Origin of the sequence: Frondihabitans sp. PhB188 (genome assembly GCF_003752365.1) — a bacterium.
Taxonomy (GTDB): Bacteria; Actinomycetota; Actinomycetes; order Actinomycetales; family Microbacteriaceae; genus Frondihabitans.
On the sequence record NZ_RJUO01000006.1, the window covers coordinates 113,443 to 167,313 of the forward strand.

At 62.4% G+C, this 53,871-nt stretch carries 66 protein-coding genes and 1 pseudogene (2 of these 67 cut by a window edge); 24 read left to right on the forward strand and 43 right to left on the reverse strand.

From position 1 onward, the window contains the following. The 6 genes from EDF46_RS17145 to EDF46_RS17170 form a co-directional block, all read right to left on the reverse strand. Nucleotides 1-22: the beginning of a hypothetical protein gene (locus EDF46_RS17145; RefSeq protein ID WP_233580097.1), read on the reverse strand. Its footprint begins 377 nt before the window's first position; only the first 22 of its 399 coding nucleotides appear in the window; the start codon lies at nucleotides 20-22; its stop codon lies off the left edge, out of view. After that, entirely contained in the window at nucleotides 19-210 is a 192-nt protein-coding gene (locus EDF46_RS17150) for a hypothetical protein (RefSeq protein WP_123507753.1), read from the reverse strand. Before EDF46_RS17150 ends, EDF46_RS17145 begins: the two co-directional genes overlap by 4 nt. Continuing rightward, nucleotides 207-662 (reverse strand): Asp23/Gls24 family envelope stress response protein, encoded by a 456-nt coding sequence (locus tag EDF46_RS17155; protein WP_123507755.1) that lies wholly within the window; start codon nucleotides 660-662, stop codon nucleotides 207-209. The genes EDF46_RS17150 and EDF46_RS17155 overlap by 4 nt, the downstream gene beginning before the upstream one ends. Before the next feature lie 200 nt (nucleotides 663-862). After that, the gene (locus tag EDF46_RS17160) at nucleotides 863-1,195 is read right to left on the reverse strand and encodes a hypothetical protein (RefSeq protein WP_123507757.1); all 333 of its coding nucleotides are present in this window, start codon (nucleotides 1,193-1,195) and stop codon (nucleotides 863-865) included. After that, nucleotides 1,195-1,851, reverse strand: a complete 657-nt coding sequence (locus EDF46_RS17165; RefSeq protein ID WP_123507759.1) for an Asp23/Gls24 family envelope stress response protein — start codon at nucleotides 1,849-1,851, stop codon at nucleotides 1,195-1,197. The genes EDF46_RS17160 and EDF46_RS17165 overlap by 1 nt, the downstream gene beginning before the upstream one ends. Further along, a complete protein-coding gene (locus EDF46_RS17170) occupies nucleotides 1,848-2,414 on the reverse strand; it encodes an RNA polymerase sigma factor (RefSeq protein WP_123507760.1) in 567 nt (188 codons plus the stop codon). Before EDF46_RS17170 ends, EDF46_RS17165 begins: the two co-directional genes overlap by 4 nt. Nucleotides 2,415-2,623: 209 nt before the next feature. Between EDF46_RS17170 and EDF46_RS17175 the strand changes: the two genes are divergently transcribed. The 4 genes from EDF46_RS17175 to EDF46_RS17190 all read left to right on the forward strand — a co-directional run bounded on the left by EDF46_RS17175 (nucleotide 2,624) and on the right by EDF46_RS17190 (nucleotide 4,673). Further along, nucleotides 2,624-3,418: a TetR/AcrR family transcriptional regulator C-terminal domain-containing protein gene (locus EDF46_RS17175; RefSeq protein ID WP_233580098.1), complete on the forward strand. Its 795-nt coding sequence runs from the start codon at nucleotides 2,624-2,626 to the stop codon at nucleotides 3,416-3,418. Nucleotides 3,419-3,553: 135 nt separating this feature from the next. After that, nucleotides 3,554-3,763, forward strand: a complete 210-nt coding sequence (locus EDF46_RS17180; protein WP_123507764.1) for a hypothetical protein — start codon at nucleotides 3,554-3,556, stop codon at nucleotides 3,761-3,763. Further along, on the forward strand, nucleotides 3,763-4,452 hold the full coding sequence (locus EDF46_RS17185) for an HAD family hydrolase (protein WP_123507766.1): 690 nt from the start codon (nucleotides 3,763-3,765) through the stop codon (nucleotides 4,450-4,452). The genes EDF46_RS17180 and EDF46_RS17185 overlap by 1 nt, the downstream gene beginning before the upstream one ends. Continuing rightward, nucleotides 4,449-4,673, forward strand: coding sequence for a hypothetical protein (locus tag EDF46_RS17190; protein ID WP_123507768.1), 225 nt, complete (start codon nucleotides 4,449-4,451; stop codon nucleotides 4,671-4,673). The genes EDF46_RS17185 and EDF46_RS17190 overlap by 4 nt, the downstream gene beginning before the upstream one ends. Before the next feature lie 358 nt (nucleotides 4,674-5,031). Here EDF46_RS17190 and EDF46_RS17195 read toward each other — a convergent pair whose 3' ends face one another. The 3 genes from EDF46_RS17195 to EDF46_RS17205 are packed head-to-tail and all read right to left on the reverse strand — an operon-like array spanning nucleotide 5,032 to nucleotide 6,835. Continuing rightward, on the reverse strand, nucleotides 5,032-5,631 hold the full coding sequence (locus EDF46_RS17195) for a DUF3618 domain-containing protein (RefSeq protein ID WP_123507770.1): 600 nt from the start codon (nucleotides 5,629-5,631) through the stop codon (nucleotides 5,032-5,034). Beyond that, complete coding sequence (locus EDF46_RS17200; protein WP_123507772.1) at nucleotides 5,628-6,041, reverse strand: phage holin family protein; 414 nt, start codon at nucleotides 6,039-6,041, stop codon at nucleotides 5,628-5,630. The genes EDF46_RS17195 and EDF46_RS17200 overlap by 4 nt, the downstream gene beginning before the upstream one ends. Next, nucleotides 6,038-6,835, reverse strand: coding sequence for a hypothetical protein (locus EDF46_RS17205; RefSeq protein ID WP_123507774.1), 798 nt, complete (start codon nucleotides 6,833-6,835; stop codon nucleotides 6,038-6,040). The genes EDF46_RS17200 and EDF46_RS17205 overlap by 4 nt, the downstream gene beginning before the upstream one ends. Before the next feature lie 217 nt (nucleotides 6,836-7,052). Here EDF46_RS17205 and EDF46_RS17210 point away from each other — a divergent pair, with 217 nt between their 5' ends. Continuing rightward, entirely contained in the window at nucleotides 7,053-7,226 is a 174-nt protein-coding gene (locus EDF46_RS17210; protein WP_123507776.1) for an antitoxin, read from the forward strand. A gap of 72 nt (nucleotides 7,227-7,298) precedes the next feature. On the opposite strand, the gene EDF46_RS18445 is transcribed toward EDF46_RS17210, so the two are convergent. Together EDF46_RS18445 and EDF46_RS18115 are read right to left on the reverse strand one after the other, a co-directional pair. Continuing rightward, on the reverse strand, nucleotides 7,299-7,460 hold the full coding sequence (locus EDF46_RS18445) for a hypothetical protein (protein ID WP_158614304.1): 162 nt from the start codon (nucleotides 7,458-7,460) through the stop codon (nucleotides 7,299-7,301). Nucleotides 7,461-7,634: 174 nt separating this feature from the next. After that, entirely contained in the window at nucleotides 7,635-8,315 is a 681-nt protein-coding gene (locus EDF46_RS18115) for a hypothetical protein (RefSeq protein WP_148061271.1), read from the reverse strand. A gap of 292 nt (nucleotides 8,316-8,607) precedes the next feature. On the opposite strand from EDF46_RS18115, the gene EDF46_RS17220 reads away from it, so the two are divergent. After that, nucleotides 8,608-9,747 carry a M20 family metallopeptidase gene (locus EDF46_RS17220; protein WP_123507780.1) on the forward strand — a complete coding sequence of 380 codons (1,140 nt, stop codon included), beginning with the start codon at nucleotides 8,608-8,610 and terminating at the stop codon, nucleotides 9,745-9,747. Here EDF46_RS17220 and EDF46_RS17225 read toward each other — a convergent pair. Genes EDF46_RS17225 through EDF46_RS17255 form a run of 7 tightly spaced genes read right to left on the reverse strand, consistent with a single transcriptional unit; the run spans nucleotide 9,709 to nucleotide 15,582 of the window. Beyond that, a complete protein-coding gene (locus EDF46_RS17225; RefSeq protein WP_123507782.1) occupies nucleotides 9,709-10,548 on the reverse strand; it encodes a nitrilase family protein in 840 nt (279 codons plus the stop codon). The two genes, EDF46_RS17220 and EDF46_RS17225, sit on opposite strands and share 39 nt — an antisense overlap. Next, nucleotides 10,545-11,594: a LacI family DNA-binding transcriptional regulator gene (locus EDF46_RS17230; RefSeq protein ID WP_123507784.1), complete on the reverse strand. Its 1,050-nt coding sequence runs from the start codon at nucleotides 11,592-11,594 to the stop codon at nucleotides 10,545-10,547. The genes EDF46_RS17225 and EDF46_RS17230 overlap by 4 nt, the downstream gene beginning before the upstream one ends. Nucleotides 11,595-11,607: 13 nt before the next feature. Next, a complete protein-coding gene (locus EDF46_RS17235) occupies nucleotides 11,608-12,483 on the reverse strand; it encodes an ABC transporter permease (protein ID WP_123507786.1) in 876 nt (291 codons plus the stop codon). Further along, on the reverse strand, nucleotides 12,483-13,262 hold the full coding sequence (locus EDF46_RS17240) for an ABC transporter ATP-binding protein (RefSeq protein WP_123507925.1): 780 nt from the start codon (nucleotides 13,260-13,262) through the stop codon (nucleotides 12,483-12,485). The genes EDF46_RS17235 and EDF46_RS17240 overlap by 1 nt, the downstream gene beginning before the upstream one ends. After that, nucleotides 13,259-13,921: a M24 family metallopeptidase gene (locus EDF46_RS17245; protein ID WP_158614305.1), complete on the reverse strand. Its 663-nt coding sequence runs from the start codon at nucleotides 13,919-13,921 to the stop codon at nucleotides 13,259-13,261. Before EDF46_RS17245 ends, EDF46_RS17240 begins: the two co-directional genes overlap by 4 nt. A 9-nt stretch (nucleotides 13,922-13,930) precedes the next feature. Then, nucleotides 13,931-14,683: a glutamine amidotransferase gene (locus EDF46_RS17250; RefSeq protein ID WP_123507790.1), complete on the reverse strand. Its 753-nt coding sequence runs from the start codon at nucleotides 14,681-14,683 to the stop codon at nucleotides 13,931-13,933. Nucleotides 14,684-14,685: 2 nt separating this feature from the next. Then, on the reverse strand, nucleotides 14,686-15,582 hold the full coding sequence (locus tag EDF46_RS17255) for an ABC transporter substrate-binding protein (protein ID WP_123507792.1): 897 nt from the start codon (nucleotides 15,580-15,582) through the stop codon (nucleotides 14,686-14,688). A gap of 383 nt (nucleotides 15,583-15,965) precedes the next feature. On the opposite strand from EDF46_RS17255, the gene EDF46_RS17260 reads away from it, so the two are divergent. After that, the gene (locus EDF46_RS17260) at nucleotides 15,966-16,805 is read left to right on the forward strand and encodes a ribokinase (protein WP_123507794.1); all 840 of its coding nucleotides are present in this window, start codon (nucleotides 15,966-15,968) and stop codon (nucleotides 16,803-16,805) included. Here EDF46_RS17260 and EDF46_RS17265 read toward each other — a convergent pair. From EDF46_RS17265 to EDF46_RS17285, 7 genes are all read right to left on the reverse strand, one after another. Further along, entirely contained in the window at nucleotides 16,790-17,194 is a 405-nt protein-coding gene (locus EDF46_RS17265; RefSeq protein ID WP_123507796.1) for a DUF4913 domain-containing protein, read from the reverse strand. The genes EDF46_RS17260 and EDF46_RS17265 overlap by 16 nt on opposite strands. 651 nt (nucleotides 17,195-17,845) lie before the next feature. Further along, nucleotides 17,846-18,697, reverse strand: coding sequence for a PHP domain-containing protein (locus EDF46_RS17270; RefSeq protein WP_123507927.1), 852 nt, complete (start codon nucleotides 18,695-18,697; stop codon nucleotides 17,846-17,848). 106 nt (nucleotides 18,698-18,803) lie between these two features. Beyond that, the gene (locus tag EDF46_RS18120; protein ID WP_148061272.1) at nucleotides 18,804-19,046 is read right to left on the reverse strand and encodes a hypothetical protein; all 243 of its coding nucleotides are present in this window, start codon (nucleotides 19,044-19,046) and stop codon (nucleotides 18,804-18,806) included. A gap of 107 nt (nucleotides 19,047-19,153) precedes the next feature. Beyond that, entirely contained in the window at nucleotides 19,154-19,498 is a 345-nt protein-coding gene (locus EDF46_RS18125) for a hypothetical protein (protein WP_148061273.1), read from the reverse strand. A gap of 456 nt (nucleotides 19,499-19,954) precedes the next feature. Then, entirely contained in the window at nucleotides 19,955-20,254 is a 300-nt protein-coding gene (locus EDF46_RS17275; protein WP_370454136.1) for a helix-turn-helix domain-containing protein, read from the reverse strand. Next, nucleotides 20,184-20,774: a hypothetical protein gene (locus tag EDF46_RS17280; RefSeq protein ID WP_148061274.1), complete on the reverse strand. Its 591-nt coding sequence runs from the start codon at nucleotides 20,772-20,774 to the stop codon at nucleotides 20,184-20,186. Before EDF46_RS17280 ends, EDF46_RS17275 begins: the two co-directional genes overlap by 71 nt. A gap of 398 nt (nucleotides 20,775-21,172) precedes the next feature. Continuing rightward, on the reverse strand, nucleotides 21,173-21,487 hold the full coding sequence (locus EDF46_RS17285; RefSeq protein WP_123507802.1) for a hypothetical protein: 315 nt from the start codon (nucleotides 21,485-21,487) through the stop codon (nucleotides 21,173-21,175). 366 nt (nucleotides 21,488-21,853) lie between these two features. Between EDF46_RS17285 and EDF46_RS17290 the strand changes: the two genes are divergently transcribed. Continuing rightward, a complete protein-coding gene (locus EDF46_RS17290) occupies nucleotides 21,854-23,944 on the forward strand; it encodes an RHS repeat-associated core domain-containing protein (protein ID WP_123507804.1) in 2,091 nt (696 codons plus the stop codon). Nucleotides 23,945-24,595: 651 nt separating this feature from the next. Here EDF46_RS17290 and EDF46_RS17295 read toward each other — a convergent pair. From EDF46_RS17295 to EDF46_RS17305, 3 genes are all read right to left on the reverse strand, one after another. Next, nucleotides 24,596-26,746: an ATP-binding protein gene (locus EDF46_RS17295; RefSeq protein ID WP_158614307.1), complete on the reverse strand. Its 2,151-nt coding sequence runs from the start codon at nucleotides 26,744-26,746 to the stop codon at nucleotides 24,596-24,598. 302 nt (nucleotides 26,747-27,048) lie between these two features. Beyond that, nucleotides 27,049-27,666, reverse strand: coding sequence for a DUF4276 family protein (locus EDF46_RS17300; RefSeq protein ID WP_123507808.1), 618 nt, complete (start codon nucleotides 27,664-27,666; stop codon nucleotides 27,049-27,051). Further along, the gene (locus EDF46_RS17305) at nucleotides 27,663-28,976 is read right to left on the reverse strand and encodes an AAA family ATPase (protein ID WP_123507810.1); all 1,314 of its coding nucleotides are present in this window, start codon (nucleotides 28,974-28,976) and stop codon (nucleotides 27,663-27,665) included. Before EDF46_RS17305 ends, EDF46_RS17300 begins: the two co-directional genes overlap by 4 nt. A gap of 209 nt (nucleotides 28,977-29,185) precedes the next feature. On the opposite strand from EDF46_RS17305, the gene EDF46_RS17310 reads away from it, so the two are divergent. Beyond that, complete coding sequence (locus EDF46_RS17310) at nucleotides 29,186-29,767, forward strand: recombinase family protein (protein WP_123507812.1); 582 nt, start codon at nucleotides 29,186-29,188, stop codon at nucleotides 29,765-29,767. Here the strand turns inward: EDF46_RS17310 and EDF46_RS18130 are convergent. From EDF46_RS18130 to EDF46_RS17330, 5 genes are all read right to left on the reverse strand, one after another. Continuing rightward, the gene (locus EDF46_RS18130) at nucleotides 29,756-30,250 is read right to left on the reverse strand and encodes a hypothetical protein (RefSeq protein WP_148061276.1); all 495 of its coding nucleotides are present in this window, start codon (nucleotides 30,248-30,250) and stop codon (nucleotides 29,756-29,758) included. The two genes, EDF46_RS17310 and EDF46_RS18130, sit on opposite strands and share 12 nt — an antisense overlap. A gap of 100 nt (nucleotides 30,251-30,350) precedes the next feature. Further along, complete coding sequence (locus EDF46_RS17315; protein ID WP_123507814.1) at nucleotides 30,351-30,920, reverse strand: hypothetical protein; 570 nt, start codon at nucleotides 30,918-30,920, stop codon at nucleotides 30,351-30,353. A 15-nt stretch (nucleotides 30,921-30,935) separates the two neighbouring features. Then, nucleotides 30,936-31,202, reverse strand: coding sequence for a DUF4190 domain-containing protein (locus EDF46_RS17320; protein WP_123507816.1), 267 nt, complete (start codon nucleotides 31,200-31,202; stop codon nucleotides 30,936-30,938). Nucleotides 31,203-31,603: 401 nt separating this feature from the next. Beyond that, nucleotides 31,604-32,812, reverse strand: a complete 1,209-nt coding sequence (locus EDF46_RS17325) for a GAF domain-containing protein (RefSeq protein ID WP_123507818.1) — start codon at nucleotides 32,810-32,812, stop codon at nucleotides 31,604-31,606. A 266-nt stretch (nucleotides 32,813-33,078) separates the two neighbouring features. Continuing rightward, nucleotides 33,079-33,819: a hypothetical protein gene (locus EDF46_RS17330; protein WP_233580099.1), complete on the reverse strand. Its 741-nt coding sequence runs from the start codon at nucleotides 33,817-33,819 to the stop codon at nucleotides 33,079-33,081. 405 nt (nucleotides 33,820-34,224) lie between these two features. On the opposite strand from EDF46_RS17330, the gene EDF46_RS17335 reads away from it, so the two are divergent. From EDF46_RS17335 to EDF46_RS17345, 3 genes are all read left to right on the forward strand, one after another. Further along, nucleotides 34,225-34,794, forward strand: a complete 570-nt coding sequence (locus EDF46_RS17335) for a recombinase family protein (protein WP_123507931.1) — start codon at nucleotides 34,225-34,227, stop codon at nucleotides 34,792-34,794. Nucleotides 34,795-34,929: 135 nt separating this feature from the next. Beyond that, complete coding sequence (locus EDF46_RS17340; RefSeq protein ID WP_158614308.1) at nucleotides 34,930-35,778, forward strand: serine/threonine-protein kinase; 849 nt, start codon at nucleotides 34,930-34,932, stop codon at nucleotides 35,776-35,778. Continuing rightward, the gene (locus EDF46_RS17345; protein WP_123507822.1) at nucleotides 35,775-36,971 is read left to right on the forward strand and encodes a hypothetical protein; all 1,197 of its coding nucleotides are present in this window, start codon (nucleotides 35,775-35,777) and stop codon (nucleotides 36,969-36,971) included. Before EDF46_RS17340 ends, EDF46_RS17345 begins: the two co-directional genes overlap by 4 nt. Nucleotides 36,972-37,000: 29 nt before the next feature. Here EDF46_RS17345 and EDF46_RS18135 read toward each other — a convergent pair whose 3' ends face one another. From EDF46_RS18135 to EDF46_RS17365, 5 genes and pseudogenes are all read right to left on the reverse strand, one after another. Beyond that, the gene (locus tag EDF46_RS18135) at nucleotides 37,001-37,798 is read right to left on the reverse strand and encodes a hypothetical protein (protein ID WP_148061277.1); all 798 of its coding nucleotides are present in this window, start codon (nucleotides 37,796-37,798) and stop codon (nucleotides 37,001-37,003) included. A 205-nt stretch (nucleotides 37,799-38,003) separates the two neighbouring features. Further along, nucleotides 38,004-39,263 (reverse strand): MFS transporter, encoded by a 1,260-nt coding sequence (locus EDF46_RS17355; RefSeq protein WP_158614309.1) that lies wholly within the window; start codon nucleotides 39,261-39,263, stop codon nucleotides 38,004-38,006. Continuing rightward, nucleotides 39,256-39,567 carry a hypothetical protein gene (locus EDF46_RS18805; RefSeq protein ID WP_233580100.1) on the reverse strand — a complete coding sequence of 104 codons (312 nt, stop codon included), beginning with the start codon at nucleotides 39,565-39,567 and terminating at the stop codon, nucleotides 39,256-39,258. The genes EDF46_RS17355 and EDF46_RS18805 overlap by 8 nt, the downstream gene beginning before the upstream one ends. A 78-nt stretch (nucleotides 39,568-39,645) precedes the next feature. Then, nucleotides 39,646-39,828, reverse strand: a pseudogene (locus EDF46_RS18990) (ArsR/SmtB family transcription factor); the annotation flags it as partial. A gap of 139 nt (nucleotides 39,829-39,967) precedes the next feature. Continuing rightward, a complete protein-coding gene (locus tag EDF46_RS17365; RefSeq protein ID WP_123507830.1) occupies nucleotides 39,968-40,171 on the reverse strand; it encodes a hypothetical protein in 204 nt (67 codons plus the stop codon). Nucleotides 40,172-40,243: 72 nt separating this feature from the next. Between EDF46_RS17365 and EDF46_RS17370 the strand changes: the two genes are divergently transcribed. Next, complete coding sequence (locus EDF46_RS17370) at nucleotides 40,244-40,873, forward strand: GrpB family protein (protein ID WP_123507832.1); 630 nt, start codon at nucleotides 40,244-40,246, stop codon at nucleotides 40,871-40,873. Between the two features lie 132 nt (nucleotides 40,874-41,005). Then, nucleotides 41,006-42,436, forward strand: a complete 1,431-nt coding sequence (locus tag EDF46_RS17375) for a serine hydrolase (protein ID WP_158614312.1) — start codon at nucleotides 41,006-41,008, stop codon at nucleotides 42,434-42,436. 70 nt (nucleotides 42,437-42,506) lie between these two features. On the opposite strand, the gene EDF46_RS17380 is transcribed toward EDF46_RS17375, so the two are convergent. From EDF46_RS17380 to EDF46_RS18140, 3 genes are all read right to left on the reverse strand, one after another. After that, entirely contained in the window at nucleotides 42,507-42,857 is a 351-nt protein-coding gene (locus EDF46_RS17380; RefSeq protein ID WP_148061279.1) for a VOC family protein, read from the reverse strand. Nucleotides 42,858-42,949: 92 nt separating this feature from the next. Further along, nucleotides 42,950-43,756 (reverse strand): alpha/beta fold hydrolase, encoded by an 807-nt coding sequence (locus EDF46_RS17385; protein ID WP_123507838.1) that lies wholly within the window; start codon nucleotides 43,754-43,756, stop codon nucleotides 42,950-42,952. 485 nt (nucleotides 43,757-44,241) lie between these two features. Continuing rightward, nucleotides 44,242-44,814, reverse strand: a complete 573-nt coding sequence (locus EDF46_RS18140) for a hypothetical protein (RefSeq protein ID WP_148061280.1) — start codon at nucleotides 44,812-44,814, stop codon at nucleotides 44,242-44,244. A 222-nt stretch (nucleotides 44,815-45,036) separates the two neighbouring features. Between EDF46_RS18140 and EDF46_RS17390 the strand changes: the two genes are divergently transcribed. The 4 genes from EDF46_RS17390 to EDF46_RS18450 all read left to right on the forward strand — a co-directional run bounded on the left by EDF46_RS17390 (nucleotide 45,037) and on the right by EDF46_RS18450 (nucleotide 47,945). Beyond that, nucleotides 45,037-45,303: a hypothetical protein gene (locus EDF46_RS17390; RefSeq protein WP_123507840.1), complete on the forward strand. Its 267-nt coding sequence runs from the start codon at nucleotides 45,037-45,039 to the stop codon at nucleotides 45,301-45,303. A gap of 155 nt (nucleotides 45,304-45,458) precedes the next feature. Beyond that, nucleotides 45,459-45,821: a hypothetical protein gene (locus EDF46_RS18145; protein ID WP_148061281.1), complete on the forward strand. Its 363-nt coding sequence runs from the start codon at nucleotides 45,459-45,461 to the stop codon at nucleotides 45,819-45,821. Nucleotides 45,822-46,996: 1,175 nt separating this feature from the next. Then, nucleotides 46,997-47,323: a hypothetical protein gene (locus EDF46_RS18150; protein ID WP_148061282.1), complete on the forward strand. Its 327-nt coding sequence runs from the start codon at nucleotides 46,997-46,999 to the stop codon at nucleotides 47,321-47,323. Nucleotides 47,324-47,645: 322 nt separating this feature from the next. After that, nucleotides 47,646-47,945, forward strand: coding sequence for a hypothetical protein (locus EDF46_RS18450; protein ID WP_158614313.1), 300 nt, complete (start codon nucleotides 47,646-47,648; stop codon nucleotides 47,943-47,945). Between the two features lie 717 nt (nucleotides 47,946-48,662). Here the strand turns inward: EDF46_RS18450 and EDF46_RS17405 are convergent. Next, nucleotides 48,663-48,860, reverse strand: a complete 198-nt coding sequence (locus EDF46_RS17405) for a hypothetical protein (RefSeq protein WP_158614314.1) — start codon at nucleotides 48,858-48,860, stop codon at nucleotides 48,663-48,665. 645 nt (nucleotides 48,861-49,505) lie between these two features. Here EDF46_RS17405 and EDF46_RS17415 point away from each other — a divergent pair. The 5 genes from EDF46_RS17415 to EDF46_RS18160 all read left to right on the forward strand — a co-directional run bounded on the left by EDF46_RS17415 (nucleotide 49,506) and on the right by EDF46_RS18160 (nucleotide 52,581). Then, nucleotides 49,506-49,721, forward strand: coding sequence for an antitoxin VbhA family protein (locus EDF46_RS17415; protein ID WP_123507850.1), 216 nt, complete (start codon nucleotides 49,506-49,508; stop codon nucleotides 49,719-49,721). Between the two features lie 6 nt (nucleotides 49,722-49,727). Next, nucleotides 49,728-50,534 (forward strand): Fic family protein, encoded by an 807-nt coding sequence (locus EDF46_RS17420; protein WP_123507852.1) that lies wholly within the window; start codon nucleotides 49,728-49,730, stop codon nucleotides 50,532-50,534. Further along, nucleotides 50,534-51,106, forward strand: a complete 573-nt coding sequence (locus EDF46_RS17425; RefSeq protein WP_123507854.1) for a recombinase family protein — start codon at nucleotides 50,534-50,536, stop codon at nucleotides 51,104-51,106. The genes EDF46_RS17420 and EDF46_RS17425 overlap by 1 nt, the downstream gene beginning before the upstream one ends. A gap of 123 nt (nucleotides 51,107-51,229) precedes the next feature. Beyond that, the gene (locus EDF46_RS18155) at nucleotides 51,230-51,499 is read left to right on the forward strand and encodes a hypothetical protein (RefSeq protein WP_148061283.1); all 270 of its coding nucleotides are present in this window, start codon (nucleotides 51,230-51,232) and stop codon (nucleotides 51,497-51,499) included. A gap of 551 nt (nucleotides 51,500-52,050) precedes the next feature. Continuing rightward, on the forward strand, nucleotides 52,051-52,581 hold the full coding sequence (locus EDF46_RS18160) for a hypothetical protein (RefSeq protein ID WP_148061284.1): 531 nt from the start codon (nucleotides 52,051-52,053) through the stop codon (nucleotides 52,579-52,581). Nucleotides 52,582-52,665: 84 nt separating this feature from the next. Here EDF46_RS18160 and EDF46_RS17430 read toward each other — a convergent pair whose 3' ends face one another. Next, on the reverse strand, nucleotides 52,666-53,565 hold the full coding sequence (locus EDF46_RS17430) for a hypothetical protein (RefSeq protein WP_148061285.1): 900 nt from the start codon (nucleotides 53,563-53,565) through the stop codon (nucleotides 52,666-52,668). A gap of 149 nt (nucleotides 53,566-53,714) precedes the next feature. On the opposite strand from EDF46_RS17430, the gene EDF46_RS17435 reads away from it, so the two are divergent. Then, a protein-coding gene (locus EDF46_RS17435; RefSeq protein ID WP_148061286.1) for a hypothetical protein crosses the window boundary here: on the forward strand, nucleotides 53,715-53,871 show its 5' end (the start). It continues 512 nt past the right edge of the window; 157 of the gene's 669 nt are visible here — the first part of the coding sequence; it begins with the start codon at nucleotides 53,715-53,717; the stop codon falls past the right edge of the window.

Here is a 53,871-nt window from a genome sequence, read left to right on the forward strand (position 1 = left end):
GGGTCGTTTCGGTCATCGTCATGAGGAGGAGCGCTTTCCCTTGAAGATGTCCAGCAGGGCCGACAACTCGATGTCACCGGCGACGATGCGCCCGATGATCGCCCCGGCCGCCATGGCGAGGGCGAGGAGGATGAACGCGCCGAAGCCGAGAGTCATCCAGGTCAGGACGAGGGCGGCTGCAACGGCGATCCCGGTGATGGTGGGGGTCACTTGACGCGGCTGTCGGAGTCGTCGTCGTCATCGTCGGAGGGGACGAAGACGTCGGCAATGGTCACGTTGATCTCCGCGACCTCCATGCCGACGATGTTCTCGACCGCGTCACCGACGGCGTTGCGGACGTTGTCCGCGAGGTCCTGGAGGGCGACGGGGTACTCGGCGGTGAGGGTGACGTCGACGGCGACCTGGGTCTCGCCGACCTCGACGGAGATGCCCTGGGCGAGGTTCGTCTGGCCGGCACGGTCACGGATCGCACCGATGGCGCGGCCCGCGGCACCGCCGAGGGCGTGGACGCCGCGGACCTCGCGGGCGGCGATACCGGCGACCTTGGACACGACGGCGTCGTTGATGTTGGTCTTACCGGTCTCGGTGGAGTGCGCCGGGGTGACGGCCTTCGACGAGGACGTTGGGATCACGGCGTTGGGGGTGGGGGTGGTGTTCGACATGAACGTTCTCCTGAAGTTGATGAGGTCCAAAACACCATGCTGGTGTCCTGGCGGATCAACTGCCCCGGAAGCAAGTGGTGGTCCCCCTTACGAGGGGCAGTTACTAAGGAAACGAGTGGAGCAGACCATTCGTCACAGAATTGCCCGAAAATCTTTTGGACGGTCACCTGAAGCTGCGGCAATACGCAGCGGCGCGGGTGTTAGCCGGTGATGTAGGCGATGGTGACTTTGACGTTCATGTCCTGCCCTGTGAGCGCGAGTTGTTCGCGAATCCGGGTGCAGACCGTTTCACCGATCTCTGCCGCGGATTTGGAGAGGTCGATGCCCACAGACGCCGAGACGGTACCCCTGGCTGGGTCGACGATGACGTGTGCGGCGGGAACGGGAGCACCCAGTTCGGTGAGGACGCGGTGAGCGGTGCCCAATACGGGAACAGCCCGGGTGGGCATGTACAGCCGAGTCACCCCCGGGGTGTTTTGGACAAGGGTGGTCAGTGCGTCTGAGAGAGAGGTGTCGGGGGTGGCCGTGGTCATCAGCTGTTCTCCATCGGGGTGATGTGCACGTCGCTGATGGTGACCGTGATCCCGGCAACAGTCAGGTCGGTGTTTCGAGCCAGGGTGTCCTGGATGGCGTCCCGTAGTTGCTCGGCCGCGTTGGGGATGTTGTTGCGCCAAATAATCGTTGCATCCACTTCCACCGTGACCGGCTCATCCAATACGGTCACATCCCCAATCAGGGCGCTGCGTCCGATGAGGATCCCGTGCACCATGTCGCCCGCGGCGCGAATGAGACCCCGGACGGCACCTTCGGTGATCACCAGCTCTGTATGGAGGGCCGCAACCCGGTACGGAATCTGCCGGCCGGTCCGGGACTCCAAGGAAATGTTCTCCAACAGCGACGTCACCCAGGTGTCATCGCGGGGTTCTTCCAACGCTGCCTCTTCCTCGAGGAACGTCGCCGTTAGGGCTTTCAACCGCGACAGGGCCGCCAATGCGATCTGGCAGGACGGTGAGATATCGATCACCGGATCCCGAGGGGTCATCCCGGCGTCCAGATAGTCGGACAGATCATCGACCGTGTATCCGTCGAGATCTTCCGGTTCCAAAGCGAAAACAGCGGAGGCGGGGACGTCACTGTCCAGGAGATGCCTCGCGGCGGGGTCAGGGATGGGGTCAGGGCTGGTGCTCATCGCCAGGCCTCCATCTCTCGAATCATGTTCTTCCGTGCTCGGGACAGTAGACCCCGGACCGTACTCACCGGCTGATGAATCTCCGTGGCGATGTCGTCGTAACTGTAGCCACCGAGTTCTTTCAACACCCAACACTGCCGCTGCTCCACTGGAAGGGTTGATAGGGCGACACCCAGAGCTCGCTGTCGGCTTGCGGCCTCCACGGAGTGTTCGGGGCCGTCCTCAGTTCGGGCGGCTTGTTCATGGTCATCGATGTCATCATGGTCACGTCGCGCCCGGACCCGGTCGATGGCTTTCCGCGATGCGATCGTGAGGAGCCACCCGCGAACCCCGTTGGTGTCTTGCAAGCCCGGTAGCTGCTGCCAGGCGGTCAGGAAGGTGTCCTGGGTGACATCGTCCACGTCTGCTCCGGAACCGAGAATGCGGCGGGCATACACCCGCACCACGCGCTCATGCCGACGGACCAACGTGGCGAACGCCCGGACGTCACCGTCACCGGACCGACGAGCAAGGACCGGATCCGCAAATTGCTCCAGGGCTGAACGCTCGTCAACGCTGGGCACGTCGAAGATCCCCGTGAGTCGAAGGGGACACGGCCGCGGTAGCACAAGGCAGCACCAGTTGAAGGCGAACAGCCATGAAGGACAAACCGACCCCACGTTGGCAACCACCCCAGGGCAGTGTTCGGATCACCGGGCTGTCTCCTCAGGTAGAAAAGTCGTGGCTTACGACGTAAGTCCCGACAGTACCTTACAACGTAAGTCTTGCTAGCGTGGGCTTTGTCGAGTGCAACCGCGTCTCCAGCCCCGCTGTCAGCGAAAAACCGCAGATCGACAGGGAGATCGTGGCCGTGGAACGACCGAAAAAATCAGTACAGACGGGGCCAGCTCCCATGAAACTGAGTCGCGAACTCATTGTCAGGACAGCGCTGGGTCAGATCGACCGTTTAGGTCCGCAAGGCTTGTCGATGCGGTCCCTGGCCCAGGAGCTTGGCGTGGAGGCGATGTCTCTTTACCGCTATGTCCACGGGAAAGAAGACCTTCTTGAGGGTGTCGTCGCCTCGCTGATGAGCGACCTCACCTCCCACCTCGAGGAGGCAGAAGGAGAGCACTGGCAGGCGTTCATGCAAGTGGTCGCCCATGCGGTTCGGCACATCGCCGCCGAGCACCCCAAGGCGTTCCCGCTCGTGGCAACTCGGCACCCTGCCGCGCCCTGGCTTCGACCACCTCTTCGAAGTATCGAAGTCGTCAACACATTCCTGAAGGCTCTGACCGAAAACGGGTTCACCGATCCGCAAGCGGTCAACGCCTACCGGGCATTCAGCAGCTTCCTCCTCGGTCAACTCCTCCTGCAGTCCGTGGTCCGAGGAGCCGAAGCCGGACCTGCGGAAGAACCCTTGGACGAAGGCGGCGCCGACATCCCGGCTGGCGACGGCAGCATGTCCCTCGAGGTGGCACCTGAAGTATTGCGTCTCCGCCCGCTTCTCAGTGAGGACCGAAGCGATGAAGAATTCGAAGTGGCTCTCGAAGCGCTCCTGGACCGGTTGGACCGGGAACTCTCCCAATAGGCGGGACCCTCTGCTTCGTTATTCCGTTAGTTATTGAGAGATGTTTTGTTGTTCGGCGTGACGAAACAGGCCTCCCACTCGTTGTCTTAGCGACAGCACTCTTTTTCTGCCGCCGCTCACCAATGCAAGGACGCCATGGCCGACTCCGACACCACCCCCACCTACTCCCTCGACCAGACCTCGCCCACCACCTGGGACGTCTTGCTGGAAGGGTCCGCCCTGGTCGCGGGGACCATCACCCAGGACGGTGACGAGTACCTCCTCGCCGACGCACAGAACCTGTCCCGCGGCAGCTACCCCACCGTGGTGGAAGCGTGCGCTGCCCTTGCGGACGGGGACGCCTAATGGCCGACCCGACAGCCGTGCTGCTTGACATCGACGGCACCCTCGTCGACTCGAACTTCCTCCACGTCGAAGCCTGGGACTACGCGTCCACCTCAGCCGGCCTGCACGTCCCCGCCTGGCGGATACAGCAAGGCATCGGTGCGGACTCGGACGAGCTCCTCGACCAGTTGATCGGTGACGAGCCCAAATCGGCCCGGGATGACGTCAAGGGTTTGCATGACAAGCGGTACAAGCAGCTCGCCCCCCGCTTAAAGATCCTCGATGGCGCCCAGGAGCTCGTCGCCGAGCTCGCGGGACGCGGAATCCGGGTGGTACTGGCAACGTCCGCTCCGCAACAGGAGCTCGACCGGCTTCTGACCCTGCTGAGCATCGGCGACGACACCTATGCTGTCACGTCCGCTGAGGACGTGAAAAAGGCCAAGCCCGCCCCCGACATCATCGCCGTCGCCCTGAACGAGGGAGGAGTCGACGCCAATCACGCGGTCCTGGTTGGTGATTCGGTCTGGGATATCAAGGTTGCCACCGCCGCGGGTGTGACCTCGATCGGGTTGCTCTCCGGTGGCACCGCCGACGCGCTCCTTCGGCAGGCTGGCGCCGCCGAGGGCTACGACGACGTCGCCACCCTCCTCAGCTCCCTTGAAACCAGCGCTCTTGCACGCCTCCTCGACCCGGAAAGAGTGACCTCATGACTGTCTTCACCGCGGAAAGCACCGCTTCTAGCCGGCACCCGCAGGACTGGGGCCGCGCCGTCGCCGTCGCCCTGAACTCCCTGGTCGCGCAGTCGCAGAACGCGGACACGGACCTGAACACATCCGAACTCTTCGGCGCCGACCTGAACCTGCACATCGACGAGCTCGCCGGTGGCGCACGCCTCAGTCTTACGTGGACCAAAACCGACACCGCCGACTAACTCGGCCAGCCCTGGGTCTCTATCCGCCCAGGCATCAAGTTGACCGCACCAGCCCGCAATCTCCACGCAAAAGAGGACCCTCCCATGCCCGTCTACCTCCAGACCGGCCTCGCGTGGGTCATCGACTTTATCTGCGGTGGTGGACAGGGTGAACAGGCCCTCGTTCGCGCCGGCAGGGACCATCGTGTTGTCGCGTTGGCCGACCGTTTGGTCGAGGGTGCGGACAAAGGAGGGGAACAAGGTCTTGCGGGACCGGCGGGGACGAAGAGAACAAGAAGGCGCCTTTGATGGGTGGTGCATGGGAAAGCCCCGCCGAGCGAGGACTACGCGGCGGGGCTTCCAAGGGTGACAAGGCTTGTTATGCGTTTTTGACTTCGTCGGCGGACCCCTGAGCGGAGTCCTTCACATCGGATGCAGCGCCCTGTGCCTGGTCTTTGACGGTGCCGGCGGCGTCCTGGGCGGTGTCCTTCACCGACGCGACCGCGTCCTGTGCCGGGCCTTTGAGGTTTTGGGCGACGTCTTGCGCGGCGGACTTGGCCTGGTCGACCAGCGGGGCGGCCTGCTCCTTCACCTGGCCGGCAAGGTCCTGTTCTTTCTCCGATGAGGGAATCAGGGAGCTGACCAGCCACCCGGCACCGAACGCGAGAAGCCCGACCGCGAGGGGGTTGCCCTTGACCTTCTCGGCGGCCTGCTGCCCGGCCTGCTTGGCGGTGTCCGTGGCGTTCCCGGTGGAGCCGGTTTTGTCGTGGACGGCCCCGAACACGGATTCTTTCGCGTTCGTGAACCGGGACTTGACCTTCTCGACCTGGCGGTGTGCCACCTGGGTCGGGTCGACCTTGTCGGCGAGGGCGTCGACGTCGAAGCCGAGCCCAGCCCGGGTGGCGTCGATCTCGGCACGGATCTGATCCGGGGTCTTCTTCTCGCCGTTGTTCGTGGCGCTGCTGTCTGTGGTGCTCATGCGTGGCCTCCGGGCTTCACGGTTTCGGGGATCTTCTTCAGGGAGTCGACCGTTTTCGGTGCTCCGTTGATGTCTTTGAGTTCCTTCTTCCCACGGAGGAACAGGACCAGGGCGACGATGCCGTAGATCACCGCAATAACCACGGCGGATAGGGCGTTGTTGAGGAGGAACCCGAGTCCCCACCACGCGGCGATCGACAGAAACAACAGGGCGAACAGGGCGGTCAGGCCGGCGCCGCCGACCAGGCCGGCACCCTTCCCGGCTTTCTTCGCTGACTCCGTCAACTCCGCCTTGGCAAGCTCGACTTCCTGCCGGAACAGGGTGGAAATGTCTTTGGACACTCCCGTCAACAACTCGCCAAGCGAGGTAGTCGCCGCCTTCTCTTCCGGGGTGATGTTCGGGTCGGTCATCGCTGCTCACCGAAAGGACGATCAGCAACGATGTCGTCGAAAGTCGGCGTCGCAGCGACGTGCGCGGTGCCTGCTTCGACGGGGGTGTCACCGAACTGCTCCGCGGTGCGCTCGTAACCCACAGCCGGTTCCTCCGTGACGGGGGAGTGTGCTGAATCCGTCTGCGTGGTCGAGGACGGCGTGTCCGACTTGGCGTCAGCGGTCAGCGCCTTGGTGAGCCTGCCCGCAAGAAGTCCGGCGCCGGCGGCGATCGCGATAAATGTTCCCGGCTTCCGGGCGGCGAAATGCTTCACCTCATCCAGAAGCGACCCGGGGTCGCGGCCGTCAAGCCATGACGCGGCCGACCCGGCACGACCGGACAAGTTCCGCACCAGCTCGGAGGCGAGCCCGTTACCGTCGGACTTCTCGGCCATTGAGGACAGCTCGTCCGAAATTGAACGTAGCCCTTCTGACACTTTCTGCGACTGGGTGCCGGCCTGCTCTTTCAGCTGCGACGTCGCCTGCCCGTAAAGATCCTTCGCCTGGCTCGTCACCTCAGAAGCGACCTGACCGGCCTGCTCCTTCGCGGCGCCAGCAACATTCGAGGCGGCATCTTTCGCGTCACCAGCGACCTGAGTTGCCTGCTCCTTCGCCGCACCAGCCTTCACGGTAGCGGCGTCCTTCGCCGACGAATCGGTGTCGGAGGAAGTGCCGCCAGCGGAGTGGGCTCCTCCGGCGGGTGTCAGCGGCGGCGTGTAGCCGGTCTGGCCGTAAAGGGGTGAGCCGTAAGGCTCGTTCGGGGGAACAGTGCTCATGACTGGCCTTCTTTCTGTTGTTCTGTACGTGAACCCCCATTAGTAGCCGGAATCAGCGCGACAGGCCCTTCTGCTTCCTGCTGCAGCGTCACAGAGAGCACCGAGGAACACAGGCCCGGCACTTGACTAGCCGGCGATATTGGCCCAGACCGGGGTGTCTGGAGTCGAATGGGCAGGGGCTCACGCACGGTGAGTACTACGTGAAGGGAACCGGATTATGGGACTGCTGGATAACGCGAAAGACGCCCTGAACAGTGACAAGGGTGAGCAGGTCAGCGACACCGGGATCGAGAAAGCCGAAGACGCCATCACGGACAAGACCGGCGGGAAGTTCGACGACAAGATCGACAAAGCCGGCGACGCCGCCGACAGCAAAATCGGCAACGACTAACCAGCAACCGGCTGCAACAGCGAAGCGGGCCACACCTTCCGGTGTGGCCCGCTTCTCGTTGTCTGGCTAACATCAGCCCGCGGGGTTGTCCACGGGGACGTCGTCGTCATCGGTGCCGTCGTCTGGGTCGACCTCATCGGGAGACGTCACCTCGACGTCGGGCGCGTCGTCCGGGACAGTGTCTCCCGGGGTGTCCGTGGTGAGGTCAGGGTCGGTGTTCGGGGAGTCACTCATGACATGTTCTCCTTCAATAGAGATGGTGCGGGGGTGGCTATTTGGAGTCTTCGGACGTGGTGGCGTTGTCCTGCGTGAGGGCCGCGGCCGGGTCCCCCGCAGGGAGCCACTACTAAGTTCATAAAGACGTTTGAGAAAGAGACGCCGATCCCATCGGTTCCGGCGTTTTTCTGGTTAGTTGTCAAAAGTGAGCGCCACGGCAATGAAATCCTGAACCGTGATGCTCGTGGCAGCGGACCACGACACGACGTCAGCCTCAGCGGAAATATCATCCGCGTCGGGTGCGTCGCTGCTGCCCGACGGGGACAGGATCCACACCTTGCGGGCGCCTTTCAGGCCCTCGAGCTCGGTGAACAGGCGCTCTCGAAGGTCGGCCTCGGAGCCCACCACGATGACACCCACCTGGGCGGACTCCGAGGCCAAGCTCGTGACCGTCACCCCGGCGGGCTTGCTGTCCTCATCGAACAAGTCCGGGGCTCGCCCGATGAGTCGAACCCGGTCACCGTCCGCGATACCGAGAGTGGTGAAAGCGGATGCGTCTGAAGCGTCTGACATGGGAGCTATTCCTTCTTTGTTGGGGGTGAGATGGTAGGCGTCCGGTGCGTACGCCAGGCCGTTGGTGGCCCGGGGCGGAATGGTGTTCCGGGGAAGGGGAGTGTCAGTCTTCGGTGTTGCCTCGGTCTTCGGGTGCCACCTTGGTCTCGGCATCCGACCGCGTAAATGATCAGCCATACTTTCCGCTCCCTCGCCGCCGTGGTCATGGTCGACTTGCTCGATCAACCCCGACAGCTTCTCGCCGTTCGTTGCGTCGTCGCTGCCGTCCATGATGGGTCCGGTCTGGGTGTTGTCGCTCATGGGCGGGACGCTACGCGCACCCCCGGCGCTGCGTCACGAGTCCTTTCTCGATCCAAGCACCGGGTGTGAAAGTCGTCACCTCTTACCGCCCGATAGACGGTCACTCACTGGGTCACCGGCCACCGGCCACCGGCCAGCGCGGAGAGGCCTGGCCGGACGGCCCGGAAGGCTCGGGTTAGTACGCAGAACCGGGGCACGTCCCGCATCGGGCTGAGCCCGCCGTAAACCGGCCTAGTGACATCGGAAGCCGCAAGGCCCGGATCTCAGAGGCAGGGTTCGTTAGCCTTTGCAAATGGCCGCTTCGCCCGTCGTTACCCTTCTCGAGCAACTCGTTCAGATTCCATCGGTCTCCGGATCGCCGGCGGAACGTGAAGGCCTCAAGTTCGTAGAGCAATGGTTCCAAGGGTCGGATGCATCGACGGCCGAATTCGTCGACGCGTCGGATGGGCGTGATGCGTGTGTCTTGGTTATGCCAGCCCACGTTTCGGATTGTCGACTCTTGCTCTTTTCCGCCCACATCGACGTCGTGCCCGTCACGAACGGAAACGAGTGGAGTGAAGATCCTTTTGGCGCGCGTGTGGTGGCTGGGCGTCTTCACGGTCGTGGTTCCTCCGACATGAAATCGGGACTGGCCGCTGCCATGATCGCCATTCGGCAGCTGCATGCTCAGGGTGTACCGGTTGCTCTGGCCGTGAGCACCGGCGAAGAGCTGGGGTGCCGGGGCGCTAGTGGAGTGGCTTCAGCACTTGAAAGCCTTACGGTCGGTGCGGTGATCATTCCGGAGTCCACCGGCAATCGGGTCGTTTTGGGTCATCGAGGGGCTCTTTGGTTGTCCGTCACGACGTCCGGGCGGGCAGCGCACGGCAGCACTCCCGAGAGGGGAGTCAACGCGGTTCTGGCGATGACGGAGGTCTTGGCGGGACTTCCGCAGATCCCTTTGGGCGCGCATGAATTTCTCGGGGCAGAGACAGTCAATGTCGGTGCTATCAGCTCAGGCAGTGTTCCAAATGTGGTGCCGGATCGCTGCGTGATCAAGGTCGATCATCGACTGGCGTCGACGGACCCCCAGGAGATGGTGAATTGGTGGCGGGATCGACCCGGTGTGAGCGATGTCGGCGTCGACTTGCTTCTGGATCCCGTCTGGACGAATATTCGTGACGAATTCGTGGCCATGCTCCCCGGTGAGGTCAGTGCCGAGCCGGCGAGCTATTTCACGGATGCGTCAGTCCTCGTACGAACTCTTCCACCTCGAACGCCGGTAGTGGTCTGGGGACCGGGAGATGCATCGACAGTGCACTCCGCGGATGAATCTGTCGACATCACGGCAGTCGAGTCCGCAGTGCACATGTTCACCGAGGCTGGACGTCGTTGGCAGATGTCGTCTGGGCTGGAGTCACGCGCCGATGGCGGCACCGACGCCGTAGGCCTCTAGACGTCGGTCCTTCACGGGGTTGTTGAATGCTCCCCAGGCGCGTGAGCGTCGTGCTTCGGCGACGTCCACGTCTCCGAGGATAATTTCGCTACCGTCAAGAGAGGCCGGTCCAGCTACGGGCCAGCCTGTGTGGTCAACGATGAGGCTCTGGCCGATGAACTCCTGCCCACGCTCGGTACCGACGCGGTCAGCCGCGGCGACGATGACACCGTTGCTGTGGGCGTTAGCCATGGTGAGGATGGTGGCCATCCCAGGTTGTCCTGGTTGCTGTCCTGGGATCGGGACCCAGTTCGTGGGCACGCAGACGATGTCCACTCCGCCGAGGGCAAGCGATCGATAGCTCTCCGGGAACCAGCCGTCGTAGCAGATCATCATGCCGAGTCGGCCGATGGGAGTCGTGACGACCGGGAAACCAAGGTTGCCGGGTTCAAAGTAAAGGGCTTCTTCGTCCCAGAGGTGCACTTTTCGGTAGGTCGCCAGGTATCCGTCTGGTCCATGCAGAATGGCAGCGTTGTAGAGGGATGCGTCGACGCGTTCGGTGAGGCCGGCGACGATGTAGAGGTGGAGCTCTTGAGCGAGAGCTTTCCAGAGGGCTGTGGCGGGGCCCTCGCCGACGACCTCGCTGAGCGAGAAAGCTTCGTCGCGGGAGGCGAACATGTAGCCCGAGTTGGACAGCTCGGGAAGCACGACGACCGCGGCGCCATCGGCTGCCGCGGCGCGGATGGCCGTTTCCATGGCGTGAAGGTTGGTCTTAATGTTGCCGAATTCGGGTTCGTACTGAACGACTGCCAGGCGGATCATGAGTGCTCCCTTGTGCGGTTCAAGCGGTCTGTGTCGGGTTGGACGAAGTGACGGAAACTCCCGCGCTGGACAAGACGGACCGGAAGTTCCTCGTGAATACGGGTGGTGTCTTCGCCGTCGATAGCGCGCAGGAGGAGGTCCACAGCGGTTCCCATCAGCTTTTGTGCGGGCTGGGAGACCGTCGTCAATGCAGGGCTGCTGACGGTGGCGACGCTGATGTCATCGAATCCGGCGATCGCGAGGTCGTCGGGGATGCTGAGTCCGAGGTTGCGGGCGACGTCCATGACGCCGACAGCGATGAGATCGTTTCCGCAGAGAACGGTGTCGACCTCGGGGTGTTCACGAAGAAGACGCTCAGCGGCAGTTTTCCCAAAGTCGCGGGTGAAGGAACCGAGGTAGATCCGTCCGGCAGCCGTCGGATCAATGTCGAGGATGCTTTCTGCAAACGCGTCTCGGCGCCGCAGGCCCGACCAGTTCTCCTCACCTCCGCCGATGTAGGCGAACTTTCGGCTTCCGCTTCGGCGGGCAAGATCAACGAGCTGAGACATGCCCGAGGCATCGTCGACACCCACGAACGCGGTGGTGGTGCTGTCGGCATATTGGTCAAACTGAACGGTAGGGATGGTGTTCGAGACCTTCTCGATAGCTGCACCGCTGTGTGCTTTGGAGCAGGCGCTGATGAGCAGGCCGTCTACCTGTCGGTCCAGGAGCATCGAGATCTGCTGGGCTTCGAGGTCTGGGTCGTCGTGAGAGCTGGTGAGAATAAGAGCGCGCCCTCGGGTTCGGAGTTCGGCTTCTGCGAGTTCGACGAGCTGGGGAAAGAACGGGTTGTCGATTCCTGGCACGACCATGCCGACGACCATCGTGCGCGATTGGCGTAGAGCGCGGGCCACAGTGTGGGGTCGGTAGCCGAGGCGGAGCGCAGTGTCTTGGACGAGCTGCTTGTGAGTGGCGGTGACCCCTCGCGCCCCAGAGAGCGCCCTAGACACGGTGGCGGTAGACACGCCCGCCTCTGCGGCGACGTCTTTGATGGTGGCTCTGGGCATGGTCTCCTCCTCGTCAGGGTCGGCTGAGGGAATGGACTGCCTCCACGGAGGCCTGCTCGCCGGTACCGGATGCGGCGGCCGCAAGGGTTTTCCCGAAGCGTCGGCGCCGCGGAACCACGCTAGTGCGCCGCCACGGAGTGGCCGCTATCTCCCACGACGTAATCAACAGGAACGTGATCAAGCCGATGGAGGCAAGGACAACAATCGCGGCGAAGACGCCGGCCGTGTTGAACCTCGACTGCTGGATGGCGAGGTAGACCCCCAGGCCCCCCGTGGTTGAAGCTGTCGACTCCGCAAGAACCGCGCCCGTGACCGAGAACGTCGCCGACATCTTCAGGGCAGAAAAAAGCGGGGTGAAGGTTGCCGGGAGGCGGACGAGGGTGAAGATCTTCCAGCGGCTGGCCCCCATGGCGCGGGCCAGGTTGATGGAGTCACGGTCAACGGAGTGGAGTCCGTCGAGGACGTTGACGAGGACAGGGAAGAAGACGATGAGCCCGACGATGAAAAGCTTCGGGGCCAGGCCGAAACCGAGCCAAATGACGAGGGCTGCGCCGATGGCGACGACGGGAATCGCCTGCGTGATGATCAGGACGGGGTAGAGGAACCGGTACAGCAGCTCGGACTGGGACATGACGATCGCGAGGAGGAACCCGAGGGCGGAACCGATCACGAAGCCGAGAACGAATGACTGCGAGGTGACGAGGATGCCTTGCGCGATCGTTGCCCAATCCGATCCGATCGCTTGGAAGGTTGCCATCGGTGTCGGGAGGACAAACGAAGGGATGTGGAAGGCGACGACGACGAGCCACCAGACCAGGAGGAGGCCGACGATGGAGGCGATGGGGATGAGGATGTCGAGCCACCAGCGAGAGCTGAGGTTTGTGGGCATTAGGCACCAGCCTTTGCGTTGCCGTAAATGAGTTCGAGTGCTCGTGCTTTGTAGGCCATGAACCGGGGATCGGTGAGGTCCCGGATGCGGCGGGGGCGTTCGATGTCGACGTTGATAATTTCCTGAATGCGTCCCGGCCGGGGTGACATGACGACGACGCGGTCCGACAAGAAGATGGCCTCTTCGACGTCGTGGGTGACGAACAGAATGGTGCTGCCGGTTTCTTGCCACACCTGGAGGAGCCATTCCTGCATTTCCAGGCGTGTTTGGCTGTCGAGTGCCCCGAAGGGTTCGTCGAGGAGCATCACGTCGCGAGCGAAGCTCAAGGTGCGCATCAGGGCCACGCGTTGTCTCATCCCGCCGCTCATGGCGTGAGGGAAGTGGTTGAGGAAGTCTCCGAGGCCGTAACGGCGAGCCATGTCGGCTGCGTCCTGGCGGTCCTGCGTCGAGACTCGGCCGTGGAGGGCCTTGCCGAGGGTGATGTTCTCGAGGGCACTTTTCCAGGGGAGGAGAAGGTCCTTCTGAAGCATGTAACCGACGTGTCCCGGTTGACCTGTGATGTCTTGACCGTCGATGAATGCGTGACCCTCGGTGGGGGTGAGGATGCCGGAGAGAATGTTGAAGAGGGTGCTTTTGCCGCATCCCGAGGGGCCAACAACGGAGACGAATTCGCCCTCGTTTATGGTCAGGGAGGTGTTGTCCAGGGCGAGGTTCGCGTCGAACCGCTGAACAATGTCTCGGAGTTCGATCTTGACCGGGCTTGCAGTGGTCGTGGTCATGAGATCACCGTGCATTTTGTGGGGCCGAACCAGACGATGTCTTCTCTTTTGACTCCGTAAAGGTGGTTGCCGATGAAGGGTTCCACTGCCCAGGCCCCAGTAAGAGGGGTTTCGTTCCACTCGTCGATGTATCCCTCGTCGTACGACGAGTCTTGGGTGATTGAGTGGCCGATGTTCTGGAGCCGATCAAGAAGCAGCAGTCCGGTTGGTGCTCTGAGAGCTTCGAACTCAGCGAACCAATCGCAGGCGCGCATGCCAGGGCGGGCTGCGGCGAGAACGCCGGCGTGGAGGGCCTCGATGGTGTCCAGGGCCCGCTGTTGTGGGACGTTGTTGCCGCGGATGAAGGATCTGGTGCAGTCTCCGAACCAACCGTCCTTGGTGGTGGGGTGCACGTCGACAAATCCGAGGTCGAGGTTCCAGAGAAAGCGTTCTGACGGGATGTCCGTGGGGAAGCAGCTGAGGGTACCGATGCCGACACCGACGACGGTCGGTGTCCAAGGTTCGGTACTTCCCAGTTCCAGCATGCGCTGGTCGGCGCGGTCCCGGATTGTGATCTCGGTTTCACCTGGTTGCGCGTTAGAGGCGATTTCTTCGGCGACTTGGATGGCTAGCCGCTGGGCCGCGACCAACCCTGCGGGCGGGGTGTCGGTGAGAGTCATGGTCATTCCTTAGTCGTTGGGCTGGGCGAGCCAGCCGATGAGCTGCTGGAACAGGGCCGTGAACCCCGGCCAGTTCTGAAACTCGGTTGGCAACCAGTGAGGTCCCATGTCCGTTGCCAGGGCTGCCGTCCGGCCGGCGCCCGCCGTCCCGACGACGAGCAACGGATACCCGTCAACTTCAGCGAGAACCGATGAGTCCTCTTTCGCGATGAGCCGATGGAAGCCCAGGACGGCGGGCCAGGTTCCGTCGGTAAGTCCCCGGGTGATCGCATGATCGGTGGTGGCGGTGGGGCGAGGACCTTCGGGTGCTTCCTGTCGGTCGTCGCCGATTTCCATCTCCACAGGGAGCACACGGGCTAGAGGAGTTGCTCGATAGTTCGCCTTCGCTTCAATTCCTTGAAAGCTGAGGTAGCCACCGACCATGAGAAGCGAACCGCCGGCCTCGACCCAATCGGCCAGGACTTTCAATCGGTTCGGGCGTGAGTGCCCTTCGCGGAAAACCGGGGAGGAGAGCAGGAGTGTGTTCGCGCCGATGTCGCTGAGGACGATCACGTCGTAGGCGTCCAGTTCCTCGGCTGTTGCGGGGAACCCTTCGGCAGCAACATGATTAGGCTGGAACGTGACGTCGTGCCCGGCGGCGCGGAGGGCCGCAAGGAAAGCGTCGGCTCCCTCCTCATATGTGGACGTAATGAAGGAGTCGAAACCCTTGGTGTGGATGGTGGTGCTGGACCAGGATTCGCCGGCGAGAAGAATGGTGCTCATGATTATTTCTGCAGCGCACTGTTCGTATAGTAGCTGCTGACCTTTCCTGCTTTATCGATGACTTTATACTTCGCTGCCGCGTCGACGATGTCGGTCCAGGCGGCGTTGGTCTGGGTGAGGTCACTTGCCGTCAGCGTTTTACCCGCCGTACCGAGCAACGGGGCGGTGTCTTTCCACTGCAAAGTGGCGAAGGCCTTCGTTTCGGCTTTCGGGTAGTCCTTAAGGAACCGGGAAACGGCGTAGGTCGGGTGTGAGCGGGCATAGTTCATGCCCTCGATCGTCGCCTTCAAGAACTTCTTGGCCAACGCCGGATTCTTGCTCAGCCAGGAGCTGTTTGCAGCGAGAGAGAACACGGGCGCGTTGGGGGCGCCGTAGTTCTTCGCCAGGGCGACGCTGTATTTCTGTCCCAAGGAAGTCAGCTCGCTGCCTTCAGCATTCGTGACACCCGTAATGGCATCCACTTTTTTCTGCACCAGCAGAGGAACGGTGTCGTCGCTTGCGGTGACGAGGGTCACGTCGCTGAGCTTGAGGCCGACGTTGGCGAGCATGATTTGGAGCTGCGCGGCGGACCAGGAATCGGTATACGTCCCGATCTTCTTGCCCTTGAGGCTCGCCGGGTTGATTGGCGTGCCGGTCGAGGTCATGAGGCCCCAGTTGTTGGCTTCGCCGTACCGGGCGATCGACACGACTGGAACACCCTTCGAGGCACTGGTGACGACATCGACGGACGTTCCGAAGGCGAGATCCGCACGGCCCGTTCCGAGGTACTGCATCGTGGCGGATGTGTTCGGCGGGGCCATGATGTCGAGATCGATGCCTTCTTTTTTGTAGAAGCCCTTGTCCTTGGCGACGATCCAAGGAATCCAGAATCCGTCGGCCGTGGGCCACTCCTGGATCATCGTCACTTTCGTCAATCCATTGGCGCTGGTGCCGCTTGATGCACTACAGCCGGCCAAGGCGGTGGCAGCTACTGCGAATACGGCTACGGCCGCTGCAATCCGTCGGGCTCTCAAAGGGGTCGATCGAATTCGCATCTCGTGCTCCAGTGTCGGGTCAGGCAATTACACGGCAAACGATTACCGTAGGGGGGAAGGTAATCGATTACCAATTGCGAGCACAAGTGGTGAAACAGTCTTGTTTCGAGCGTGAAATGTCCTGGAAATCTGGCCTCAGCGTTCTCAGGCGCAGTGGCCGAACAACCACCGCGTCAAGATTCCTCCCCATTCATCGTCATCAAAAACATTTAGTTATCCGAAGACCCCACTAACGAGAAAGACCCATCATGAACCCGTCTGTAGCCCTGGCCGTTGTCGGCAGCATCAACGTTGATTTGGTGGCGCTGGCCGGAAGACTGCCAACACCCGGGGAGACCGTGGGTGGTGCAAAGCTTCATCGGCACCCCGGCGGCAAAGGGGCAAACCAGGCGGCGGCGGCCAGCAGACTGGGCGCAGACGTCCGATTCATCGGAGCCGTTGGCGACGACGCAGATGGCAGCACTCTGATCGATGGACTGCGGTCAAGAGGGGTCGATGTGTCGGAGGTTCGGCGCGTTGCGACTCCCACAGGTATAGCGCTCATCGTTGTGGATGCTGCGGGCGAGAACCAAATCGTTGTCTGCCCTGGAGCGAACGCGTTCGTCTCTCTCGAGGCCATTCGTTTCTCCGACAAGCAGGCGGTACTAACTCAGCTGGAAATCGAGATGGACGTTGTGCTTCGCGTTGCCGAAGCGGCTTCAGGGTTTCTCGTCGTGAACGCTTCTCCGGCACAGCGGCTTCCTGTCGAACTCCTCGAGTGCGTCGATCTGTTCGTCGTCAACGAATCGGAGTACGCACTCATGCCGGAGCTGAAACAAGCCAAGCTCGTGGCGGTCACCCTCGGCGAGAGGGGCGCCATGCTTTTGCGCTTCGGCATTGAGATAGCCCGTGCCGATGGCGTTCATGCGCGAGTGGTTAACACCGTCGGAGCGGGAGACGCCTTCTGCGCAGCGTTAACGGTGGCCCTTGCATCCGGAATGCCCCACGACCGTGCTCTGGCCGCGGGATGTGCCGTCGGCGCAGCCGCCGTCACACATCCCGAAACCCAGGTGCCCCTCGAAGCATTGACCCACTACGTCGGACTCTGAACGAAGAAGGGGCGGGGCACCATGCGGGGTCCCGCCCCTAAACGGCGCTCCGGCCCCAACCTCGCTGGGTTCCAGTCTTCGGGCGGCAATGCCGGCACCGGCCGTACGCGCTGATTGTTCTTAGAGGACAGGTGCCCCCGTTCGGCGTCGCGGTTGGCGAATGGCCCCATGTCGTGGAACAGGATCAGGCGGTGCGGATCCCAGTGGTGAAGCCACCACTCCGACACGGCCGCGAGGTCGTCTGACACGTCGATCATTCGATAGGCCAGCCACGCCGCTTTGAGGCGTTCCACCGCCTCCGGGTGCTCCCACCAGGTCGGGCACCACCGCACTCTCTGCGCGTCCGTAAAGAACTCAACCCTGGCGAAGTGTTCTTGCACCCACGCCACGAACTCCGCGTGCCACGGCCCCGCGGGTTGGCATCCTCCGGGTCGTCCGGGTTGAAACCGTCGCCCCCTCCGGCCAGCTCGTCCACGTCGCCGGCCGTCGTGTCGTAATCCGGGTCAGTCATTATCGATCGCCCCCACCGGAGCCGCAGTCGGGGCCTTGGCGGGGCGGGATTGTTGAGGAGGTCGGTTAGCTTCTTGTCCTCGAACCAGGGCTTGGCTTTCATCATCACCGGGCGGCCCTTTACCGGGAACATGACCATGTGCCAGCGGGGTAGACCGCCGTGGACCGAGAGCGGAACGCTCACCGTGCGTCTTCCTGAGGATGGGCGAGAGGCTAGCGAACGTATCTCCATACCGCGACGACTAGGAGCAGCAGGGAGACAACTGCGATAACGAGCGGACCCCAGAACAGCGCTCCTGTGTGGGTTGGAGCCAAGCCTGACATGGCGATCAGCACGAGGCTGGATGAAACCATTTGCCAGGCAATCTGCCTTCGGCGCGCATCTGGCTTCGAAGACGACTCTCGGGACATGCTCTTACGATATCCGGAGACTCGGACCGACGGAAGCCGTGCGCGTTACCAGACCGGTTTCGTGCGGTCAGACGACGTTCGCAGACGAACCTTGACCGTGCGTTACATATAGGCCGGGGTCAGCGCGTCCAGAAGTCCCCCGGATGACTCCCCGGTCGGAAGTCGAAGTATTCGAGCATCGCGGCGGCTTCGGGAAACCCGGCAGCGAGTTGTTCTGCAGAGTGGGCATCGCTGCCAAAAGTCACCGCTTGCCCGCCCTCCTCGACCCACCATTGAGGTGTCCATGGCCGCAGTCGACGGGTGTTCATCTCCAGCGCACGACCTGAGTTGGCAATGGCCCTCATCGCAGCTCGGAAGCCTTCCTCGAACTCCCGGGGATTGAAGGGGCCCGCGACGTTTGCTGGCCAGGTTCGGGCCGCGTAATCAATGTGGGTAAGCACCTCGAACGAATCGGATCCTGCGACCATCCGCGGAATCTCTTCGAGATAGGCCCACATCACTCCGGCTGGTGTGTGATGGCGGTACAGCGTCACAGGCTCGGTACGGTCCTCTCCATGAAACGGCAGCATGTGCAGCGACCCGTTGACTCGATCAATCTGGCCACTACCGAGGATCGCTGCGGCGGCATCAGCCCATAAGTGCGGTTGACCGAATTCGACGCCCGTCATGATTTTCACGCTGGGGAAGTCATGCCGGCACCGTTCAATGGAATCGAGATATCCGTCGAAATCGAACGTCGGCAGGTGAACATAGTTGTCCTCGTCAACGAGGACTCCGGCATGCGAACCCATGTCGCCGTCGCCGACGAGCCACCGGTCCTCGAAGTCGAGGTGCTCCGTAAACGCGATCGCCGGGAGGCCGATCAGCTCTGCACGGGCGCACGTTCGACGCATCAAGCCAACCGAGCTGGGGTCGGAACCGGCGTCCCAGGAGTATTCACTGTGGACATGCGCATCCGCGGGCAAGGTCATGCCGACGACCATGCCAGCCGCGGCCAGCGGGAGCAAGAGTCATGCAAACCAGAATTGACCCCCTACCACTGACTGAACCACTGCGCCTCTGCCCGTAAACCGAACGTCAATCGTTCCCGGTGAGCCGCGCTTTTGAGGCTCGCAAGACGCTCGAGTAGGCAGCATCAAAGGCTTCGTCGATTTTTGGCTCGAGAGCAGCTCTTAGAGAATTTAGAGCGACGACTTCAGCAGCGTCGTCAACGAAATCCGAGGAGCCATTGCCTCGCTGGTTTCGGTCCAGGAGATGAGCCAAGACAATGACCTCGGCGTATTCGAGATCGATGGTAACGGTCCTGGCGATGTCGCTCATGGACCAATTATGCGAGACATCATGCGGTGCAGCAGGGAACGGCTATCGTGCAGGGCCTTGGAGATGGGGTGGCGCGGAAACGGAGCCGTCTCCAGGGGCGATAAAAGTCAGTTGCCGGATGCTTGGTCGCTCGTCTCGCGTCTTTTGAGATCCCAACGGACGGCCTCGGCCGTGATTCGCAGGATGACGAGCAGGGCCCCGAAACCGGCGAGAGTCATAGCAGCGATGTGTTGGTAGAGGGCTAGCTGATCATGAGTGAGACCGGTCGCGTTGTCAAAGGTGGCCTCGGATGATGCCTTGCCGTAGGCCCAGGTGATTGCTGCTGCGGGGAAAAAAGCACCAGCGAAGACAAGTAATGCGACGCCCCAGGGATTAGTTCGGGAGGTGGCTGCTCCGGGGCTCGTCTGGAGTCCTCTTATCTCGAGCATTTCGGCTGGCTTCTCATCACTCATGGACACACCTATTGCCCACGGGGGACGCCACAGAAGTGGTCATGTTGGCGGCATCGGGAGCCCGCAACCACCGCGATCGCTTCGGTACACCAACGGCATACGAACAGTCCTCCTCGAAGTGGACGCCCGGGCGGCCTAAGCCGGAATACCGTGCACCATGAACCCTTTCTTTGACCTCGTCGTCGGACCAGACGGCACCGTTACCCTGCCGGCTGAATTGTTGGCTGAACGAGGTTGGGTTGCTGGGTCCAGGGTGGCCGTGATCAGCACCGCTCGCGGCCTGCTCCTCGATGAGCGCAGCACTCTAGAGGACCTAGTAAAGGCGGGCGCGTCGGGAGCGGACCCCTTCGGCATCGAACGCCCTTAGTCGGGGCAGATTCCATGCGGCTCGGACGACGTTCGCAAGCGAACGCTAATCGCGCGCCGACGCGCGGGGGCAAGGCACCTTTCGACTGCTTATGGATGAATTGAAAACAGCTCCTGAGGGGTTGCGTTGAGGGCGTCGCAGATGAACGTCAGAGTTGTGAATCGGATGGCTTTGGCCCGGTTGTTTTTGAGGATGGAGAGGTTTGCCATTGTGATCCCTGTCCGAGCTGACAACTCAGTCAGCGTTACCCTTTCGCGATTTAGTACCTCGTCGAGGTGACATTCGATTCGGTGTGCTCCAGCAGTCGGCTCGTGGGCTTCAGACAATCCCTTCCGCCTGTTCCTCGAGGAGGGCGCCTTGCCGGAATGCTGCGGCCAACGCGAGCGCAACGATGCCGGCGACCAGGATGGACATCGGCCAGGTCGGTCCGCTCAGTCCGATCGCCGTGTAGTTGCCGCCAAGGAAATGATGCTCGTCTTGGTCACTGACACCGCCGCTTCCGAAGAGCAGACCAATTCGTGATCCCAGATAGATCCAACCGGCGGTCGCCACAAGGCCCTGAAGTGCGCCGCCGCCAAGGAGAGTGAGGCTGAGGCGCCGCCAATTGCGCAGGACGCTCCGGTCGAAAGGCGTGGCCGCCCGGATACCGCGCAGGACGAAAAGCAGGAAGATCGTCGCGGCGAGAACGATAACGGCATGAATAAGGGATGGAGCGGCGCCTACGAGTCGGAGTGAGAGGGCTGCGTCAGCGAGAGTGCCGTGGCTTCCTTTCTGCAGGTCGGCCTGCTGGAGTAAAGGCAGGCTGCTGAGAGGAAGAGCGCTGCTGCCTCCACCGAAGGTGAGGATAAAGCGGCCGGTCACTGTCGTGATTGTCGTCGCGAGATCGGTCAGGATGATGAGGGTCGACACGACCAGAACGATTGGGTGCACAAGACGCAGAACGCCAGGCCGAGTACCGAAGGCCCTCCGTTCGGGCATGGCTGTAGCTGACATCTTCTCCCGTTTATTGATTGTCGATGTTATTGAAAATCAATATAGAGTCGGAAATCGAGCAGGTCAATGGTTTCGCTGCAGCGAATGGCAGCTTGTTTCGTTAGTCGAAGCCAATCAGGTAACCCCTTGCAGCCTGGCTCGGTCTGTGGCGCCGCCTACGCATGCCTAGGGTCAGGACAATTTGTCCTTCCAAATTGGCTTATGTCCAGCCGTCGTCAAACCTGTCCCGGCCTGTCACCGTGGGGGCTCCTCGGCAGGATCAGGGTCGGGGAGGCGCGGGGGGCGCGAGTCGCCTCCCGGGTAGCAACTACGGGTCAGGCGGGCTGGAGGTGACCCTGTAGCTCGACCTCCTCCATGATCTGTAAATCGACACCGGTAGAGCCGGATGCGGACATTGCCTCAAGCCACGCTCGGTTCACGGAACCCAGATGCGAGCCGTCGAAGAGAAAGGCCATTGGAATCCCCGGGCTTACCCAAATGCTCGACCGTCGCGTCTCGCCCGTCTTGGGCCGCCAGGAAAGGAACGTGCTTTCACCGTGGCGCAGCTTTGCCCCAACGATGATCTGGACGTGCAGAAGCGTGCGATCGTTCATCGGGATCGCGTGACCGCCGTACCGGAGGGTTCCCATGAGCGTCTTCCCTTGCGTGTTGGCAGGAAGGTGGGCTGAGGATCAGGGTCAGCCCACCAACGTTTCTGCGATCAACGGGTCTGGGCTGACTAGGGACAAGGTAGACCCGCCGGTCTTCACGCCGCAAGCGTCACATCGACGGATGCAAGGGCCAGGGATGTTCTCCAGAGCCTGTCCTGTCGACGATTGCGCCGGGAAGCCACCCACGACCCGTCAACTCGAGGTCATCGATGGCTGCGTCGTAGGTCGAGAAGGGCTCACTCTGCAGCAGTACCTCAAGCGAGTCCACGTCGAGGGCCCGCCAGCAGCAACCAGTCGCTCACCTCGGTCACCAGTCAGGGCGGGTCCTCGTCCTCGGCGACTTACTTGAGCGACACGGCGGCGACGGCGTACCTGCCGCAGACTGTCAAGTCCGATACCGGGTCGGGGTCCTCGACATCGACGATGCACTACACGGCCTTCGGCCAGCAGGACTCCTCGACGTCGACGGCGGATGACGGCACGTCGGTGGTGGCGAACCTGACCTACAACACGGCCAACTCCATCACCGATGGCACCGTGGCGACGGCGACGGCGCCGGGGAACACGAACAACCCCACCACCTACGGGTACAACACCGACCACCAGCTGACCTCGATCACCCCGGTGACGGGGAGCTCGTTGCAGGCGAAGGCGTTCACCTACGACTGGTTCGGGCGCCTCGCCACCCAGACCGACGGGGCAGGGAACACCACCTCGTACACCTACGACAACAACGACCGGCTGCTGACCACCTCCTTCTCCGACAGCACGCCCACCGTCACCGACACGTATGACGCCGGCGGGCACCTGCTCACGGAAGCCTCGGGTCCTGGGACGGTGACGAGCACGTATGACCAGCTCGGCCGGCTCACCTCGACTGTGAACACCGCCGGGGGCGGCACCATCTCGTACGGGTTCGATAAGGCCTCGAACGAGACGTCGATGACCACCAGCTACGGCACCTGGACGAACACGTTCGACGCCTCCGGGGTGCTGCTGGTGACCAAGTACCCCAAGGGCAGCACCTACCAGTACACGGACTACGCCACCGACAGTCAGGGCCGGCGCACGGACACGTTCCTGCAGGGCAACTCCACCTACACCAACAGCACCACCTCGACGCCGAACTATCCGACCAGCTACACCGCCCGGTACACCACCACCTACGACGCGAACGGGCGTATCGGAGAGGTGAAGGCGATCACGAACGGGTCGACACCCTCGACGACGTTCGACACCCAGTACTGCTACAACTCCGCCTCCACCACCAGCTGCCTCGGCGGCGACGCGAACAAATCGACCGACCACTCCAAGGTGTACTGGAGCAAAGACCTCACCCCAGGCGGATCGCTGACGGTGTACAAGTACACCACTGCCGGCCGGGTGAAAAGCGCCACCGAGACCGGCGGTACGTCGAACACGGTGTGGACGTACACGTACGACAACCGCGGCAACCGGCTGACGGCGAAGACGACGGTTGATGGCGGTACCCCGACGACGCAGACCCTGACCTACAACGCGGCGAACCAGATCAGTAGCGCTGGGTACGTCCACGACGGGGCCGGGAATCTGACGGCAACCCCGACGGCAACGTACACGTACAACGCGGCCGAGCAGATGACGTCATCGACGAAGACCTCAACCGGAGTGACCACCACCTACACGTACGCCGGTGCCGCCCAAAACGCAGTCCTGTCCGAGTCGACCGCGGGCGGGTACACGTACAACCTCACCTACGGGCAGAAAGACTCCAACGGGCAGCCCGAGATCGTGAAGTACAACACCCACACAGCCCAGAACGACCTCACCGGCAACCTGTTCGCCGACCCCACCACCGGGCAGCCCGCCATGCTGACGACCTCGTCGGACATCGGTTGCCTGTACGTGTACGACGGCCTCGGCAACCCAGTTGGATTGCTGACAGACTTCGCCACAAACGCCATCAGCACAAACTACGACCCCTACGGCGTCGGCGACCTGTCCGGCACCGGGAACGGTGTCGGGCAGAACCCATACACGTTCCATTCCGGCACCCAAGACCGCGCCTCCGGGCTGATCAAGTTTGGGATCCGTTGGTATAACCCAGCCACAGGCACGTGGACCCAGCAAGACACCCTCGACGCACCCCTCGACCCGGCCAACGCCAACCGGTACGTATTTGTTGGGGGCGACCCTGTCAATGGACTCGACCCAACGGGTAAGGCTGGCGGCGAATGTGCAGGCGCCATCATCGCGGAGGCCGCTGGGGTTGCCGTTTTGGGCATCGGTGTTGGCCTGCTCGTTGCTGGAGCCTCTACGGGGGCAACTGAAGCTATAGCGGCTGGTACCCTCAGCGAAGAATTTGTGGTGGGGGGCGCCGCCGGCGGTGCGGTCGGAACAATCTTGGGAGGCTTCACGAGTACTTTCGGAATTGGTGACATTCAAAAGGCGTGTTGATTATTTTGGGGAAATTCGTGTTCAAAACAGCATGGTTTTGGTTCGTTCTTGCCGGCCTTGTATTCGCTTTGGGCCTCGCTAACTTCGCTCTCGATCAAAATGTGTTCAGCCGGTGGGCTGGCTCGCTCGCTGCGATAGCTGTTGCGCTGGGGGCGGTCGCCTTCGGTCTCGCAGTTGTTAAGGGTCGGACTCGTACCTGATCTATTGGGCAGCGCGTTCTTCCCACGCCAACAAGTATTTGCTGACTAAGAGTCAGAGACCTTCACTTGCAAGGTCTCTGGCTCTTAGTGTCTCGGTCGCATTTCGTGACCGGTAGCCGGTCGCCTACCAGGACGTGATCACGGCACAGAGTTATGCGCGAACCACGACACCGAGCGAAGCTGCTCATACTCGGCTTATTAATGGCTTGAGAATCTGTGTTCGAAAATTCTCGAATGCCAGTCGCGCAAGGCTGCCCGGCCAAAGTGCCTCACCCGAGACGCCCCTCCTTCTCGAAATCGATCGATTGCGGACGTCGATGGATGAGGTAGCTGCCGTGGCACAGAGCCGGGGGAGTGGTCTTCTCGAATCTTGTGTCCGGAATCAATGGCAGGTCAGCACCGTTTTTGAGGCTCCTTGAAAGGTGTCTTGACGTTGGGGTCGTAGGTGTCTCTATGCGGCGAGTTGGACCTGGTCGGGGTGGGGGATTGTGAGCCAGAGGTCGACCTCGTCGTCGGCGTCGAGGCCGAGGGCGGCGGCTGTTTCGTCTGGGGTAGACGCGACGATGGTGATGGCAGTGTCGGAGTCGGATTGCCCGGTTCGGATGACTATGCGAGATGACCTGACGGGTTCGAGTTGCCGGGCCACATCATCCAGAATTGCGTCCAGGACCACGGGTGAGATGCCGTCGAGTCCGCCGTCGTCGAGGACTTGAACAAGGGTGCCGCGACGGCGATGGCCGGAGACGACATGGCGGATGGCGGGGTTGAGGAGGGCGCGGCCGCGGATCTCGTCCCGGAGGGCTTGTTCGAGGACACGGCACTCGGTGCGGGAGGCGTCGTCAAGTTTCCCATTGCTATCGAGGATTTGTCGAAGCATGGGGGCGGCGGTGCCTTTGGCGTGTTGGAGTCGCTGCTGGCGTTCGTTGTTGAATGCGTCGAGCTCTGCTTGCCGAATGGTCAAGTCGCGGTGCCTTTCGGCCGCGACCTCGGCCGCGATAGCAATTTTGCGTAGGGCACGGTGAATGAGGAGGCCCGCGATCGCGATGACGATTTCCCCGGCGAGGCCTAGCCGGATGACGCCTTCGGGTCCGGCCCAGAGGGTGATTTGGGTGACGAGGGCGGTGACGATGATGACAGGGGCGAGCCGGCGGCCGGCCATCCACGCCATGGCGGCGCCGGCGAGGACACCGCAGGTGAGTTTGGCGGCAGACGCGGAGTCGAAGTTGGCAGGGTTCAGACCGACATTCGCGATGCTGCACAGCACGACGCCGACACTGGTGGTTAACCACGCCGCCCTGTTGGTCATGCTGCCCTGTTTAGCTCCCTGGATGAGGGTGGGAAGGACGGCAAGTCCCAGAGCGGAGGAGACGGCGGTGGCGTATTGGTGGGTAGTAACGAACGCTTCCGCGAAAGCGATGAGGACCGCGATGACGATCAGCACCCCAAGCACTCGGTAGAGGAGTCGTCGGGGGATGATGTTCAGCAGTGCTTGGCCTGGTTGACGAGTTGGCGCCGAATGTGCCGAGTCGGGTCGCCAGTCAAGGGTCACGTTCGTCCCTTGCCCGGGCGCCGAGCGGATGTGCGCGGTGCCGCCGATGTGCTGGACGCGCTCCAGGATCGACACCCGCACCCCAAGACGTTCCTCCGGGACCTGGTCCAGGTCGAACCCTGCCCCGTTGTCAGACACGGTGATGCGAATACCACCGCCTTTGAGGGGGATCCCGGTCACCGAACGGGTAGCGGCTGCGCCGGCGTGTTTGGCACTGTTCGTGAGGGCCTGCACGGTGGCTGACATGAGCGCGTCCGCCACTTCGGATGGAACCTCGAGGGTGCCAAAAGCGAGGTCAAAGGTGACCACGCCTCGAAACGGCGCGAGATCAGAATTGGTCGAAGAAAAGAACGCTCCGACGGGGATGGATACCGGCTGGGTTCCTGGGTCGTTGCTAGTTGAGGAGACGAGGTCGAGAGCTGCGCGGGCCATGCTGGTGGCGCGTTCCGGTGCGTGGCTCCCGGCCGCGGCGAGGAAGGTGGCAAGGACGGTGTCGTGGAGGAGCGCGTCCGTCCGCACCCGTTCCGCCTCGGTGGCTAGGAGTCGTTGCTGGTCTTCGAACAGCAGTTGCGCTTGCTGTTCTGCCGTGTCGGCTTTGTCGGCCCTACCCCGGAGCGCCCGCACACCGACGATCAGGGCTACTGCGAGGAGGAACAGGCCGAAGAACGTGATGAAGGTGTTGCTGGCAGTGAGTGGTTCGACATACACACTGATGAGAGCCGCGGTGATTCCGCCGCACAAGATCCCAGCACGCCACGGGTTCACCTCGGCCAATGCTGTGCAGCCGAACGCGATCAGCGACAGGCCGAGAAGCCAGGGAGCTGACCCGGCAGGGAGCGGATTGCGGAGCGTAAACGGCTCTAGAAGGAGGAGCCCGACGTAGGCGACTACCGGAATCCATAACCAGAACTGGGTGGGGCGTGCGCGTCGGATGAGGGCGAGTGGAAGGGCCACCACCATGAGGCCGGCGAGAAGCACGGACACGAGCAAAAGGGGGACCTTGTCCGGTCGGTGAGTCGCCAAGAAAGCTGGCAACGCGAGCAACAGCAGCATGACAGCGACCATCGACAGGGTCCCCGCCATGCCCCGCTCGACCCCACCCCGGAGTGGGAGAGAACCGTCCGACAGGAGCCCTGTCAGTGCGGGGGACCTGTGGCCCCGATCGCTCGTGACCTGTGGCCCCTCAACGCCCGCTAGGTTGACAGGTCTCTCGGGCACCTACTCACGGTAGAAGGGAACACGCCCAGGCACGACTCCCCAGAAAGGGTCGCGATGCCGCCTGCTACTCCCAATTCCCATGCGTTTTGGCACAGTTTGGTTATGGGACGTTCGCGTGTCGCTCACGACGACGGAAGTTAGGGGGCCTTGCATTGACCTTCGTAAGCTTGGTCGCCGAGAACATGAAGGAAGTGGCGAAAGCTGCGGCTGTTCTTCGCCACGCGCTCGACCTTCGCTTTTGCCAAGGTCCGCTTCGAATCTTGGATCTTGTCGTAGTTTTGCCCAATCGTGGCGGCCTTGAGCAGAGCCAAGGCTTCGACCTGATCGGCCTTATTGGGAGAAACAGCCTTTTCCATGCTCGACTTGATCTTGAAACGGGCTGGTTGCGCCTTAAGGGCGGCGAGGTCGGCTATGACCCAGTTTTCGAAGGAACGGTCCTTGATGACAACAGCTACAGGAATCTTCGAGCTACTCACCTTTTTGACGGCGGCCGTGATGGACGCGGCAATAAAACCAGGTCCAGTCGCTTGCTGTTCTCGATCGAGCAAAATGACAATCTTGTCCACACCTTTGAGGGCGCAGATCTTCAACGTTGGAGCGCAGGTTCTCGCGATTTTCTCTACCGGCCCGTCGGGCTGAACCCGCAATCTCATTATCGGAATGAACTCGTGACCGGTTCTTGATTTGAGCTGCGCGACGAGGCCGGGGAGGGCCGTCCATTCGCTCTCACCTTCGGTGACCAGAGCTATCTTCATGAATCTACTTCGTCTAGAACCTCGGAGAGGCCGCGTGGAACGGCCTCCGGGAAGAATCCGCTCACGTAGGTCTCGAACAGCGACAGCTTGCCGGAAACCAGGTCTGCGGTCAGATCAGGATCCATAGACGTGAATCGCCGTAAGGCGCTCCGCCCTTCCCGCATCCACATCAACCAAACGATCTCTGGGTTGACGTAGTCGAGTAAAACTGGGGAATGGGTGGTGAAGAGGATTTGGCGAGGTGACTCAGTAGTGAGATCGATGAGGTGTCTGAGAATCCAGGGATGAACCGCATTCTCGGGTTCTTCGATCATCAGCATTGAGGCTCTTGGATCGAACAGCGCTATAAGCAGGGCAAAGGTCTGAATGGTGCCGTCAGAGACTTCCGCTGAGTTCCAAGGCCTACCGACTCCTCTTTCCTTGAACTGGACGGCCAAGCGTCTGTCTTCCGTGGGAACGATAGTGATTTGCGTCAACCCGGGGACGATTGAGCGCATGGCCTCTTCGACTCGCTGCCAAGCATCTGGGCTTCTGCGCCGAAGGTTGTCGGCCGCTCCTGGGACGTTCTCGCCAAATCGTCCAAGTTCAGCATTAGGCGTTGCAACGCCGGATGTTCGCGATAAGTGTGGCGACAGCTGGAAGACCTTTACTCTGCCGACGTGCTCGGAAAGCAAGCCGGCTACGTTCAGATAGCGCCAGCCTGTTACGACAAGCTCGGTGGCACCTGGTGCACGCCCCCACTGGTCCCACGCAAAGTCTTTGTCGAGAAATGGCCTGACCAACTCTGCTATTTCCCCGGCGTTAAGCTGAGTGTGTTCACCGATCGTATGAGTCATCTCCTGACCCCGAAAGCGGAGGTCGACAAGCAGTTGACCCGCGGCATCCGAGACAATGAGCCACTCCTCAAGAATCTCGAAGTCGGCCAAGAGCTTTTGCGAGGCAGCGTGGAAGCTGAAGCCATGAACCATCCGCAACGAGAGGTCCGATGGCCACTGTTCTCCAAGGTGTCTTCTCCAATAGACACCCCTCTCTCCGCTGAGGTCTTCAGCCGAAACTTCTGCTTCGACCTCGAATGAGATGGGGCGTTTGGCACGACGCGTCCTTCGATGCGCGATATTTTCGTAACCGCCGGCTCGACTTACCGCGAACTCGAGATCGTGACGATGAGCATCGGACAAAAAGGTCAGGGCATCAACGAGGTTGCTCTTGCCCGCCCCATTTGGGCCGGTCACTACCGATAAGTGATCGAATTCTGCTTCTAAGTCGTATAGCGACTTGAAGGCCGCCACCTTGATCCTGCGAATTTCCATGGGCCCACTCTGTCAGTCAGGCGCGTCAAGCTCCATGGCGGAAAGTGATGTCTCGTAACCCTAGGGATATGGGATGTCCCACGGTCTCGACTTCGAGACCCGAGCTAAGTCCGGATATCCGCCACGCCGAACTTCCCAAATCTATGTGCCAAAAGCGTCTGCTCGAATCTGTGTAGTCAGGCACTGTTTTGGGACACGTTGGAGGTTACGTGGGGAATCTCATCGGTTATGCACGAGTCTCAACGAAGCAGCAGCAGACCGACCGGCAGAAGGCCGATCTTCTCACCGCCGGCGTTCGTCGTGATGACCTCTACATCGATCACGGTGTGTCCGGTGCTCGCTCGTCCCGTCCGGAGTTCGATCGCGCATTGGGGGCAGTTCATGAGGGTGACACGTTGGTGGTGACGACGCTGGACCGTTTAGGTCGATCGACGCAGAACATGCTGTCTTTCGCTGAAGCTCTTCGAGCGAGGTCGGCGGGTTTGCGCGTGTTGAACCTTGGGGGAGGGGACGTGGACAGGTCGACGCCGATGGGGTCGATGGTCTTCACGGTGATGTCGGCCCTGGCTCAGATGGAGCTCGACATTAAGAAGGAGCGAATCACCGACTCGGTGTCTAAGCGTCGAGCTGCTGGGGGAGACCTGGGTGGCCGCCCCCGGAAGGTGACTGATCGGCAGATCCAGAACGCGATCCGGTTGATCGATGGGGGAGAGGCCGCGGCGGGTGTTCTTCGCGATCTCGGATTGTCTCGGTCGACGTTTTACCGTCGAGCTCGAGCGCTACAGCCCTGACGTGTGTGGTGGCTTCTGCACTCGGTCCCCGCCGGGGTTATCAAGTTCGGCGGAACAGGTCAGGGTCTGGTTGTACAGGTCGGTGACGCGCTGCCCCCAATGCCTGGCGAAGTAGACACGGTAACCGCCGCCGACACCCCACAAAGCGGCTAAGGTCCAGTCGCCTAACGCTCCTGCCACCGAGTCGAAGGCGCGGAGAAAGCCGAGGAGAGCCCAGAAGGCGGCAAGGCCAACGTGAACCCACCCCAGCCCTGAACCGAAATCGGCTAAAGGTTTGAGGTATTTCGACTGCTTCGGCAGGGGCACTCCAGCAGGCGTGGGCCCTTTTCTAACCCATTGCCTTAGCGACCAGTACGCGGCGTACCCGCCGACTCGTCCCCACACCCAGAACATCAGGGCTGCGGAAAGAGCAAAAGCGACGCCGACACCGCCGACGAACCCCCACGCGGGCATGTTCGGGAAGAACGTGAATCGCCAGCTCAACCAGAGGGCCGTGAGGGCACTCCCGAGGCCGAGAACCTGCAGCCACGGGAACGCGTGATAACCAACGGTGCCGCCACCTTTATGAGGTGTTGCCCACCCCTTAGCCAACAGTCTTCGTGCCCGCATCCGCCCGGCTGTTGTCAGCTGACGGGCCTTGGAGCTGCTGGAGGAGCGTGTCGATCTTCGCGACCAGGTTCCGGGCCTGAATGATCGAGAAGACCCCGATTCCGATGAAGAAAACGGTGATCACCCACGGGATCACCGCGGTGGGGTCTTGGGTGATGAGCCAGATCCCGAGGAGGGTGAACAGGCCGAACCCGATCGGGTTGATCCAGTGCGCGCGCTCGTTCTGGGTGCGGCGTCGTTTCAGAGCGGGGACCCAGATGGAGGAGTCCGCGTCTTCGGGCACCGCGCCTGTCTTCATCGCCCTATTGATTTCGATGGAGATGTTTCTGCCGCCGTCACGGCGCCGTTGACGCGCGATGATCGCCGTCATGAACCCTCCTACAAGAAGCGCACCTCCGAGGCGAATGAAGGCGCTGACGAAGTTCAGTTTCGATGAGCCGTCTAGGAGGGCGATGCCGTAGGTGCCGAGGAAATAGAACCCGGTGAACCAGGTGAACAACACCCCAAGTGGTGCACCCTGCAGGTGCGCGCGGAACTGTTTCATGAGGGGGCGCCGCGGCTATCGGGTGAAGGCGTAGAAGTGCAGGTGGCCGGTGGCAAACAGGATGACGTCGATGATCAACCAGGCGTAGCCGATGATCACTGCCGCGAGGGCAAGACCTCGGCCGCGTTCTCCGGTGCGGCCGATGCGGGCCAGGGCGATATGACCGGTGATGATGCCGACGGGGAAGAACACGAATGCGAACACGAACGCGACGATCGCGAGTGTGCTGAACGGGGCAAGACCGCTCGTAGTGGGCGCGTTCGACGCGGCGGGGCTAGTCATGGGATCTCCTCGGGTAAGCGGCCGGGAAGATTCGGGCTTCACCGACCTGACCACAAGATAGAGCACCGCGTTCTCCCAGGGCAATGGGAAAATGCGTACTCTGCAACCCGCGAAGCGGCTTCAGAAATGGATGCCTCTCGGAAGTGATCGGGTCTCCGGCGACCGTGGATCATTGCTGCAAACCTGCAGCCGTCTCGAAAAACCCTGCCTGTTCACATCCGAGTCCACATACGGACAAACGACTTTTCGAGACACCAACTGTCCTGAAGGAACGCGGCTCGATTAGGTCTCATAACCGGGCCGTAAGGCGTCTCAAAACCTTTAGATTTTCGAGACGTAGTCATGGGAGCGTTCGACCGGCCTCCACGGCCATCCCCCAGTTGTCCGTCCTGGTGTCGGGGTTAGGACGTGGCTGGGTCGTAGATGTGTTTCTGGATGCGGAGGGCGAGGGTGCGGAGGGTGTCGGCGTCGTTGTCGGTGAAGGGGGTGGGCCGGGTGTCCATGAGGCAGAGGGCTCCGATGCGGTGTCCTTGGGGGTCTTGGAGGGGGTAGCCGGCGTAGAAGCGGATGTGGTGGGGTCCGGTGACGAGGGTGTAGTCGGCGTAGCGGTTGTCGAGGGTGGCGTCGTGGATGACGAGGTGTCCGGTTCTGCGGATGGTGACGTCGCAAAACGACTCCGCCCGGGGCAGCTCAGATATCGTTGTGCCGGCGATGGAGCGCATTGTTTCGGTGTCGCTTCGAACGAAGGTGATCGCGGCGATCTCGGTGCCGAAGATGTTCTTCGCCTGCTGAGTGAAGCTCTCCAGATCGAGAGCGCGTTCCCGGCTGATGGTTTCGAACCGCTGCAGGGCGTCTTGTCGGTCTCGTTCGTCGGCTTCCTCAGTGGATCGGGTTTTCGGGCGGGCGGGGTCGAGGTTGTTGGCGATCCGGGATGCTATTTCTTCTGCCCATTGCCGGTAGAGGTGTGCGCCTTCGAGTTCGAAAGCGTGGTCGTGGGATTCGGGGACGAACACTATTTCCGGGTATGCCTTCATCAGCCGGAGGGTGGCAGAGTTCAGGCGCTGCCCGTGAGCGTCCACGACCCGGGCTAACGATTTAGGGAAGTGTGGGTTGATCCCGAACGCAGGGATTGCGAGAACGAACACTTTCGTCGACGCGGGTGCCCGGGTGAGGACGTCGAGGAGGATGTTTTCGAAGTAGTGGGTCCAGGTGCGGGTGGGCATGAGGTCGAGGGTTTCGTTGGCGCCGAACGACAGGATGATGATGTCGAACCGGGACAGGTCCAGCCCTGCGAGGGTAGGCAGGCCTGTGCGGATGGTCATCGACCCGTCGACGACGAGGTCGACGTCGGCGGCCCGGTTGGTGCGGGTCGAGAGGCTGCGGGCGAGGTACCCGGGCAGGCCGAGGTCGTGGGTGCGGACCCCGCGTCCGGTCGCTGCCCCGTCACCGATGATCAGAATCCGGTCGGGGTTGGTGCCACGGGCGTGGACATGGGGGGAGTCCGTCGCGACCGGGTGCCGGTTCCAGGAGTGCTGGCTTGTTGCCAACCAGGCGGACACGAGTGGGCGAACAAAGAGATGGGTTGCACGGCTGAGCACGGCGACGTCCAAACGACACGGATGCCGACACAATGGTCGACGCGGGAAGGAATTCCCGCTACACGGTCAGCGGTTGGAAGTCGGAACAACGCAACTGCACTGCAACCTAGGCTCAGACGCGTCGTGCGGTGCGTCTAGCCGGGGGCTTGACATAGCCCGGGTGGAGCCGACAAAATCACCGCGTTCCCTTTGGGCCGGGTTTCACCTGTTCCCGCCTTTAGACGCTTGAGTGTCACTGTCGGTGAGATCTTGCCTCACGCTTGTCGCCAAAGGCCCTGTCAGCCGTGGATGCTGGTGTTCTCGGCGAGGTGTTTGCCCCAGATTTTGTAGGTGTTGGTGTAGCGGCGTTCTTCGGATTCCGGCCGCCACACGGAGTGCGTCAACTCCGGCGGGAAAGTGACCACATTCACGTGCGGGTATTCCGCGACCACGGTTCGGGTACGGCTGTTGAGGGTTTTCCCGTGAAGTCCTGCCGCCATTCGAGCAGGTTTTGACAGGGTTCCTGCGTTATCCAGCGGCGGGATCTCGCCAACCAGAATCCGGACATCCGGAGGTGTCTTCTTGGTGAGGGCGTCAAGGGTTGCCCGAAGGTGTTTGTCCCAGGTGGCCGCTGTTGTCACGGTGAGGGTGTCCGTAATCCCGGCCAGGAGGACGACGATGTCCGCACGATCGATGAAGCTTTGGTTGCCGCCAATTGTTTTTGAGGCGTCGCGGAGTAGGGCGGTGCGGATGGGTGCGATGCTCCAGATGGTTCCTCGGCCGGTGCGCTGGCTGTGCTTTCGGGCGTAGAACGCAGGCAGGGAAAGGTCGTGCGTGCGCACCCCGAGGGTGAGTTCCCCGGGTTCCCCGAGGAACACGACACGGTCAGGGTCGGGCCCTGGAACGGCGCCGGTGCTGTCGTCGTTGGGGTAGATGTCCCCGGCGGTGTCTTTGCGTCGGAAGAAGAATTCGATCAACCGGGTGTAACGCCAGGGATGAGTGAGCAGCCGTCGAAGCTGCAATGGGTTGCGATCGGGCACAGTCAATTCCTTGGCCCGCTAATGCGAGCGTGTCGGGTCGCATCCCAGCGAGCGACGATTTGACCTCATTGAACCGCATGACACCAGGCCGAGGGGCTGTTCTTGCAATGAGTGACGCATCTCTAATTCGCCCGGTCGAGGCAGGAGGCGATCGGGACCTGCTCAGCCGCCATGGTTCGTCTCGTAGCTCGCTATCCAGACGTGTAGATCGAAGGATCCCGGAAGCGCGCCCCAGTAAGCCAGCGCTGGCATTGCACACCGCCCGTTAGGCGGTCGTTCCCCGAACGTCCCGTGACCTACCGGGAGGGGGTCGAGAGCTCAGGAAACGTCTAGGTCCATGCAGTCTCAACAGACTGTCCCGCGAAAGTGCCCGGCGAGGGTAGGTCTGACAGTACAGTGGCCGTCATGCTGATCGGATACGCCCGCGTCTCGACCTCCGGACAAGATCTCGCGGCGCAGCGCGATGGTCTGCATGCACTCGGCGTAGAGGATCTGAACGTGCACGTCGACCACGGCATGTCGGGAACGTCGCGTGAACGTCCCGGTCTTCGTACTGCTCTCGCGGCGGTCCGCGCGGGCGACACTCTCGTGGTCACGAAGCTCGACCGACTTGCGCGGTCGCTCCGCGATGCAACAGACATCGCTGACGAACTGACGAAGAAGGGTGTGGCGCTCAACCTTGGGGGAGCGGTATACGACCCTACTGATCCAGTCGGCCGGCTCCTGTTCAACGTGCTCGGTATGGTCGCCGAGTTCGAGGCCGACCTCATCCGGGCACGCACCCGTGAGGGCATGGCGATTGCGAAGGCTGCTGGGAAGCTGCGCGGAGGCAAGCCCAAACTCAACAAGGCGCAGGAGAAGCACCTGGTCCAGCTGCACCGCGCTGGAAGCCACACCACCAGTGACCTCGCCGAGCTCTTCGGCGTGGGACGAGCCACCGTGTACCGCGCGGTACACCGCGCTGACCCTCAGTAGGACGTCCCCACTCCGTGAGTGTCAATGGGCTTCAGGGCACCTCCGGCAAACGATTAATGTCCCCCGTTCGTGGCATAGACCCCCTTGTTGACGATGCATCAGTATTAAGGCTGAGTGATCAGACAGGGGAAACACGTGAACCAGCCGACATTGACGCCGGCCGATGCCGCAGCCGCGGTCGGAGGGACCACGTCAACGTTCCTCGGCTCGGGAACGTTTGGGGAGACATGGCGCGTCGACGATGTCCTCATCGACGGCGAACGACAGCCGGTGGCCGCGAAATTCCTGCAACCTCACAACTTCCACCCTGGGTTGGTGAAGCGTGAAATCGCGGGCCTGACGGATATATCGAGCCGCCGGATCATGGGGTTTCACGAGGTTCGTACGGTCTCCATCGCTGGTACCGACTACACCGCGCTGCTCTGCGAGTACCTGCCCGGTGGCAGCGTGCAGGACAACCTGGCCGCAGACGGTGTTCCTGGGCACGCGGACGCCCTCGCGTTCGCCATCGAGCTCCTGCACGCGGTCAAGCAGCTTCACGCCGCAGAGCGGGTGCACCGGGATCTCAAGCCCGAGAACATCATGCTGCGCAACGGCAGCTGGGACAGCCCGGTCCTGATCGACCTGGGACTGTCGAAAGCCGCCACAGAAACAACGATGACGCGCTACCCGCAACGAGTTGGGTCGTTGCTGTTCATGGCGCCGGAGCAGCTGCGCGGCGAACGCGCCCGGAAGAGCTCGGACCTGTGGGCCTGCGGCGTGATCCTCTTCACCGTCCTGACCGGTCAGCACCCGTACATCACCTCCCTCAGTGGGAAGTCGGAAGACGAGGTTGCAGAAGAGATCACTGGACCCCCTCGAGCGCTTCCTGCGCACATTCCCGATGCGCTCCGCGACGTCGTTCTCCGACTGCTCAGCGAGGACGCGTTCGAGCGCGGCACCGCGAAGCGTGCACTGAAAGACCTGCGAAAGGCCGCAAAGTGACTGACCAATCCACCACCGCTTCACTGAACCGCATGCTCCGCGGAAAGGCGCCCACCTTCATCACTCAGCGCAGCGCACAGCACATGCATCGGCTTCCGGAGGTGTTCGACGCGCTGATGACCGATCACGGCAAGAAGCTCGGCGTCGGGACTGCGATGAAGATGTGGGGCAACACCGAGGCCGCGATCGACAAGTACTTCTCTTCGGTCGGCACCGTCCCGCTGCGGATCGCAGACCCCGTCCTGTTTCGCCACCCGCTCTCCACTTGGGAAGGGATGGCAACGATCGAGCCTGCTCGGCGCGATCCCACCTTCACGTTCTACAACACACTCCCCACCACCGTGGACGCGGCGTGGATTCGCAGCGTCATCCAGGCCCAGTACCGGGTAGGCGCCACCGTGGCACTCTCGGCCACTGGGTGGGTCGGAACGATCAACGCCGCGGCCGCGCTAGACCAGGCGATGTTGATCGTGCGCGAGAGCCGAACGGTCGTGGAAGACGGCCCCATGTTCGTCAACCTGACGATGGACAAGGAGTGGCTGATCAACCGGGAGCTACGGAATCTGCTGCTTCGCGAGATCGTGGAGTCGAACGAGCAGCACTGGTACCTGCGGTTCTGGTGGCCAGAATCGGCGAACTCTTATGGCCAGCTCGCTGACCCAGACATCCTCCGTGGATACCGCCTTCTCACCGAGACTGCTGCGCTCGAGGATAAGAAGCTGTTCCTCGCCAACGCGTCCCTCACTGGGTGGCTCATGGGCGCGTTCGGTGCTGCAGGGTTCTCGACCGGTGCGTCGGCTGCCGATCAGACTTTCGCGCGAGCACGGCGGATGGGCCGCCGGCCCGGGCAAACGCCCCCGAAGGAGATCCCGCGGATCTTCGACCGGTTCCTGCTGCACACGATGGACGCAGCTGTCTTCGACCGTCTCCGGGCCCTGCCGGGACACCGCGATTTCCGGACCAGGTTCCTCGATGAGATCGCCACGGACGGGCACTCCAAGCCGGTCGCTGGCTTGCATTACATCAACGCGGTCGGGAACCTGCAGGCCAAGATGCAGCCTGCGGGCCGTGCCGCTTTCGCGCACCGTGCGATCGATCGTGGGCTGGTATGGGTGAACGCACTGGCACAGGTCGATAAGCCGGCCGGGGCCAACAGCCCAACCCACCTCCCGGTCTGGCAGACCGTCCGCTGACCCACCACGCCCAGCGTGGCTTCTGCAGGTCAGTTGTGAGGCGTGCTGGTCGGCGGGTACCAGCCGAACACAGGTGACACCTGCCCAGAGCGTTCTCCGCGTGACCAGAGAGCGTGGCTTCGCTCGGCAAGCAACTCACGACCAACCGAGGTCATTCGGCGGTCGAGCACTCGATGTGGGCGCGCGATGACGCGGTGCCGGTTCGTGTCGGCGTTGACCAGGATCACGCCGACGCCCCGCTGAGCGATGGCGTCAACCTGGTCCTGCAGCGGTCCGCCGGCGCGTTCGTCGAGTGCGATGTATGCCGCGTCGGCGGAGTGGAACTGGTCGCGGGCCTGGTTGAATGCACGGAACCAGTCGCGCAGCTTCGCCTCGACGGTGACGACGCGTCGGCCCACTGGCGCTGTGCCCGGGCGAAGCGTGACGTCTCCGGCATGCACCTGTAGCCACCCGAGCTGTTCCAGCATCGGCAGTGCTGAGCGCCGGAGGTACTCCAGTGGCAGCCCCGTTGCTCGAGCGATGTCGCCGCGATCAAGGCTGCCCGCTCGTCGGAGAAGCTGCACGATTCGTACCTCACGATCGCCACTCAAGGGCTTGACCGCGTGTTCGGCACGCGCCTCGAGCACGACCGGGTCGAATCGGATCATCACCAGATCCGGCACCCCCCGCACTGCGGGGACTTCCCGGAACGTGACAACGTCGGGATCTCCCCGCCGGAAGACGGAGTGCGCCACAACAGGTGCAAGCGCGTCGACGAGGTCCGTCTCGTACCGGAATCTGCCCGCCGTGCCTGGCGCCTTCGACGACGTGGTGACGGCCCCGGTCATTGTGTGCGGCTTCGTTGGCGACGACGTGGCATCGCGTGAGCAGACTGCATCACGGGCATGCTCCCACCATAGATGGAACCCGCGTTGTGTGCCCGTACCCTCCTCGGAGATCAGCCGCCCATGTCACCCGACCTGACCGGACGAGCGCAGGTTCACAGTTCCTTCCGGCTCGCCGTCTCAGTAGCCGATTGCCATCCGCACAGCTCTAGAGGTCAGCGACGTGTCGAACCTGCGGGATGGGCGAGCGTATTAGCCACAGGACCGCGATCGTTCCAACGCAAGCTGCGACACCGATGACGGCTCCTGCACCGAGCACGGATGCCGCAGTTCCCGCCGCGAACGCCCCGATCGGGCGTATGCCGTAGTTCACCGTGGAGTACGCCCCGGACACGCGACCACGCATATCGTCCTGTGTGACGACTGCTCGAAGAGAGTTGTTGTTGACGTCGAACTGCATGATGGCCCATGACGACACCACCTCAGCGACGCAGAGTGCGAGGAAGCCGTCGAGATGCGCCGCGTCAGCGATCGGTAGGGCGAGGAACGGCAGCGCGTTCAGCAGCACTCCGAGCGTGATTGCGGTACCGCTACCGATGCGGTTTGCGAGAGGAACAGCGGTGACCGCTCCGAGAAGCCCCCCGGCGGCACCGATGCCGAGCGCGATCCCGATTTCAGCCGCGCCGAGACCAAGCGGACGGGTGGCGTATAGGACCAAGAGGGCCTGGATCGCGAGAGCAGCGAGGTTCATCGTTGCGGACGCGAGGAGGCTCGCGCGAAGGATCGGATGGTGGCTGAGGTATGCCACGCCGAGCGTCAACCTCTGTCGGTATGACTCCGGCCGACTGACCTCTGTGCTCGCCTGCCCGACCCGGGCTGATGCAACCGCTACTGCTGACACGACGAAGGAGACTGCGTCTGCAACAAGAGCGAACGGCGCACCGAGAACCTGCACCAACCCACCTGCCACAGCGGGACCGCCGACGCTTGCGACACCGATCGTGGTCGAGAGTGCAGAGTTGGCCGACACGTACTGATCCTTTCGAACCAGCCGGACGAAGAAGCTTGGGTAGGCGCTGTCGAAGAGCACCCCTCCCAGCCCCAACATCAATGCTGAACCGTAGAGCAGCGGCATCGTCAGCGCTCCGGTGATGAACGCGACCGGTACTACTGTCAACGCCGCCGCCTGCGCGACGTTCGCGACCACCAGCAGCGCTCGTTGCCGCCCGAACGCATCTACCCACGTACCGATGAACAGGGCCAGGAGATTCGGTGCCCATAGCGATGCAGTGAGCACACCCGCTTGGAACGGTGTCGCGTGCAGCTCCGTGACAGCGATGAACGGAAGCGCCAACGCGGTGATCTGATCGCCGAACGACGACACAGCATTCCCGAACCAGAACCGGCGAAACGGCGCGGACCTCCACAGCGAGGTGGGCTCATCGCTTCCGCCGACCCACTTACTCATGCGGATCAGCCACTCCCGGCAGGACGTATCGGAGCAGCCGTACCGGGCGAACACCCTGCGGCTGGTCCTCGCGGGAGCGGTTGATGAACGGCTCAAGGAGGGCCTCGGTGGATTCGTTGAGAGCGTGCAGTTCATCGACGGTCAGCTCAACGACGGTGTTCCACCGACTCGATTGAGCGGCCCACGCCGGCTCGAGCGCTGGTCGTGTCTTCGCTGTCCACTCTCCGACGACATCGCCTTCATCGGTTTGCAGAGCATCGAAAAGGGCAAGGCCGGCCTCGGGGCTCTCCGGGTCGACCGTCACGCGGAACCCACGCCCCACCATCTGCCACCACCGCGACCGACCCCCTCCATGATCTCCGGGGGCGTCCTCGACGAGTCCGTGCTCAGCGAGATGGCGCAGGTGCCAGCTCACAACGGAAGGGCTCGCTCCTACCTCCGGAGAAAGCCGTGACGCCGTGGAAGCACCTCTAGTTCGCAACTGCCGAAGGATCGCTACTCGTACGGGGTGAGCCACTGCCCGCATCCCACGGGCATCAAGCTCCACATCTCCAAAACGGTTCATCCGCCTCCAGTGAGAGGAGCCTATCGAAAGAACTCTTTCAATGAGAGAGTACGGGTCCAGAGAGAGCAGCCAGACAGAGACTCGATGTTGCTGAGCCCCCGCATCACCCCGTCCGATAGCCGATCGGCTATCGGCCGCGCTACTTGGTGCTTCGTCGTCGCCACTCTCCGCCGGCGTAGGCGAGCGTGTACAGCCCGACAATGGTGAGTGGCGAGATAGCTAGGAAGACCAGCATCGAGTGGACGAGGAACAACAGCAGCGCAGCGACACCGAGAAGAACGACACCCACGAGAACCAGCGTCCACAGCGGCAGCCGCCGGCCAAGCCACTCGCGATTCGTCATGATGCCGAAGCAACCCGTTTTGTGACCACCCGACAGATGTCCCGTTGAGCGATCGGCTATCGAGACTCGTTGATGGTTCATGATGTGGCTGTGGACACACACCCTCTCTGGCGGCCCTTCGCCGCGGATAGTAACGCCGCCCGTCAGGCGCAGCGCGTCGCATACCGACAAACCGACCCCGGCCCGCCACAAACGTACGACCCGCGATGGGCCGATGCGTTCGCACGCGTACGGGACCTCGTTGCAGGTGCGCTCGGCGCCGATCACACCGTTGCGCACGTCGGCTCCACAGCCGTGCCCGGAATGACTGCCAAGCCGGTCATCGACGCCGACCTGCTCGTGCCTGACGTCCTCAATGAACGAGCCTGGCTACCGAAGCTCGAGGCCGTCGGGTTCCGGCTGATCTTCCGCGACGTGATCGCAGGCGATCCGCATCGGCAACTCACCTTCGGCAATCCAAACACCAACCTGCACGTGTGGCAGCCAGAGGCGGTTGAGCCGCAACGGCACCACCTGTTCGTAGAGTGGTTGCGATCCCACCCCGAGGACCGACAGGCCTACGCCGACGCGAAGACGGAGGCCGTGAACGCCAACAATGGCCTGCAGTACAACGACGCGAAAGCCGCGGTCGTCTACGACATCTACGAACGAGCCTTCGCGTCCGAACCGAACCACGCCCACGACGTTCACCGACGACCGTGAATGCGCTGGACCAACTCGCACGAGTGTCTCGGTAGGCCATCGGTTTTCGGGCGTTGAGAAATTGGATTTGTGTCGGAGGGGATTCACGGCTCATCGTGTCCGGCGGGAGATGGTTCAGTCATGATGGTGGTTATGGTCGATCTCGAAGTGCTGGTCCGTGCAGAGGTTTCCCGCTTCGTGACGACGACGGACGTCCCGGGCGTTGCGGTTGCGGTGGCAGCAGGCGGATTGGTCGTTAACGCGGCCCATGGTGTCCTCAATGTCGACACGCAGCATCCCGTCGATTGGAAGACGCTCTTCCCGATTCAGTCGATCACGAAGGTGTTCACCGCCACTTTGGTCATGCAGCTCGTCGATGCCGGTCTCATCCGGCTTGCAGCGCCGGTGCAGGAGTACCTGCCTGAGTTCCATACGCAGGACCTCGAGGCGAGTGCAAAGATCACCATTGAACATCTCTTGACCCACACTGGTGGGTTCGAGGGTGACCTGTGGGAGCCGACGACAAGCAACTCGAATGCTCTCGACCGGTTCGTGCGCGACTTAGTCGCCAACGCCGATCAATACCACAGACCGGGAGCCGTGTTCTCGTATTGCAGTGCAGGCTTTGGTGTTCTCGGCAGATTGGTCGAGGTCGTGCGAGGAATAACCTACGAGGAGGCGCTGAGGACGTTCCTGCTCGTGCCCCTCGGCGTCGAGCGGGTCGCGTTCTCGGCCAGTCAAGCGCTGGCGTTCGCAACGGCGATTGGTCACGTCCGCGCAGACCCCTCTAGCCCGCTGGCCCCCACTCATGAATGGGCGCTCATGCCTCCGTCGAACCCTGCCGCGGGGAACCAGCTCGCGATGAACGCCCGCGGGCTCTTGGCCCTGGGGAAAATGTTCCTGTCCGAGGGTGTCGCTCCAAACGGCGAACGGCTCCTTAGCCGCGCTTCTGCCACGCAAATGCTCCAGCCGTACATTAAGCACCGCAGCCGCCCGGGTACTGAGTCGTGGCAGGGGCTCGGCTGGCGGCTCCCACGACCGGGCCTCGCCGAACACGGTGGTGGCGCCCCCGGTGTCGCGGCGCTCATGACGATTGCCCCTGACCGAGACGTCGCCGTGGTCGTTCTGACGAACAGTGACGCGGGCGGAGCGTTAGCCGGCCAACTGTCCAATGCGCTTCTCTTCGAACTTGCCGGCATTGAACCGGAATCGGCGCCAGCCGTTCCAGCATCCGACCGGCTGGTGTCTGACGCTGCACCGTATCGTGGCGTGTATTTGAGCCGGCAAACGCAGTTCGACGTGAGCAGTGGGCGCGACGGGCGGCTTTGGTTGACCGAGCAGCCATTGAACGAAGCAGCAGCGATGCACCGAATTGAGGGGACTGAGGCCCGGGCTGCCAGGAACGAGATCCGCCCAAACGGCGACGGCACGTTCTCCGTGGTTGCTGGGACGCAGGTCACCCGGTTGGTGTCGTTCCTTGACCCAGCTCCTGACGGCGCGTTCCGGCTCTTTGCAGGGGAACGCGTTGCGTTGCGGCGGAATGATCCCCAGACATCGCCGTCTTGGGTTGGTGGGAACGCCTAGCGGTCTGCTGACCGCGGCCGGCAGCGTCCGTTATCTGATCCCTCATTGGACAAGCACGGCCCCGCGCTCCTCAGGCCAATTCGGTGACGAAGCTAATTTCGTTACCGTCCGGGTCTCGGAGCTCGAAAACCTCGACAACCCCATCGAAACGCTGCAGCTCACTCACGTCGTGACCAAGGTCGGCCAGGCGCTGGCGCTCTGCCCCGGCGTCAGGAACGCTGATATTGACCGTGATGCCACGGTGGCCAGCCTCAGCGGGGCGGTGTGCGAGTTGGAGCCAGAAGGGCCCCACGTCGAACTCCACCAGGCCCTCTACTGGCTCGAGATCGGGGTCACCCAGGTTGAAGACCCTTTGATACCACCTGGTCGCGCACTCGAGATCGCGAACAGGAAGACCAACAGTGACACCCGTGGCTCTCATGGCCCCACGTTAGTGACAGCTACCCTCCCAAGGAAAGGGTCGGGGTTTGCGGCCGTCACTGCCGTCCCGAAAGCCGATCGTCTATCGGACGCTCAGGAGGCTGGTGCTGATTCGGCCACGACGTTGCGAAGTGCCGAGATCCACTGATCGAAGGCGTCAAGGTGCGCGTCGTGAGATGCGCCCGTGAGATCCACGCGTCGGACAACACGCCCACGAGTCACGAAGTCCGCCTTCTGCTCATCCGAGAACATGCCACCATCCGCGTAGAGCACCAGGGTCGGCGCGGTGATGCTCTCCCACTCAGCCCACCGCGGCTCACCGACCGCTTCGATCGTGGCCTGCATGACGTCGGCGTCGAAGCGGGGATGCAAGCCATCGGCCCGTTCTTCGAGGTCGTCGACCCATGCACGCTCGAGGGGCCCCTCACCGAGAGCCGCCGAGGCTTGTGCCCGGCCGGTGAACGGAACATCCCAGGACCGGAAGAAGTCGCCGAGAGCTCTGTGCTCATCAGCCGTCCCACCGCCCTGGTTGCCTTCGAGCATGACGAGCTGCCGAACGAGGTCCGGACGAGCCGCCGCGACGAGCATGGCCGTGTGCGCCCCCATCGACTGGCCGACGAGGGTCACCGGCCCCGACGCCTCTTTGCCGATGACGGCCTCGACGTCGGACACGTAGGCCTCGCGAGAGGTGTCCGCCGGCCTGGTCGTGCTGTGCCCGTGGCCTCGCTGATCGATCAGGATGACCCGGCGCCCGGCCAAGCCTTCCGCAGTGGCGATGAACTCGCGGCTGCTCCCTGCGAGCCCATGCAGGACAACCACTGCTGGCTCAACACCTTCGAACACCCTGTAGGCAATCGTCACCCCGTCGTCGACTACCGTCTGCTTCATCGCCGAGACCATGACGCGAGCCTACGGGCACCGGACTTCTCGCATCAGGACCCGTGCGGACGACGACCGTCTAACGGGCATGCAGAAACGATCGTTTCTGAAGGTCGTTACTCCGCGATCGTCGAACCGCGGAGACTTGGGGCTATTGATCCGTCAAAACTCATCGTCAAAACCAGTGACGTCAAAACACCACCGCAGCCGTTTTTGACGGCTGTCCGCGTCACGGCCATCGCTCCGATCTAGAGGAGTCGCCGGCGGAGATGGCTTTCCCGCTGATCCCGGAGCCGTGGTTGCAGTTACCGCCCCGTCACCGTGCATTTCATCGTGCGGGCTATACGTACATCGCGGACGCGGTTTCGCGTTAAAACGCGAATCGGGATCGAGGAGAACGGTGGTCGTCCGGCTTGCGTTCGTGTCTGAGCCAATTGCTTTCTAGCAGCCGTGAAGCTTTTACCGATACGCAGCCGGTCCGGCGGCACAGGCAGCGAGGAACTTGCTCACGAATTTGGAGAGTCCGACGGATGTGGCGCTGCCATGAGCTGCCCCCTCTTGCCGAGGTCGGCCAGAGCTGCGTCGATCCTCGCCACCTGCCGTCCTGCTTGGAAGAAGCCAAAAATCCCGCCCAATGCGAAAAGAATGAGTTCCGCCCAAGACCACCATTCGCCGGGCGCGGAAATCACAAGGTAAAGGCCGAGCGCCGTAAAAAACCCAAATTCGACGGGCGACGCAACACGGAAGAACTTCCAGAAACGTCGTCGGCTTTCAAGCTTGGGAATCCACACCTCTGGGCGGGCATCGCCTGGAACGATACCTGTTGTCGTGGTCTGCCAGACGCCCAACCACAGGGCCTTCTTCCGCGCCTGCGAGCGTACAAAGAAGCCCCACAGAGTCATACCAAGCATGATCGTGATCGCTGCGACAATCCCGATCGCGAGAGCAGTCGAGAGAACAACGTGCACTAGAAGAGCCAATGCAAAAAGGCCACCGCCAAGAAGTAAACCGAGAGCGATGGCGATCGTCGCGATAAGCGCAATTCTCGGATGAACCTTCTTGGGTTGTTGGATTGCCATGGCGAGAGTGTCCCACGGGCCGACGCGTAGCGGATCAACCGGCCGACCCAAACACTCCGGTACCCCTCACGTGGGCCCGAGACGGCCTTACTGTGTCCAGACACCCGACCTCAAGACGGTGTCTGGGCATAGCCAATTGCGTGGGCGGGCCAGGGCTTATCCCGACGCACGATCACCGTTCCGCTCCGGTACCGGCGTTGCGTGGTGCAGTAGGTTTCTCGCATGCATGAGCCAGTTCAGATCACGGTCCTCGAGGAGGGAAAAATATGGGGGATGCTTCCCAGGGAGCTCGCTTATGCCTCCGGCGGGGTCTTGTTTCTCCTGGCAGCGGGGTTCGCCGTGGCGGCTTTTCTGACGCAACAATGGTGGTTCTTCGGTGGGACCGTCCTAGCGGGAATCACTGGAGCTGCCCTCCAGGCGCTCTCCGTCTATCTCCGCGACCTCGCCTACGCGAACAGCGACCTCATCGAGGACGAAGACGAACGCTGAGGGTCCCCCTGCGTACAGTGTCCGGTGGCCGAGAACAACTTACGTTCGATCTCAGGCCTGCCTGCACGATTTGGAAGAACGCTGCAAAAGCAGGCCCAGGCATGTGAAGCCCCGCTCTGCGTCCATTGCGCCTGACCCACAGATAGTCTCGCGCCATGAGGATCTTCGACGTAGACGAGCGCGACAGTTCGTGGGAACGAGACGATGCCCGCTATCGCGTCTACTTTTTCGGGCCAGGCCACGGTTACAGCGTCCCAGGCGGGGAACCCGCCGGCTACGACGTTCGAACGTGCGACATCGTGGAAGCCGACCTCATTGACGTGCTCCGATTCGCTCAAAATGAAGCAGGCACCGACGCTCTTTACGCTGTAGCTCTCGTCGAAGAAGACTCCGAAGCATCAGATGGCCACAAGCGCGGCCTGATCTGGCTCACGGGCCACGACTTCAACGACGACATCGATGGCCGAACACGAGACGTGATGATCGAACGGAAGGGGCGAAAGCTCATCTCGTTCTAAACCCGGAGATGTCGCTGTCCGCCTACCACCAGAGCCGAACGCTCGAAATTCCCTCGCGAACCCTGTCCGAGCCGCACGGAAGCCGTCCATCTTGCGGACGTTCCTGGCGTTGCGATCCTCGAGCCGTTGCACGTCACGTCGATCGGCATTTGCGCGACGGCCGCCGCGTGGATCGGCATGGCCCGGAAGACGGTGGAGACGGTGAGCGCACGCTCCCACGAGATCCACGCCGGCGCGTCTCGACGAGGCGGCACGACGCCGATCGGCCTCGCGGTGGCAGCTGCCTCAGCTTCACGGGCGAAGCCGAGATTGGCGAGGGTGCGATTCCAGACGCTAGGCATGCCGAGAACGATGCAGGTGACGACCGGCCCGACTCAAACCGATACGTCGCTCGACCACGTTCGGTGCTGTCCGGCGCCGCTCGGCGCCGGTTCGCTTGGCGGCGATTCAGGGCCGCGAGTGCAACAAGTCAAGCTTTTGCCTACCGTGAAGGAATGCCATCTGTAATCCAGCAACGCATTGCCATTGATCGCATGCGAGTTATCGGCACGATTCTTTTCTGTGTTGGCCTCGTTCTGGGAGCGGTCTACCTCGTCCTCGTTGCGATCAACCACACGTCTAGCTCGATACGCATCCTTGCGCTCTTCGGATGGTTCGTCATAGCCCTCTCTGGCCTCAGGCAACGGCGGCAGGCTCAGCGACGACTAATCGCCTTCGAGGCAGAGAATGGCGTAGGCGCCGGGAAGCAATAACTCCGGTCAAGAAAGCTACGTCCCAAGCACGGCTTGCAGATGATCGACTGCCCATGTGTCGGCGGTCGCAGCTTCAAGAGCGGAGAACGAGCCGACCAATGCGTGCCGCTCCCCGAGCCACGCGCCGCCGGAGATCCATCGTCGATTTGCGGGGTCGGCAGCGTCGGAAAATGCCCTCAGAGGCCGGTATCGCGATGTCGGGCCGGTCGAGTGGCTTATGCCGGCGAGGACGGGCTGATATGCGACCGTGGACGCCGCTATCCGCGCGAGCTTCGCCGCGGTCTTGCGGCCTCGCGCCTCGCTGGCGATCACTGGCCGAGGGCCCAAAGCCGCGCACGTGAGAAGTTTCTTTCGTGCGCATGACGTGACCGGTTTGGTCGAGGTCTCGAATCGCGTTTTCTGACGTAGTGATTTACTCGTGGCATGAGCAGTGCGCCAAATATTCGCCGGGTCGAAGTCGACGGGTCAGAAGTGTCGCGAGACTACGACCTGAACGCCGTCGACTCGTTCGACTTCGAGACCGACAAGGGCAACTTTTATCGGGTCGTGAAGTCGGAGTATGAGCAGGAGCAGAATTGGACGGTTGATCGCGTTGCCAGCGCTGGCAACGTTCGTGTCGGCACCGTTAGACATGAAAAGCCGTGGCTCATTTTCGGATCCAGCGCACATCGCTTCTTCAAACCCGGCGCCAGAATTTCCTCCGGATTTGAAAATGACCTCTGGAACGCGGTGCAATCACTAGCGCAATGATTCGCGGTCGGGCTGTTTCCTTCCGCAAGCCAAGGGCGGCCGTCCGAACATGGGCCGGGTCGCACGGTAGCCGTCCGTCTCGCGGACGTTCCTGGCGTTGCGATCCTCGAGCCGTTGCACGTCACGTCGATCGGCATTTGCGCGACGGCCGACGCGTGGTCGGAAGGGCCCGGAAGACGGTCGAGATGGTGAGCGCACGCTCCTACGAGACCCACGCCGGCGCGTCTCGCCGAGGCGGCACGACGCCGGCGTCGCGGTGGCAGCGGCCTCGGTTTCACGGGCGAAACCGAGATAGGCGAGGGTGCGATTCCAGACGGTAGGCATGCCGAGAGCGATGCAGGTGACGGCCGGCAGGCCTCAAACCGATGCGTCACTCGACCCCATTCGACGCTCTTGGATGCTATTCGGCGAAAAATTTCAGTGCCGGTCTCATTCGCGCATGATGAAAATCTGGCCGAGTGCCTATCTGATCTCATCAATTGTGGGGTTCGGCGTCGCGGTCGCCGCCGCCCTGATAGGCCGCGACTCGATCTGGTGGTTCGTAGTGGGTGTGGCTCTCCTCAATACCACCCTTGCAACCTTCATCCTCTTTCGGCTCAAAAGGGTTTCGGCCAATAGCTAGATCAGCTGCGTCCCGCAATTCTTCGAATCGAATAGCCTGACGGCATGCCCTTCCTGGTGCGGTTCAATGTCGTGTTCTCGGCGATCGCGTTCGTGGTCCTTCTTGTCTCCTTTATCGCAGAACGAAATGACCTATGGCTAGCAGCGGCAGTGCTTGCACTCATACTCACGGCCGCACACTCGGCGTTGCTGGCCTTCTATTGGCTTCCTCGGGAACGCGCAGGAAGGCCCTAGAACAGGTGCGTGCCGAACACGGCCGGCAGGTGGTCGACTACTAAGTGCCGGCGGTCGTTGCCTCGAGCGCGGAGATCGAGTGGCCGCATGCGCGCCGGCCCCAGAGCCATGAGGCGTCGGAGAGCCATCGTCGGGTGGCGAGTGCGGCGGCGTCGAAGAATGCCGCATGAGGTCGGTTTCACCACGTTGGGATGGTCGAGTCGATGATGCCGGCCAGGACGGTCTTACACGTGACCATGGACGTGGCTGTCTCCGCGGGCTTCGTCGCAGCCTTGCGGCCTAGCGCTTCGCTGCCGAGCACTGGCCGAGGGCCCAGTCAGCGCACGTTAGAAGTTGGTCAGTCGGGTTGTCTTTATCTGACTCCTCGCTGTCAGCACGTTTGACCTTCCCTTGCGGGCGCAGCTTGGGACGCGCGCGATGCCTTCGTTCCGAGCGGTAAACGACTGGGTTCTACGTTGAACGCGGCGAGCTACCCCGCAGAGCCCTACTTGCCACGATTCCGGCGTCGGATCATCATGACAGCGAATGTGACCTCGGCGATGGTCAGCGGAATCAGCGGCCAGACGGCCCATTCCTGACCGATAAGGACAGCCGCCAAAGCCGCCACGATCAGAACCCCGGCGACGATGACCCCACCTCCTACGAATCCTCGACGCATTTGTTCGACTTCATGCTCAGTCACCATAGGTTGCCTCCACACGGAGTCTGCCAGGCCACCTTCTCCGCCGCCATCGCTTCTAACTCTCACCGGGGTTTCGAAGGTGAACCGACTCCTCCGCGTCGTTGCCGACGTACGGAGGGGGGTGGCGGGCGTGCACGCATGTGTTGCCGGGCGCAGCTCCAGTGCGATAAGTCCGTTACTAGCGTTTACAAACCGCGCCTGGCCTGCCTGCGATTAATGATGAAAACAAGGACGCCGACAATGATGAGCCCCGACCCTACGTACACAAAAAGGGCGTCTCCGCCGCCACCGAGGCCCACGACGGCGCGGATAGCCACGAAGGCTCCGACGACAACGAGGACAACAGGTAGGACGTCACGCAACGGGTTAAAGCGGAGGCGCTGAAACCGCTTCGGCCCACGCCTGCCATCCACATTGTCCGGAGTCATGCAGACAGCCTTCCAGACAAGAGGACATGATGACTGACACCTTGAGCCGAGGAACGGAGGCGGTTGCTCACCGTAGGAGCCCCGGCCGCCCTCTCCTATCTAAAGAGTGTTGCGGAGCGGCAAATTTCTAGCCCCGGAGCCTCGGTCGTCAAAACCAAGTTTCACCCGTTTTTGCAGCAAATTTGGTAGACTTGGAGGACGACGGGGGAGGACCCACATGGCCACGACGACTACCACCACGCAGCTCACCGAGACTGAGCGCGCGCGCCGGCAGCAGATCGTGGACGAGACCCGCACCTCGACAGCTCTCGAGGGTGGACGGTCGTCCGATGCCGTTCACTCCCTGCAGGACCGATGGGTCCGGGGCGAGCTCACTCGGCAGGAGATGAGCGCCGAACTGCGCCGCCTGCACCCGTCGACCGCCGACCACTGAAGACGCGTGGTCGAATCTGATCGCCCCTGGCAGACGGGGGCGACCGAATCCGAGCGGTGGGACGGATACCTTGACGTCCGCACAGGGTTGCTCCGCACGCTCTCGGTCGAGCCGATCACAACACCCGAGCAGCTGCGAGAGTTCGAAGACGGGCGCGTGGAAGACCGTCGGATCGAATTCCGGGACGAGCCATTCCAAGGCGACTTCGATCTGCCGCACCTACAGGCAATTCACCGTCACCTCTTCCAGGACGTGTACCCGTGGGCGGGCGAGATCCGAACGGTCGGCATTCAAAAGGGCGGCCAGGGTTTCCTGCCGCCGGAGCATGTCGGTTTCGTCGTCAACGGTGCCGCGCGCCTGATACGCGAGGACGGGATGCTGCAACCCGGCATGGACACCGCCAGATGGTCGGGCCTGCTCGCGGAGCGTTTCAACGACGTGAACGAGGCCCACCCGTTTCGGGAGGGCAACGGCCGCACCCAGCGGCTCTACTTCGACCAGGTCGCCGAGGCCGGCGGGAAGACAATCCACTGGAACGTCCTCACCAAGGAACAGAACATCGCCGTCTCACACGCCGCTCGCGACGGAGACTTAACACCACTGCGGGACGCCTTCAGCGTCATGGTCACCGACCGGATGGATCCTCTGGCGATGCAGCGTGCCAAGCAGGCGGCCGAGGCCATGCGTGCCAGCTCCGCACCGCGAAACAGGCAGGCTCAAGCCCGCGGCGCCGGGGCTGGCGAGCGGGCCTACTACGGCTGCGACGGACGCCCGGGTACAGCGGGCCCTCAACGAAATGGATACGAGCGCTGATGGCCATTGTCGGATACGCCCGAGTGTCGACCCTTGACCAGGTCCTCCACTCCCAGATGGACGAGCTCACCGCGGCCGGCGCCGGCCGGATCTTCACCGATCAGGCCTCCGGCAAGCTCGATGAACGCCCCGGCCTTGCCGCAGCTCTCGACTATCTCCGCGACCACGAGGGCGACGTGCTCATGGTCACCCGCATCGACCGGCTCGGCCGATCCGTGCAACACCTCGTGCGCGTCGTTGACGACCTCAAGGAGCGCGGGATCCAGTTCCGATCCCTGCATGAGGGCATTGACACCACAACCGCCGGCGGGGAGATGTTCTTTGTCATCTTCGCTGCCATCGGACAGTTCTCGGGCCGGCTGATCAGCGAACGCACCCACGAGGGTCTAGCCGCTGCGCGGGCTCGCGGCCGCCTCGGCGGGCGACCGCGCTCGATGAACGCCGAGCGGATCGAAACCGCGCTCGAGCTGCGCGCCAAGGGACGCACTTTTGAGCAGATTGGTAAGACGCTCGGCGTCAGCGCCTCAACTGTCGCCAGGGCTATTGCCGGTCACCTCGAGGCTGTTTCCTGAACCTTCAGCACTTTCCGTACATCCCGATGCCGCCAAGAAGAAAGAGAAGCCATGTCTACTCCTGATGACGGACGGGCGGATCGCCTTGCCCCGTGGATTTGAGAATTGCCGCTAAGTGAACAAGTGAACCTCACCGGCACCACGCTCGTCCTCGAGGAAATCCGCAATCGGCGCGGAGCTGATCTTCCCTTTGCGTTCGACGAGGCACGCCTGCGTGAGGCGTCCACGCCGGAGGAATCGGTCGCAGAGGCCCGCCGGCTCTCGGAGCTATACGCGGGGATAGCTCCACATCCTGGGCCCGACGGCGTGGATGATCATTGGCGTATTTCGAACATGTCGCTGGAATTTGCAAGAACCGTCGAGTCACGCTTTCTGGGCCGTGGCCAAGATTAATCGGAGTCCTGCTGCCCGTTAATGCAGAAACGTCGGAGCCAGACCGGAGAATTGGTTAATGACTAGTCGTGTTCCGCCGCCATCAGATGACGGTCCTAGCGCACCGATCGCCACGATCTACCAGAACTCTGATCAAGTGGCGGGCATACTGCAACAGATCTTCAGGCAGCCGCTCCTGACAGAGGAGTCCCGCGAGAGCACTTCCGGTGGGGGAAATGACACGACGGCCGGGGGGGGCAACTAAAGGTAGGGCGTCCGGAAAAGCAAAGTTGCCTTTCGTTGGCAGTGCCGAGCTCGTAGCGGAAGCACAAGCAAATCTCTCCTCTAGTTGGACCCAAAATACCGGAACAGCGTCTCGTCAGCAGTTCGTCTATTCCCAGGCATACAACTTGCATCTCGTACGGCAATTCCTTGAGCAAGGATCGCTCCTTACGCACCTCTCGTCCGTCGCTCAGGCAAGACAGCTCAAACCGGGTGCTTTCGTTGAATACACGACTACCTTCGACCCAGTCGAGCTCACTCTTGCCCTTGACGTCATATCTCCAGAACTCGTGGAAGCGATCACGCGTTTCAGCGTCAAGAAGGACTATCTGTCTAATTTCCCCATCGGGGGAGGCCATGAGGCACGGGTGGAACATGCAGAAAAAATGCAGCTCGAAGCAAACGCCAAAGGGGAATTGGCCCGGGCGATCACGAACGCTTTCAAGGCAGACACGAGACAGGAGACCACCCGCGAGTATTACGGTCGACTGGCCACGAAACCATCCCTAACCGTGATCACGATTTGCGATCTGGCGCACTTCATCGTCGGAGATCCTGATCGTCTTCTGGATGGAACCTTCACGGTACTCGGCAAGGTCATTTCGCCCGTCGAAAAGGACGTTCCGACGTTCTCACGGAACAAGCTTCTACGAAACCTCGCACCTTCAGCCTTGGACGACGGCATCGACAAGCTGAACGAACTGATCGATCAAGCACCGGAAGTTGACGAAAAAGCACCGTCGGAATACATCGACTTCAAGCTCGACTCACGAGTACGAGGATCGTCGATTCGTGTCATGCCTCTGGCCGTCTATTCCTGAGCAACGACGCAGTCACGTCTTGTAGCCATGACGTATGACGCAAGACGGCCGGAGCCCGAAGGCGCCGGCCGCCACGACAGCGATCTACCGAGATTGGTCGGTTGAACGTGTCTGGTCGATCGCGGACTGAGGCCGGTAGGGGCGTGTAGCCGCACCGGCAGATGAGTGACCCGTGCCCCTCTGAGCGTCCAGAAGACGTCGGGCCGTCTCGGCTCTCTCCTGCATGGCAGAGGAGAGCGGAGCGGCGCTCTGCCGGTCTGTCGAGAGGGATGCTGCGGCGCGTTCCTCTGCGGTCCTGTCGATGCCGATGAGGCCGGCTTCCGCGGACTGCCTTGCTGACCAGGTGTAGCCGAACGCGGCCTCTTGGGGATTGACGGCGTGGATCGATCCGACGGTGTCGCGGGAGTACTGGTGGTCCTCGACCGCCTCGAGAAGCGCGTCCATCGCGACACCCGACTTCGACCACCGGCCGGCGAGGTAGGAAGCGCGCTCGAAGGCGTCCTCGATCTCTGGCGACAGGGGTCGGAACGCGGCGAGATCGGAGCCCTCGTCGCTGCTGAGTTCGTTGTCGAGGAACGCGCCTAGCTGGTCGAGTTCTTGGTAGGCGCCGACCTTCGCGGTGGCGACCTCGGCTGCAACTTCGAGACGCCGGTCCGGTCCCCCTTCGGACCATTCCAGGCCCGACTTCATCCGTTCGTCGTAGCCCTTCATGTAGGCGCTCTCCTGACGCTGCGCGAGCGCGGCGGGAAGCCGTCGGAGCGCAGCATCGCCGAGCGCGCCGGGTCGGCCGAGGTAAAGGCACGCCGCCTCGAGCGCGGCGTCCGTGCCGCGTCGGGAGCGGCGCAGACCGAGGGCGAGTTCGTCCGCCGGTTGCACCAGCTCGGCATCATCGCCAAGCCCCGATTCGCCGCCGGCCGTGACGACGTTGTCGCCGGGTACTCGGTCGCGATTCGCCCGGTCAAGGGTAAGCCGATCGTCTGGCACGGCGGCGGCCGACTGGCACGCGACCTAACGTTGCACGCCTCCGGGAGGGGTGGCAGGACAGCCCCCAGGCGGCGTCCGAGGGTGCCGCCGAGTGGCAGGCCACCTGGCGGAACCCCGTCCGGTACAAGCCCGTCCACCCCGGCGCCGAGATGCGCGAGCCGACACCGGAAATGTGGCAGGACTACACCGCCAACGTGACCGAGCTCCGGCGTCAGTTGCGCGACGTCCCGAAGGACGATCGGGCAACGTGGGCGATCGTCGCAAAGGAGACCAGCGCCGCCTTCGCGGCATGGTCCGAGCGTGTCG

Coding starts and splice junctions, on each gene's coding strand:
- EDF46_RS17155 (WP_123507755.1), bottom strand. CDS start 662: ATGTCGAACACCACCCCCACCCCCAACGCCGTGATCCCAACGTCCTCG.
- EDF46_RS17160 (WP_123507757.1), bottom strand. CDS start 1,195: ATGACCACGGCCACCCCCGACACCTCTCTCTCAGACGCACTGACCACC.
- EDF46_RS17165 (WP_123507759.1), bottom strand. CDS start 1,851: ATGAGCACCAGCCCTGACCCCATCCCTGACCCCGCCGCGAGGCATCTC.
- EDF46_RS17180 (WP_123507764.1), top strand. CDS start 3,554: ATGGCCGACTCCGACACCACCCCCACCTACTCCCTCGACCAGACCTCG.
- EDF46_RS17185 (WP_123507766.1), top strand. CDS start 3,763: ATGGCCGACCCGACAGCCGTGCTGCTTGACATCGACGGCACCCTCGTC.
- EDF46_RS17190 (WP_123507768.1), top strand. CDS start 4,449: ATGACTGTCTTCACCGCGGAAAGCACCGCTTCTAGCCGGCACCCGCAG.
- EDF46_RS17195 (WP_123507770.1), bottom strand. CDS start 5,631: ATGAGCACCACAGACAGCAGCGCCACGAACAACGGCGAGAAGAAGACC.
- EDF46_RS17200 (WP_123507772.1), bottom strand. CDS start 6,041: ATGACCGACCCGAACATCACCCCGGAAGAGAAGGCGGCGACTACCTCG.
- EDF46_RS17205 (WP_123507774.1), bottom strand. CDS start 6,835: ATGAGCACTGTTCCCCCGAACGAGCCTTACGGCTCACCCCTTTACGGC.
- EDF46_RS17210 (WP_123507776.1), top strand. CDS start 7,053: ATGGGACTGCTGGATAACGCGAAAGACGCCCTGAACAGTGACAAGGGT.
- EDF46_RS18445 (WP_158614304.1), bottom strand. CDS start 7,460: ATGAGTGACTCCCCGAACACCGACCCTGACCTCACCACGGACACCCCG.
- EDF46_RS18115 (WP_148061271.1), bottom strand. CDS start 8,315: ATGAGCGACAACACCCAGACCGGACCCATCATGGACGGCAGCGACGAC.
- EDF46_RS17220 (WP_123507780.1), top strand. CDS start 8,608: ATGGCCGCTTCGCCCGTCGTTACCCTTCTCGAGCAACTCGTTCAGATT.
- EDF46_RS17225 (WP_123507782.1), bottom strand. CDS start 10,548: ATGATCCGCCTGGCAGTCGTTCAGTACGAACCCGAATTCGGCAACATT.
- EDF46_RS17230 (WP_123507784.1), bottom strand. CDS start 11,594: ATGCCCAGAGCCACCATCAAAGACGTCGCCGCAGAGGCGGGCGTGTCT.
- EDF46_RS17235 (WP_123507786.1), bottom strand. CDS start 12,483: ATGCCCACAAACCTCAGCTCTCGCTGGTGGCTCGACATCCTCATCCCC.
- EDF46_RS17240 (WP_123507925.1), bottom strand. CDS start 13,262: ATGACCACGACCACTGCAAGCCCGGTCAAGATCGAACTCCGAGACATT.
- EDF46_RS17245 (WP_158614305.1), bottom strand. CDS start 13,921: ATGACTCTCACCGACACCCCGCCCGCAGGGTTGGTCGCGGCCCAGCGG.
- EDF46_RS17250 (WP_123507790.1), bottom strand. CDS start 14,683: ATGAGCACCATTCTTCTCGCCGGCGAATCCTGGTCCAGCACCACCATC.
- EDF46_RS17255 (WP_123507792.1), bottom strand. CDS start 15,582: ATGATCCAGGAGTGGCCCACGGCCGACGGATTCTGGATTCCTTGGATC.
- EDF46_RS17260 (WP_123507794.1), top strand. CDS start 15,966: ATGAACCCGTCTGTAGCCCTGGCCGTTGTCGGCAGCATCAACGTTGAT.
- EDF46_RS17270 (WP_123507927.1), bottom strand. CDS start 18,697: ATGACCTTGCCCGCGGATGCGCATGTCCACAGTGAATACTCCTGGGAC.
- EDF46_RS18120 (WP_148061272.1), bottom strand. CDS start 19,046: ATGAGCGACATCGCCAGGACCGTTACCATCGATCTCGAATACGCCGAG.
- EDF46_RS18125 (WP_148061273.1), bottom strand. CDS start 19,498: ATGAGTGATGAGAAGCCAGCCGAAATGCTCGAGATAAGAGGACTCCAG.
- EDF46_RS17285 (WP_123507802.1), bottom strand. CDS start 21,487: ATGGGAACCCTCCGGTACGGCGGTCACGCGATCCCGATGAACGATCGC.
- EDF46_RS17295 (WP_158614307.1), bottom strand. CDS start 26,746: ATGCTGCTGTTGCTCGCGTTGCCAGCTTTCTTGGCGACTCACCGACCG.
- EDF46_RS17300 (WP_123507808.1), bottom strand. CDS start 27,666: ATGAAGATAGCTCTGGTCACCGAAGGTGAGAGCGAATGGACGGCCCTC.
- EDF46_RS17305 (WP_123507810.1), bottom strand. CDS start 28,976: ATGGAAATTCGCAGGATCAAGGTGGCGGCCTTCAAGTCGCTATACGAC.
- EDF46_RS17315 (WP_123507814.1), bottom strand. CDS start 30,920: ATGAAACAGTTCCGCGCGCACCTGCAGGGTGCACCACTTGGGGTGTTG.
- EDF46_RS17320 (WP_123507816.1), bottom strand. CDS start 31,202: ATGACTAGCCCCGCCGCGTCGAACGCGCCCACTACGAGCGGTCTTGCC.
- EDF46_RS17335 (WP_123507931.1), top strand. CDS start 34,225: ATGCTGATCGGATACGCCCGCGTCTCGACCTCCGGACAAGATCTCGCG.
- EDF46_RS18135 (WP_148061277.1), bottom strand. CDS start 37,798: ATGACCGGGGCCGTCACCACGTCGTCGAAGGCGCCAGGCACGGCGGGC.
- EDF46_RS17355 (WP_158614309.1), bottom strand. CDS start 39,263: ATGAGTAAGTGGGTCGGCGGAAGCGATGAGCCCACCTCGCTGTGGAGG.
- EDF46_RS17365 (WP_123507830.1), bottom strand. CDS start 40,171: ATGACGAATCGCGAGTGGCTTGGCCGGCGGCTGCCGCTGTGGACGCTG.
- EDF46_RS17370 (WP_123507832.1), top strand. CDS start 40,244: ATGGTTCATGATGTGGCTGTGGACACACACCCTCTCTGGCGGCCCTTC.
- EDF46_RS17375 (WP_158614312.1), top strand. CDS start 41,006: ATGGTCGATCTCGAAGTGCTGGTCCGTGCAGAGGTTTCCCGCTTCGTG.
- EDF46_RS17380 (WP_148061279.1), bottom strand. CDS start 42,857: ATGAGAGCCACGGGTGTCACTGTTGGTCTTCCTGTTCGCGATCTCGAG.
- EDF46_RS17385 (WP_123507838.1), bottom strand. CDS start 43,756: ATGGTCTCGGCGATGAAGCAGACGGTAGTCGACGACGGGGTGACGATT.
- EDF46_RS18140 (WP_148061280.1), bottom strand. CDS start 44,814: ATGGCAATCCAACAACCCAAGAAGGTTCATCCGAGAATTGCGCTTATC.
- EDF46_RS17390 (WP_123507840.1), top strand. CDS start 45,037: ATGCATGAGCCAGTTCAGATCACGGTCCTCGAGGAGGGAAAAATATGG.
- EDF46_RS18145 (WP_148061281.1), top strand. CDS start 45,459: ATGAGGATCTTCGACGTAGACGAGCGCGACAGTTCGTGGGAACGAGAC.
- EDF46_RS18150 (WP_148061282.1), top strand. CDS start 46,997: ATGAGCAGTGCGCCAAATATTCGCCGGGTCGAAGTCGACGGGTCAGAA.
- EDF46_RS18450 (WP_158614313.1), top strand. CDS start 47,646: ATGCCGAGAGCGATGCAGGTGACGGCCGGCAGGCCTCAAACCGATGCG.
- EDF46_RS17415 (WP_123507850.1), top strand. CDS start 49,506: ATGGCCACGACGACTACCACCACGCAGCTCACCGAGACTGAGCGCGCG.
- EDF46_RS17425 (WP_123507854.1), top strand. CDS start 50,534: ATGGCCATTGTCGGATACGCCCGAGTGTCGACCCTTGACCAGGTCCTC.